Genomic DNA, 57,671 nt, shown 5'->3' on the forward strand with positions numbered 1-57,671 from the left:
ATAAGCTTGGCCTTAGCGTAGCCTCGAAACTTTGTTTCGGGGAGCGATTGACATCGCCCCGGTTCCGAGAACCGAGGTTACAAAAGATATATCTATTAGGACCAAACTTTTTTGAATTAGTATAATATGAAAAATTTAAAATCAAAAACTAGATCAAGTGCAATGGGCTTGGTGATTGGGGCCTTGTTGACGAGTAGCACTATGGCCACTGCCGCGAGTCGATTAAGTGAATCCTTTTCAGCAGTGGGAACAGTTCCGGATGACTGGAAAGTGGTTCAACGGCTAGGACTCGAAGTTCCCGCTATTGTTGAAGTTGGGCCGATGAAGCCAGATGGAACGGGTACGGCCTTGATGATTTCCAGACCAGGTGCTGTCGCTTCCAATGCCGCAGTATTCTTTGAAGGCTCTGTGGGGAATATTAGAGATGGGAAATTGGATGATTTGTATGCCTCTGTTTTGATCCGATTTACAGAAGCACGCAGCGGCAGTAATTCGAGAGGGATCGTTTTGCGGGCGGATACTGAGAGCTATGGGAATTTCGGAGGGTATTACATTGCAGTGATTCCGAGAAATAATGAGCGTGGCATTGGGATTTTCAAAAACCCTTTGGATCATGTGGATAACGGAGAAATGCTGGCCTTTACTGCTTTAAAGGAAAATCTTAGTCCTTACGTCGATTATAGTCTCAGAGTCAAAGCGGTTGGACAGGTGATTGAAGCTTCTATTTCTGAGGAGAGCGGGATTTCTGAGATCATTGCATCAGTCAGAATAGATGAAGCAACTAAGACAAAAGCAGGATTATTCGGGCTACGCGCAGGCCATACTAACTCTGGGCCAGTGACGACTTACTTCCATCAACTTCATTTTTCACAAATCAAGTAGTTTATTTTTATGAGTGGCTCGATTGTTTCGTCAATTGAAGCGGATCGCATGATTAGTCGTCTTGTTATTCTTATGATACAACAACTCAGAATCCTTTTTCAAAAGTGATTTTACCCGACCCTATAGTGGCGTCTCCCTAATGGGATCTTTTAGACTTTTCAAATCGACAAATCTAATTAATGAAAAAAAAGTTTACTCATAAGAATGTATTTTGGATCGGAGATAGTATCTTCGTGCATTATCGTCCCTATCTTGTACAGTATTTGCAGGGGGTCACTGAGATCGAAAACCGAAATGGCTATCGTCAAGCCCTTGTGGACTTAGACCATCCGAGAGGAACGAACTGCGGAGACTCGTCGATGGTATTATCTTTTCTAAAAGTGGTATTGGCGTCGCCTGATTTTTCTACTGATTTAATTGTTATTAATAGTGGCTTGCACGATATAAAAACTGATCCTGAGAGTGGCAAAAAGCAGATTGCTATCACTGACTACATTCAGAATTTACGAGGGATTGTTGAGTTGATGCGTGAGTATGGGTATCGGTTGGTATGGGTTTCGACGACTCCAGTGGACGACCAGCGTCATCAGACTTTTTGCCCCGAAGTGCACCGTCATCAAAGTGATGTGCTAGCCTATAATGCTGCCGCTTATGAGATTATGCGGCATGCAAATATCCCAGTCGTTGACCTACATGGTTTTACTGCATCTATCGGAGAGGATCTTTATATTGATCATGTGCATTATAATGAAAAAGCGCGCAGCTTGCAGGCATCCTATCTCAGTGGGCATATTGAGCGACTTTTGCTACAGGGCGAAGACTTAGAAGATGGCTTAGAACAATGCACTAGCCGTCGGCGTATCGTTTTACTTGAAGATTCTACGGGTGGCTAAACTACGTGCGGGCAGTGGCATCTAAGGGGGTGGGCAAGCCTTGGGGCATTATTCTCTGATTGGGAAATGCTCAATCTGACAGTGTCGGGGGCGAGCAGTAAATCCTACCTTTTGCGTGAAGAATATGTCCGAGCATCGTATCAAGTCGCAGATTTTTGGCTCATCCTATTGGGGCATAATGATATGAAGGAGTATGATCCGGCCAGGTTTGCGGCTCCTCAGGGGGGCCTATCTAGCAAATCTACTTACAATGATCCAGCAGGCTAAAGTGAGTGGGGCGCCACCGCCTTCGCCGCTTTAAGTTGCCCGCCAGCCACCAGAGCTGTTGTAATGTTCGGTACAATACCAATCAGTGATAATCCAGTGATACGTTGGATTTTACCTAGTTCGCTTCTTTGGATGAGTTCACGCAGCTTTCGGTACGAAGGGATTGTGCGTTGGCAAAACATCGCACTATAGTCGTAGTGTGGTGTGGCAATCAGCACCGCGTCGACTTTTCCAGATTTGATTAGTTCGATAGCTGAGCTGAATTTAATTGCATGCTCATATTTACCTTGTTGCCGGTCAGGATCGCGATCAGCAACAGCCGTGAGTTCGCTAAAGGTTCAGTGAATTCGAATGGATGAGCCTACGTTCAGGGTCTTTTCCATTTTGATCATTGTGTCCTTTTTCTGTAGACTTTAAAAATTTGCTCGTCCCAGGATAGTTGTCAGCGTTGGTTGTTGGACATGATGTGTAACCGATATATCATTTTGAATCTATAGTTAGATTTAACTGTCTGGGCGACTTGTCACTAGTGCCGATGTAACATTGTCTTTCCTGGGTTCCATTTGCCTTCTAGCATGTGAACGCGTCGCTCTTGGGGAATACCACGTTCGTTTTTCCGGATATGAGCAACCAGGGTGTCGACAGCAAAGGCTCCAATTTGGTGGTAGCGCTCATCCACCCCTGAGTAATCATGATCTTTTGGCCAGCGGGGGGTCAGGGCAATGGAAACTAGAGCAATATCTTCTGGGATTCTTAGTCCGAAATCAATACAGACATTCAGGATTTGAGGATTGTGATATAAAATGGCATCAGGACGCCACTTATCAAGCCATGGTGTGATTGCATTGGGAATTGCTTCAGGGAGATTCGGGTAGTAAATTATAGGGATATTCGCAACGTCTGGGTGACTGTATACTTGGTAGAGGTAGGAGCTGATTCGTCGGCCTTCGATACGTATCTCGGTGTCATTGGGAGTAGCCATTGCGATGCGTCGGTAGCCAGCTTGGTACAACTTTTCAAAGCAGATCATTACATTGCGATGATGGTCAGTAATCACGCGATCTACGATGGGGGATTGTAATGTGTAGCCAATTGATACTGCACAAAAATTTGTTAGATCTATGTTTAATTGTGTATGTGCTTTACGTCGAGGAGCGAAAATCATTCCACTGACGCTGCGATTATATAAAATTTTCATCACCCGCTCGGGTGTCATTCCTACTGCGTTTGGACTGAATGTTTCCATTCGGTATCCGTAGTTTCTGGCTTGTTCCAATGCGCCTTCGTGCCAACTGTTGGAACGTTCTGCCTGTTGGCCGGTGATCCACGCAATTGTTTGCCCTTTTTGAATCGGTTGCTTGGTGCGACGGTATGCATTCAGACTACTGAGTGCAGGGTCGGGTTGGTATCCTAATTTTACGGCCGCATCCATCACAGATTGTTTTGTCTTCTCAGAGACTAAGGGGCTATTACTTAATGCTCTAGATACGGTAACTTGACTCATGTTTAGTAATCGAGCCAGGTCTCTCTGCGTAATACGTTTTGGGGGTTCCATGATGGTAGATGTAACTCTCTTTGTCTAAAAAAAACAAGCCAATGAATCAGTATTCATTGTGGTTGTGTTGAAACATCTGTGTCGGCGCGTAGGTGTTGAGTTATGAATATAAAAAAATCACATCGTCTACTTCGTCTACTTCGTCTTCTACCTCTCATTGCAGCAGGTTTAGTGGCTGGCATTCATGTCGGGAGTGCGCAAACGCTTGCTGCTGATGATTGGTATTCATTTAATACTGGAACGAGCATCGATAATGGTGCGACCAATACGGCGACTCTCAATTACGGTGGCACTGATACTGGGGCTCAAACGTATTTCTGGTCGCATTTTGCGGATCCAAGTTCTCCAGTGACTTTGTCGGATGGGGATACGCTGAGTTACTCAGCCGGTATCACATTTGATTACGCCACTGTAACTAGTTCGAGGACAGTTGTTGATTTTCGGTTTGGAATATATGATAGCGGTTCGCAGTTAACCACCGCCATAGTCAGTGACAGACTTGCTACCTCCCCCGATCAAACATCTTATCGAGAAGATTGGACTGGGATTTTCTTTGCTTCGGGTAATTCAAACATATACCGCAGGGAGGCTGGGAGTTCAACTCCGTTTTCTACCTCGTCGACGACGACTGGTACAGTGACTAATGCGCCTGCCGATCAGAGTTTTGGTGATAATGTTGCAGTCGCACTGAATTTGTTTTTAGAGCGCTCTGGAGATGATCTTCTGGTCTCAGGGAATTTTGGTAGTAGTACGATTGTAGCGAGCTATGAGGATTATTTCGCGTCTGGTTATCCGGCGACCTTTGATACTATTGGTTTCTATATGGCGAGCGCGGGTGCTAGCGCGAACCTGAATAGTATGACTGTGTCGAATGCGTCTGTTGTGATTCCTGAAGTCTCAAATTCAGCTGCTCTACTTGGGCTGTCTACGCTTGCTTTTCTCTGCGTGACGAAGCGTCGCCGATAAGTATCTATTTTGGAGATCTGATTTGATCTAAGATTAAAATGCATATGGATCATATTAGAAAACTAGGCTTTACCCTGATTGAGCTGTTATCCGTGATTGCAGTGGTAGGAGTCCTGATGGGGATTTTGGTGATTGGTGTCGGTAAAGTTAGGGATAAGGCGAATCAAGTTAAGTGCGTTGCGAATATTCGTGAATTGGGGAAGGGGATCATGCTCTTTGCTAACGAACACTACAATCGTCTCCCTCCTAGTGAAGAGGGTGTGAGTTCAGGGTCTTACCCTGGTCCTACATTTGGGACAGAAGTGATTGCGTTTCGTTCGACCTGGGCAGATTATATCGCAACTGTTTATTTAGACGAAGCGTATGACGTATTGATCTGTCCTGCGCGGCCTGAGGAGTGGACTGCTCAGAGTCGTGGTAAATACTCTGATTATGGCTTTAACCAGCGGCTATCGCCTGTAGAGGGAGAATACCGCAAGGGGGTTCCACTAGTGACGATTCCTGATCCGTCCAATACCGTGCTGTTGGCAGATTCGAAACACGCAACTCTGAATGCTGGAATGTTTCGATTGCTATCCTATACGGATGTGGATCCGAGGCATGCTGGATCGACTGCAAATGTTCTGTTTGTTGATCAGCATGTTGAATCGATTGAATTAAACCTAGCATCACCGCCTGCAGATGACGAACCGCTAGGTCGTGGACAGTTTGTCCCGAATTTTTAAATAGAAAAGAATTTATGAAATTAGTTAAGACGATGTTTAATGCCGTAATTATTGGTGCGCTGTTTGCCAGTGCTGCTGGAGTGGCTGCAATGCGTGCCCCAGAGTTGAGTGATTCTTCATTACGGCTTGAGGTGGGCGACTATTCGCTGGAAATCTTGAAAGAAGCTGCGTGGACAATCAATGAGCTAACATTTCAAGGGGAAGACATTTTGATGAACACTGGTGCGCATCAAACGGTGTTGAAAATGAAGAAGAAGGAAGGGGTGCCTGCTAAATACGAATTTATTGGAACCAAACACGGTGGGGAAGTGATTGAGTCGTTAAGTCTAGAAGTCGATGGAGTTGGCTATCCATTTCGGCAACCACTTGAGGCTCCGTCCGGTGAAGTTTATAAGTTTACCAAAGTCTCTCGTTATGGTCCATTCCGAGGGACTTGGAGTGTGACTTTGTCGGAAGAAGGACTTCTAGAGGAGGCCGATTTTGAGGAAATTGCTGATTCCTCTGAAGTTAATTATGCTTACGTGTATATGCACTGTTGGAATCCACAAATGCGATCATGGTCGGCCATTCTTAAAAATGGAGCATTGGACGAAGGGACTTTCAGCGGTAAGTCGGTTGAAAAAGGAATTAGAAATGATATCACTGGGATTGCATTGTATTCAGAGAAGACTGGGGTCGGTGGCGTGCTGGCCTACTCACAGGTGTTTCCAGGAGTTTCAAACAATAAGAGTTTTCTTAAATACCGGCCTGGTAAGTATAATAAATTGTATTTGATGGTAAACCGAAAGCGTCTCGTTTCGGAGAGTTATTCCTGTAAAGTTAAAGGTTTCATAGTGGCTCCGGGCGATGAATGGAAGTCTGAGGCAATGAATTTGATCGCTCGTTCATATCCCGCAGTGGAATAGCTTTTACCCTTTTAGGTAATATTCTGCGTTAGGTTAATGCGTCCGATTCAACGGATGCTCTGGCGTTAGCTATATTTGTTTATGTGTTTTGATTTATAATTTTCAGTTTTATTCCAGGTAATTTCATCATGTTTTCCCGCTTTTCTATTTTCTTATTTCCTTTTTTGGCTCTAATATCCTTCGGTGCGTCTGTTGAGCCTGCGACCTTCTGTAGAGACATCGCAGAGAAGCAGTCTGCTTCGCCTGAGGAGCTGGCACGCCTGCTTAAGCTATTGGATTCAGAAGATTTGGAAGTGGTAGGTCTGAGTGCGTATGCGCTTCGACAAGTGGGTGACACTTCACCGATGACGCTAAGAGTTTTAGAGGAACAGCTAGGCTATCCAAATACCGAGTCGACACGATCTGTGGCTGCCATTACGTTGCTCTCATTAGGAGAACCAGGGAAAGAAGTCTTATTGCGTAGAGCAAAAACTGCGGTTTCTCTGCGAGAGCGCATCTCGGCAATCAGTGCTTTACGAGCTCAATTAGATGGACTGAAAGATCCTGAGCTTCGAGCATTGATGGAGGATATATTTCCACAAATAGAGAAAGTTTACAATCCTGATCCAGCAGTCCCCGCAGAGGACGACCCCATTCAAAATGGGACTTTCGAGAGTTCCGATTGGACTTCAGATTGGACTTTTTTAACTGCTGACGGAGGCGTGGGGACGGTTACCTTTGACGAGACTCAGAGTCGTGGTGCTGGGGGGAGCTTGAGAATTGAAAAGACCTCATCCGAGGGGGAAGTCACACTACGTTCAGTTAAGCCTTTATTGGTGAAGGCTGGGCAGGAACCCGTGGTTCGTATGTATTATCACTCAGATGATGCACCTTTCGACTCAACACTTCAGATTTTTTTTGAGAGAGCCGATGGTAGTTTGACGGTGGGTGAAATCGCTCGTGGATGGGTTGTTTTAGGTAACACACTCCTGCGGAATCGGCCCGAAGGAGTGTGGGACAAACGCTTTATTCAGGCCGATAAGACCAAGTCTGATAAAGAGTATTATATTCGAATTGTATTAAAGGGTAACCCGGCAACGGTTTGGATCGATGACGTGAGTGCACCAGCACCCGATTTTAAATATATCCAACCAGTCCCTACGGAAACCCTCCCCGAGGAAAGGTGGAAGCCAGAGCCTGAAGAGCCGTCACTGGCGGAAGTTAAGAAGGAGGGGGACCGATCACGCTTAGTGGTTAATGGAGAGGTGGTGCCCCCTGTATTTTACACCATTCTCAGAAGCCACTTTGGCGATTATGCGGGCATGGAGCAGATTGCTGGGGTAAAAACTCTGATTTCATCTGTTCAGATGAACGATATTGTGGATGAGCGCTATCCACCTGCGTATCCTGTCTGGAGTGGTGAAGGAAGGTATGATTTTCGGACGCCTTTACATTGGTTGGAGCAAGCATCGCTTAAGGCTCAAGATAGCCAATTTGTGTTGAACCTCCATGTCTGTTGGCCGAGAGATTGGGTCGAGACACATCCGGAGGATGCATGGCAAGATGCTGCAGGAAATTGGGGCTATGGTAATGGACTCCATTTTAAGGGCTTTTCAGAGTTCCTTCCGGAGGGAGGCGTCGATTTCTTGCGCAAGAGCGCGTTGAATGAATATCGCTGGTGGCCTTCTCCGTTTAGTGAAAAGGCACTCTTGGATGCGGAGAAAGTGATTGACGCATTTGTTGCGGAACTAAAAGCGAAGCCCTATGCGAATCGAGTCGTCGGGGCTTTCATCACAGGGGGGCATGATTTTCAGTTTATGACTGCTATGTGGCCGGACTACAGTGACGCGGCAGTGCAGGCATTTCGTGATTGGTTGACTCGCCGCTACGAGTCGGATGCGGGCTTACAGGCAGCTTGGAACGACGATGAGGTCACTTTAGCAACCGCGGAGATCCCTCATGTGGATGATTTAGTGCAGCAGGTTAAGAAGAAAGAGAATATCTTTTTGAGCCCGACGACGGAGCAACGCTTTGTCGATCACCAGCAGTTCCAGTCTGAGCAAGGTTTAGTCATCCGTGAACGTTTAGCGCGTGCTTTCAAAAAAGCCTGGGATCGTCCCGCCTTTGCGATGACTTGGCAGATGGGGGGCGGACGTGGCCAAGGCGCAGAAACAGTCTTGTTGCCCTCTAAGGATTTGGATATTCTGGTGCCTCAGCCCTATTATGAGCTTCGCCTCCCTGGCAATGTCGGAGGTGTTCGTACTTCACTCGCTTCGATTAGTCAGCACGGTAAGATTGCGGTGAAAGAGTTGGATTTACGCACATGGCTACGAACCAGTGGAGCAGAGATTCAAGGGCACCGTTTGGGAGCTGCCATGAACCCGCAATGGTTTAAGGCTACGTTCCGGCGCGAAGCGGCCCAAATGATTGCTGCGGGGCAAGGATTCTGGTTCTTAGATTTGGCGACTACGATGTATCGCGATCCGGAAATTCTTGAAGAAATTAATAATGGAGTGCGTGCCTACAAAGAGTTGGAAATTAATAACCCAACTCCGTACCGTCCAGAAGTCGCCTTTGTTTGGAATGATGAGTCTGCCTATTGGATGGGGGATTTCTTCAAGAGTGTGAGTAAGGGATTAGGCGGCACAAGTGTCAGCTCTTTGCAGACAGTTTCGCGTTACAATCCCGCTTATATGAAGCAGGCAGGTGTTCCTTTTGAGGATGTCTACCTGTCTGACCTTCTAGCATATCCTGAGCAGTTTGATTACAAGGTGTTGATTTTTGCAGACGCCTTTCGAATCACGGACTCGCAAAAGAAGCGTGTGATGGACCTCCTACAAAATGGCAACCGTACCATCGTCTGGAATTATGCTTCGGGCTATGTCAGCGACCATGGTCTTTCAGATGATTCAGTCAGTGAGTTAACTGGTTTTACAATCGAATCCAATACGGTAACTACCTTTCCAAAAGTGAGGTTTGGCAAGGTTGAAGATCCATTCACACAGGGGCTATCTGGAGTTCCTGGTATGGGGGAAACTTCCTTTCGAGTGATGAGTGGCGGGATTCCTAAGAGCAATATGCCCCGAGGCTTTCAGCGATTTATCGTTAAGGATCCCGAAGCGACTCCCTTGGCATTTTATGCTGATGGAGAAACTGCAATTGCGGTGAAGCGCTTTGAAGATTGGACCAGTGTTTACTTGGGCATGTTAGGCACTTTCGATGCTGGCATGCTTGAGCGGATTGCAGCAGAGGCAGGGGTCAATGTCATAGCGCCAAGCGGCCAAGTCGCTGTCGAATTCAATGGTCGCTTCTTGTCTCTACACGGCATCGTGAGCGGAGTTGTGCCACTTTCACTTCCATTTGAAAGCAATGTGTATGACTTTGATAGCAACGAGTTGATCGGTTCCGGCAAGACTATGGAAATTCCATTGCAAGCGGGGGAAACTCGCTGGTTCAAAGTCGAGCCTCTCTACTAATAATTCAAAGTGTATTCAACGATACTGCTTCAAATGTCCCATTCACTCTTTGGGGAGATCGGGATCTCAATTTCTATCAGAACATTATGGCGAATAAACAAATTGATCTTCCAGAGAGCCCATCGATCTTGTTGCAGTCCGGTTGCAACGAAGATCTTGCGTCGGCATTTGTCGCGGCAGTGGAGAAGGGCTCCGAAATCGCGGGGAGAGCTTACATTTTGTCAAGTAAGCGGGCGGTAACTTTTGGTCAATTTTTTGAATTTGTTAAGGAGCACTTGGGCAGCAGTTCAGAGGCCCGCTACCTTCCACGGGGTGAATTTGTCAAGCGCCTGGCAGATGAGAGTGCCGTCTACTGGCTCGATTTCTTATTGGCTCCGACCATCTTCGATATTTCGTCTGCAGAAAATGATTTGGGATATAGCCCTGAATACACGATTTTGCAAGGGCTGCATGAAGCCCTGCTGTGGTGTCAAGAGGAGGGCTTGCTTTAGCTTGTGATTTTATTGGCTGGTTCCTGCCTGAATCAAGGGACGAAATTGTGTTTAAGAGCACATTTATTATGATACAGAATACCTTTAGTCCACGCTCAAGTGAAAATACATCTGAGTTATCCGTTCAATTTCCCTTAATGGGACCTTCTAAACTTAGCGAATTGATCGATCGGCAAATGATTCTCCGCTCGCTGGAGGGGATGGCTTGTTGGTTCGAGGCAGCCACTCGTTCCGCAGAGGGAATGGGGAAGTGCCATCGCATGGCGATCTATGATCGTTCTGGATCGGTGACGTGGATGTATCCAAATAGTAATAGTGCCGAGACTATTTCAGTGTGGCTGGATCTGGCAGATATTTTGGAACGTCCTGATTTGAAGCAGCATGCAGTTGATTATGCGAATACTCTAGTGAGTGATTCGGAAAAGGGCATTTATTCAGGACCTGCTAAAGACGCTCGAGGTCTCATGTGGTACTGGACGGACGCGGGCGTCTACAGCTCGCTCTATGCGATGCGTGTACCGGCCCATTTTATGCGCTTATTCCAGGTGACAGGTGACGATCGTCTTTTAGCTGCCAGTGAAATGATCGGGCAAACTATGGTGAAGTATCAGTTGCCGAGTGGGATCGTTGCTTCTGGCTGGTCGCCGGAAAATGGCTGGCGCGAATCTGGTTCTCGCGTGGGCAGTCGTTTTATTTATGTGATCTCGACCTATGCTTGTTTGTATAAACAGACGAATGATGCTGCCTACCGTGATGCCTACGAACGAGCCGTGGAAGCGCTAATGGTTATGCAGTGTGAGGATGGGTCTTTCTATCAGCATTATGATCCAAATACATTAAAGGTCTCTGATACAGATAGTTCCACCAAGTGCATGTTCTTCGCCTACATTTTTAATGCACTTGCTGAGGCGTATGAAGTGTTCGAGGATGCCCGCTTGTTGGATTGTGCAAAGCGCTTGGGAGATTTTATCGTTAACTTGTACTACTGCCGGGGAGCTCTGCCTTACTGCATTGGTCACGAAATATTACCGTCCGATCGTCCTGAAGCTAATATGTCAATGTATGAATGTGCCAATGGTTTACTCTGGTTGCATAGCCTTGTGCCGGATGAGCGGTTTAAGGATGTAGGTTTACGCTTGTGGATCACAGGTTGGTACAATCAAGCAGAAGTCGTGGGAAATGAGGATTTGAATGGTGCGATTCTGATTGGGGCGGATCCCGCGGTTGTGCAAGGAGACCCCAATATTCCTTCAAACCGTAAGCACTTGGCATTTGATCCTAATCGCGCAGCGAAATGTGTGCTGTGGGGGATGGTCAATCATGCCTTTGCCAGTAAGAAGCTGTTGCAGTCCAGTCACATCTTAGATGTGAAATAAACCCTTAGCTCAAGAGCGATTCCGGATCAGCAGATAGTATCTGCGTGCATTACAGGCGGCTGGCTTAAGCAGTTAGATTGAGCGACTGCTCATTGAGAATTCATGACGAATATCAATGAGTTCGGGATGATAATGTGTGATAAAGGCACCTGCGATTCGTTTGTTCTCTAATAGGAAAATCTCTTGAGTGACTAGTATCGGCGAACCAATGGAAAGCCCTAATAATTCTACGTCATCAGGTCCCGCTGGTTTAGCGTGGATGGTTTGTTCGCAATGACTCATTTCTAATCCAAGAGTTTTAGTCCATTCTTCGATGAAATTAACCTTCGAGAGTTGGCGAGTCGTGAGACCTAGTGTGAAGGGTTCGGGAATTAATGCAATATCCCAAGCCGCCCCACGCTTATTCAGTAAGTCCTGACGCCTGGCATGGAGAATTGGTGTGTCAATGGACGATTTAAGTAGCTTTGCTTGGTTCTTGTCTGCTTTCAGGTAGGCGTGATCAATTAATTTTCGTTTTAATTCAGGAGCATGCTCTTGTACTGATCGCGTATAATCGACACTTAGTGGTATGCGTTGTTGTGGAGCGTCACTTACGTAGGTTCCACTGCCTTGAATGCGTGTGAGTAGCTGCTCTTTCTCTAAAATCGCTAAGGCTTGTCGAACGGTTACTCTGGACGCACTGAATTGTTCGCAGAGCATGCGTTCTGCTGGTAAGCGTGTGCCTGCAGCGAGTTGGCCGTTGAGAATTTGTTTTCGCAACGTTTTAGCCAAGTCACTGTATAATGGAATGTTCATAGTGCAATCAATGGCGTGGGCTGGGAATTACAGCAACGAATTTTTAGCTCCATAAGTCCTACAGCTTCACTTCAAATCAGATGCTTTTAGCTGGACATGCTCCTCTTCAGAGACACTTCCGTCGTCGTCAATGTTGCGATCTTGAACACTGAGTTTACGTATTAGATCTATTAAGTCACGGAAACCGCCCCACAAGAACCACACTACAGTTATGATACTCGCAAATATAGTCATTGAAACGATCAAGCCCCACCATTTTTCCCACGCACTATCAGGGATCGGGTAGAATAGGTTGATTGAGGTGCCGACTATGAAACTCACGACAAAGAACATCACCCATGCTATTTTTAGAAAATAGATGATGCGGTCGCCTCGAGTAAAATCATCATTAATGCCGAGTCTATGGAGGATGATATGTGTTGTGCTGTTACTCTTTGTTGCCGCTAATTCTTTTGCACTCGCTTCAAACTTGGGCTCAACACTGTATTTTCCACGATGTAGAAGCTTATCCATATTGGCTGGTGGTGTTTTGGATATTAATGAGAAGAATACGTAAGCCAGTATGGCTACAGATGCAGAAATAAATGACATTTGCATTCCGTTCAGTGGAAATTTATCAGGCAATGATTGTAGCCAACTCCACTCAGCGTACGTAATTTTCCAATCAGGTAGGAACTTGGTCCAGATGATATTTCGTAGAACTATTCCACTGACTGCGAGAAGTGAGCCAGAAATCATAGCGGCCCAAGCTCCGCCTACGGTTCCTCTTTTCCAATACAGGCCGCCTATAATCACAGATCCAGCACCGCCGAGGTAAATGGCACCAGTGATTTGAAAATACATATATATGTATTCATTTAATGGAAAGAATAGACTCCATGTGAAGCCAAAGAGTGCGACGCCCATAATAGAGAATCGGAGTAGCCACATGTGAGTTTTTTGAGTTAATTTTCTTTTGCGTAGCGGGATGATCACGTCTTGAATGAAAATGCTTCCCCAAGAGTGGAGGTAAGTATTATCGGTAGATACCGCAGCCATGATGATTACTGCGGTGAAGAGTCCAATGACGCCGACAGGAAGGATTTCGCCTAATGCCATCGGCACTCGCATTTGCTTCTGTATTTGAACGTCTTCAATCATGCCCAAATTTTGAGTGACCAAGGCTGCCTCGTTTGAAAACTGGTCTAAGTGCAGGTAGGCGAAGATAAAGATGGGAATTAGTAGGATGACTAAAGTTGTTACCATGCCGCGAAATTCACCCAGAATGTTGGCCATTTTTGCTTCGTGCGGATTTCGAGCTGCCGCATTATAAGCTTGAGAGCCTTGCCAGGCACGAGTCCCATATATCTGAAGAATTCCCATCATCACGAAGAACCACATGTTAAAGTCGCCGACTTTATCTTGTTTGAAGGGATTGATACGTGACTCTCCCGGAGGGGAGTGACGTAGCCCCTCCATTACATCGGCCCAAGACATGTGATAAAATAGAATTCCTAGAATGACTAGTAAGGCGATATTAACGAATTGTCCTTGTAGCATATCGGTGACCATTATGGAAATTTGACCTCCAATACTAACCATCAGTAGCGCTATACTCATCAGGATTAACATGACTAATGCGAGGGTCGGGAAAGTGTGACCGAGAAATTCAAATTGTATGGGTAGTCCTGTAAAATAGATCAAAAAACGTGCGCTGACTGCAGGGAAGATGCCGTAGTTCAATATGCCGGAGGTCCATGCTAGAATCCCGGAGAATATGCGGAAATTGTGGCTGTAGCGCATTTCAAAAAACTGAGCCATGGTTAAGGCTCGAGTTTCTCTGTAACGATAGACGACAAAACCAGTTAGAGCCAAAATTAGCCCAATCGGCGCCACCATTTTTGCCCACCAGTAGGCTGAGAATCCTGTTTGATAATATTTCTCAAAGTTCGCAGCAATTGAGATGGCGCCGAGTCCTGTCATACCTTGGCCGACGGCGAGTAGATACCTCCCTCCCATGCGATTCGCTGCTAGGAAGTCGGCCACACTTTTGTTTAAGGTCCGTGCTAGTAGGCAAATGCCAACCATGAGCAAGAGCATTGCGATGGGAATGAGCCAGTCGATGAAATGCATGTTCATTTTTTTATGTTCTCTCTCCTTTGAAGTGTATCCATTGTCCGCGCCTGATTGGGGTTGGTTTACATGAAGCTTGCGATGGATCGAAATGGTTGTAACCATTCTGACCCATCGCAAGCTTCATTTTACATAATTGAATATGTGTTTTATGAGAATCCCATTGGGAACTGTTCGGGGGTAATTGCTTGTGGAGTGGATCGTTTTGTCCTTGTGGTTTTATTATCGCTCTGGTTTGAGTCGTAGTTTTACGATATGATACATCAACCTTGTCAGATACTACTCATTGGCGTAGGGGGCTATGCTCACTTCTATATTGAAGCCTTGCGAAAATTTGAACAGTTAGGGATTTGTCAGCTTGCTGCCATTATTGATCCCTGCCCAGAAAAGGCAGTTGATTGGCCTTATTTGAAAGAGCGTGGTTTGCCTCAGTACGCGTCTGTGGAAGCGTTTGTGGATGACCCGGTTGCTGTGGATCTTGCTGTCATCGCTTCTCCTATTTCATTTCACGCACAGCAGGCCTGCGCCTTATTAAAGGCGGGGATTAATGTTTTGTGCGAGAAGCCAATCGCGGCAACTCTTGAAGAAGTCGCAGACATGAAAGCCGCTCGTGATGAATCAGGGAAATTTCTTGAAATAGCTTATCAATGGACGTTTAGCTCGGCAATGCAGCAGTTGAAAGCGGATGTATTGAAGGGGGCTTTGGGTAAACCTGAAAAGTTATTGACCCGAGTCGCCTGGCCTAGATCTAGCGCCTACTATAATCGAAATAACTGGGCAGGCAAAATTCATAATGCGCAAGGGCGGCCTGTTTATGATAGTCCGGTGAATAATGCGACGGCACACTATTTGCATAACATGCTCTTTGTTTTGGGAAAAGAGCAGCATCTTTCAGCTAGTCCCACGGCAGTGACTGCGGAGTGCTACCGAGCCAATGCGATTGAGAATTACGATACTGCCTGTTGTAAAATCGAAACGCTCGAAAATGCCGATATTTATTTCTATACCACTCATGCTACGGAAACTGCAGAAGGCCCTATTTTTCGCTACATTTTTGAAGCGGCAGAGGTTCATTTTACGCATGGCAGCGACATTGTTGCACATTTTAAAAATGGCACTCAAAAGACGTATGGGAACCCTGATGTTGATCGAATGCTTAAGCTACAAATTTGTGCAGAGCGTTGCTCTAACGCTCTCCCACAGAATGATATCTGTGGTGTGGAGGCTGCGAGTGCTCACACACTTTGTGTCGATGCGCTGCAGCGCGTGCCTGTGCAAACTATCGACAGCACCTATTTACACTCTAAATCGCTTGGGGAAGGTGAGACTCTTATTTATGTAGATCAAATGGAATCTATCATACGTGAAGCATATGAACATGGGCAGCTTTTCAATGAGCAAAATCTAGCTTGGGCGGGAGTGGCTACGCGGGTGAGTCTTTTAGACTCTCTTTCTAATCGGTAGGTAGTGGATACTAATCCTCAGAGTGTATGATTGTTTCAGTCGTGCGTACGGTAGCTTCGAAACTAAGCTACGGGGTGGATTGCCATTGCTCTAGTTCCGAGAGCCGAAGCCACGAGAAGTATCTCTATTCGGTTTAAAATTTTGCGAATTGGTATGAGGTATGAGTTGATTTTTATTAGAGCTTTTTGGAGCATTCAACATGAACCCAAAAAAGCACAGGCTGTTGTGCCTGTGCTTTAAAAGTTGTTTGACTCCAGGCTTTGGGTCTTAACGGGCTACTTGCTCATACATGGCCACGCGTTGTTGCCATTGGGTGGCGAGAGGGCTGGATTGTATTTGAGCGACGTAGCGATCGTAGTCTTCGCTACGACCGGCTGCATCGGCCTCGATGGCTAGGTGGTAAGCGGCTTCTGCACGTGCGACTTCGGCTAGGCTAGTGTCTTCAGCGATGGCGGTGAGCTGTGCGAGTGCCTGGCTTTGATTGTCGTTATAAAAATTTGCAAAGGCTTGGCCTAGGCGAGCGCGTCCAGCTAGAATGTTATCTGCCAATGCTTGACTAGCGATACTATAGAAATTGAGTGCTTTTTCGAATTCTTGAGCTGCGTAAGCTTGATCGGCAACTGTGAGTGCGGCGAGGCCTCCGAGATCTTTATTGGGGTTGGCTTGTGCAAATTCAGCCAAGGTCTCGTTGTTGATTGCTTCTGAGTAAGACTCTTGGAGTTTGGCTTTTGCATGGTTTGTGTAGATGCGCATGCCGTTGAAAGCGACAATCAGAAGTGCAAGTGCGAAAACGCAGCCAGATATGAAGCCTTTATTTTCCATCCAGTATATACTGACGCGATCTTCGAAGGAGATTTCTTCGGAATCTTCGACGTCGATAAGGTTGCGTTCGTCGATGACGGCATCGTCGGGCAGAGTAGGATTATGGCGTTTATTTTTGCTCGGGCGGTTCATTTTAAGAATTGAGAGTTAAGAAATTGAGTGCGTTAAACTTATTTATCAGTTAGGTTGTCTAATCAAAGACTACGGTCTTGTTGTTGTAAACTAGAATGCGATTGTCGAGATGGAGGCGGATGGCTTGGGCGAAGACGGATTTTTCTAGGTCGCGGCCTTTGCGAATGAGGTCAGGTATGGCGTTACGGTGGTTGATACGGGTAACGTCTTGGTGGATGATTGGGCCTTCGTCCAGGTCGGCGGTTGCGTAGTGGGCAGTCGCACCGATCAGTTTAACGCCCCGCATGTGCGCTTGGTGATAAGGTTTGCCGCCTGCAAACGCCGGGAGAAAGGAGTGGTGGATGTTGATGACCGGGCAGCCTGCTTTTTCTAAAAAGCTCTGGGAGAGCACTTGCATATAGCGCGCCATTACGATCAGGGCTGCGCCAGACTCATGCACAATGCGTATTTGTTCCGCTTCGGCCTCAGCCTTGGTGGCTTTGGTGACCGGCACATGATGAAAAGGGATTCCGTAGCGGGCCGCATCTTCAGCCAAGTCTTTATGATTCGACACGACGCAGGCAAGCTCGCCCGCCATCTCGCCGGATCGGAAGCGTAAAATCGTGTCGTGAAAGCAGTGATCGATCTTGGATACAAACAGCGCTACTTTCGGGCGGTGTGTGGATTGCGCGACCTGTGCCGTCATGCCGAGTTCTTGCGAGGCAAATTTCTCGAAGGCAGCAGCCTCTTCGTCGATTTGACCTGAAGGAATCCATTCGACGCGTTGAAAGAAGATGCCTGCTTCGGGGTCTTCATGTTGGTCTGCGTGTACGATGTTACTGCCGCGCAAAAAGATCCAACTCGAAACACGCGACACCAAGCCCGGTTGGTCCGGGCCGTGGAGGAGTGCAATGATGGTGGGCGATTTCATGAAAGCTGTGCATCACACTCATTTATTTCACGGAATCAAGGGTATAAAAGTATGTTCTAGCGACTGGTGGGGCGATCGGGATCCGGTCAAGCAGTCCTCAACTGTATGGTGTTGGGGGAGAGTTTACGATTATTCGGCCATAGGATATTGTAAGCGCAGAAAGAGTGGCTGTTCGTCGATTTGGTAGGGGCTGAGATCGATGGTTTTTTGCATCGAGTCGCCGAGTTTGAGGTCGGGCAGGTAGCGTGCGTTGGGGAGTTCTGCCCATGAGCCGGGCTCTAAGTTGCGAGAATACATGACTTTGGGGCGTGCTTCTGCGTGTGTCCGTGAGCTGAGGAATGAGAACGTTGGTAATTGTGGGTAGTCCGCATGCTGTGTCGAGCTGAGTGGAGCTGGATTGGCCAACATCGGGTCGGTGCCGCTGTGGAATTCAACTATGTTGAGCCAGCCGTCGCCATCAGCATCGTCTGTGGGTGCGCTCAGCCCAGGCGCCTGGCTGGCCAGTGTTGCGAAAAACGTTTGCTGGTCTGCCGCGGTCGCTGTGGCAGTGGAGACTGCGCGGGCAAAGCTGTAGACGCGCCCTGCGTCGGGCAGGCCAGTGAGGTCCAGACCGAGGTCGCCTGCGAGAATGGTGTCGCCCTTCATTGTGAGCGCTTGTGCATTCCCAAAATTGTTACCTAAGTCACCTTGCTTGTCGGGCTGGTCGCTATCGCGACTGCAGAGTGCGCGCACTTCTTGCCAATCGTTGGCGCTTTCGTCCCATTCGAATTGATAGACCATGGAGCGATCCATCGCAGTCCATCCGTAGCCTTGTCGCAGTCCTGCGATGAGGACTGTGTCGCCTTCGGCGATGAGGGAGGAGCCGAAGTGTTTGACTGTATATATTTGACGCAGGTATGCGCTGTAGTCCCATTGGATGTATTCATCCATGCTTGCTTCTTCGACCGTGCGGATACGGCGTGTTTGAGCCCAAGTGCCGCCTTCATACTCAAATTGATAAACGGCCCCGAGCGGGGTGTTGCCTTGCCACTTGCGGAAGGCGGAGACAAATATGCCGTGATCTGAGATGGCGACACGCTCGCCGAATAGATCGTCGTAGTCGGCATCGTCGGCCTTGAGCTTTTGCTCCAGTTGCCATTGTCCAGAGCTTGTCTGGCGTCGGTAGACGTAGACTGCGCCAGAGTTTTCGCTGAGGTCGTCGTCTTCGTTAGAAGGGATCGCGGCGAGCTCACCATGGAGTGCCAGAGGCCAGCCAAAATAGTCATCCTCTTCGGCGTCGTGGGGCACGATAATCTGAGTTTTACTGAACACGGGGGTGGTCGTGTCGCTGGCTTCGTAGACCCATACGGCTCCGGTCGCTACATCATCTGTGAGTGCTTTGTCGGCTGATACCATCAGTGTGTAAATATATTGGCTGGGGCCGATGGGCGTCTGATCCAAGGCCACTGTGCCGCCGAAGGCCGCGGCTTGATCTTCATTATCAGGTATTAAGGTTTGCAGCAGTGACCATTGCCCCGTTTCGCTGGCACGTTGATAGATAAAGACTCGGCAGTTTAGGGGAAAATCACTCTCGGGGGCGGCGATGACGAGTAAGTCTGCATACGATGTGATCGAGGCTCCGAAGTCGACCTCTTCTACCGGGCTCACTAGAGTTTGAGTGTGTTGCCAGGTCCCGTTTGCAGCCGATTGCTCATAAATATGCACCTGGCGTGAGTCTGCCTCCTGAATGAATGCGGTCACGGGCAGGCCGATCTGTGGCTGCATCAGCTCTATGGCACTTCCGAAGTAAGCTTCTTCGGTGGGGGCGGGCGCATCGATGTGGGCCCGTTCATAGTCGTAGCCAAAGATCATGAGCTCTTGCTCGCTCAGTGTCCAACGCTCTTGGGAGTCATTCAGATCGCGCATCCAAAAGCGTAGTGGCACGAGCTCGGAAACCTGAGGTGCTGGATAGGCATCGTTCCATTCAAAGACCCAATTCGACCAATCCTCAGTGACGACACGTTCAAAACTGAAGCGTGGATCTTGTGTCTCCAGTGTCAGCTGACTTGCGCTGGAGCTTTCATCTGGATCGCCCACCTCTAGTTGCAGCTCATAAATATCTTCAGGATCATCCTGGATGCGAAATCCCTGTGTGAGTAGGTTGCTGTTGGATATGCGAGGGAGTGAGGGGAGCACAGTTAGAGTGATTGTGCCTTGTAGCTCTTCGGTGATTTCCTCTGCATAATAGATGGTGACACTTACTGTAAATGTATACTCCGTGGCTGTGGGGACGTTAGGAGCTGTCCAGCTTATGAGGTATTTACTCTCGTAACTGGAGTTTATTGGATGAACCTGTAGGTTTGCAGGGGCATTGATCAACTCGATTTCATAGCTCTGCTCCGAGCTGTCTTCATTGACCCAATCGTCGAGTCCCCAGAATATAATACTACCTTCTAAGGAATAGTTTGTGCCTGTGTAGGTCGTGAAGTAAGGACCCTCTGTCGCGTCGTCGGGAGCATATATAGTCGATTCCTCCAGTTCCATTAAGCTGGCAGTATCGCCTGCCACCCATTCGTCCCAGCCGATTGTGTCCCAGCCGATGCCTCCAATCATATCCCATGAGGATGCGTTAAGGCAGCATATCGCTGCTAAAAGTAGTACGACTCTTATAAACATAAAGACTGCCTAACTTTCGTTAGGCAGTCCGTCGATTGAATTCTGTCTGCAGTGACGATTATATAAGGGCTAGCGATTCCTTACTTTGGATTCGCTTCTTGGCTGTAGCTTTGGATCGAGCGCACTTCGTAGCCTTTCTCGCGGATCGCTTTGATGCCATCGACAGCGGCAGAAGCGGCCGAGATTGTGGTCATAATGCAGATGTTGTGCTTCACGGCTTCGGTGCGGATCTCGTTTTCGTTCTGACGTGGCACGGTGCCTTGCGGTGTATTGATGATCAGGCAAACTTTGTTATTCTTGATCAGATCAATCACGTTGGGGCGACCTTCGCTCAGGCGGCAGACGTTTTTGACCTCGATGCCGTTTTCTTTGAACAGCTTACCGGTGCCAATTGTGGCGAGAATGCCGAAGCCGAGCTCGCTGAGTCCCTTGGCGATTTCGACTGCACGCTCTTTATCACCGTCTTTGACGCTGATAAAGACGTCGCCGGAATCGGGCAGTTCTGGCTTGGCCGCCATCTGTGATTTTGCAAAGGCAACGCCGAGGTCTTTGTCGAGGCCCATGACTTCACCTGTCGAGCGCATTTCCGGGCTGAGCATGATGGGCGCGCCTGGGAAGCGGTTGAAGGGGAATACGGATTCTTTGACCGCCCAATAAGGAGGAATGATTTCTTCGGTGAAGCCGAGGTCCTTAAGCTTTTCGCCTGCCATGATACGGGAGGCGAGCTTGGCCAGCGGCACGCCGATCGCCTTGGAAACGAAGGGCACGGTGCGCGAGGCGCGTGGGTTGACTTCGATGATGTAAAGCTCGTCGTCTTTGATCGCGTATTGCACGTTCATGAGGCCGACCACTTGTAGCTCTTTTGCGAGTGCGTAGCTGGCGGTGCGAACCTTATCCAGCATCTCGTTGGAGAGTGTGTGTGGGGGCATCACCATGGCGGCGTCGCCGGAGTGAACACCTGCAAATTCAACGTGCTGTAGCATGCCGCCAATCACGGTGGTCTCGCCGTCGGAAATGCAGTCTACGTCGAGCTCATATGCGTCTTCCAGGAATTTGTCGAGCAACACCGGAGTGCCGGGAGCGACGTCGAACACTTCGCGCACGATCTTCTTCATTTCGTCCATGTCGTAGACGATGAACATACCACGGCCACCTAGAACGAAGGAGGGGCGCAGTAGGATCGGGAAGCCGATTTCACCGGCAAGCTCGTAGGCTTGTTCCAGTGAGTTGGCGATGCGGTTCTCCGGTTGCTTTAAGCCGACTCGATCGAGAATGTCGCGGAAGAGGTTACGGTCCTCGGCAGCGTCAATCATGGAAGGTGAGGTGCCGATAATATTCACGCCGTGCGCTTCCAGCTCGGTCGCAAGGTTGAGCGGGGTTTGGCCGCCAAACTGCACGATCACACCGTCGCACTTGGATTGGTAGTAAATCTCAAGCACGTCTTCGAGGGTGAGTGGTTCGAAGAAAAGTTTGTCCGAGGTGTCGTAGTCGGTGGAGACGGTCTCGGGATTGGAGTTGACCATGATGGTCTCGTAACCCGCTTCGCGCAGGGCGAAGGAGGCGTGCACACAGCAGTAGTCGAACTCGATGCCTTGACCGATGCGGTTGGGGCCGCCACCTAGGATCATGATCTTCTTCTTGTCGGTGACGGAGATTTCATTCTCGGCGCCGTAGGAAGAGTAATAGTAGGGAGTGAAGGCTTCGAACTCCGCAGCACAGGTGTCCACCAGACGGTAATTTGTCATGACGCCCAACTTCTCGCGGCGCTTACGCACGGCTTGACGGTTGGAGTTGACCAGATCGGCAATCAGCGCATCGCTGAAACCAGCTTCTTTGGCAGTCTTCATTAACTCGCCGTCGAGTTTTGCCAGGCTACTGGTCTTGAGCTCGAGCTCGATGTCGACCAACTGACGCAATTGATCGATAAACCATGGATCGAGGGAGCAAGCTTCGAAGATTTCTTCATCCGTCATGCCATTGAGTAGGGCGTGACGCAGCCAAAAGACACGTTCGCAAGTCGGGATCGAGATGCCTTGGCGAATGGCCTGCATATCGGTGATTTTCTCTGCAAATTTAGCCGGTCCCACAAAGCCTTTGGCGCCGATTTCCAGCGAGCGTAGAGCTTTTTGGAAGGACTCCTTAAAGGTGCGGCCGATGGCCATGGCTTCGCCCACCGATTTCATGGCAGAAGTCAATGTGGTGTCGGCACCGATGAATTTTTCGAATGTGAAACGAGGGATCTTCGTCACCACGTAGTCGATCGTCGGCTCGAAGCTGGCCGGAGTTTCACGCGTGATGTCGTTTTGCAGCTCGTCCAAGCTATAGCCGACAGCCAACTTGGCCGCGATCTTTGCGATGGGGAAGCCCGTTGCTTTCGACGCCAGCGCCGAACTACGCGAGACGCGCGGGTTCATTTCGATCACGACCATGCGGCCATTCTTCGGGTTGACCGAGAACTGGATATTCGAGCCACCTGTTTCCACGCCGACTTCACGGATACATGCGAAGGATGCATCGCGCATCAGCTGGTATTCCTTATCCGTCAGCGTCATGGCCGGTGCCACCGTGATGGAGTCACCGGTGTGGACGCCCATTGGGTCGAAATTTTCAATCGAGCAGATGACCACGCACTGATCCTTGTGGTCGCGCATGACCTCCATCTCGTATTCCTTCCAGCCGAGTAAGCACTCTTCGACCAGCACTTCAGTGGTGGGCGACATATCGAGGCCGTTTTGCACCATGCGCTCATATTCTTCGCGATTATAAGCGATCCCGCCGCCAGAGCCACCGAGCGTGAAGCTGGGGCGAATGATGATGGGGAAGTCACCGATCAACTCGTCAGCCGCCTTGAGCGCGTCCGCCAGGTTATTGACGGTGGCCGAGCGTGCCACGTCCAGGCCGATCTTAAGCATGGCCTGTTTGAAAATATCGCGCGCCTCGCCCTTTATGATGGCTTCCGGCTTGGCGCCGATCATTTGCACGCCATATTTTTCGAGAATGCCCGCATCGTGCAGATCCATTGAAAGGTTCAGTCCCGTCTGGCCACCGAGGGTGGGGAGCAGGGCGTCTGGCTTTTCCTTGAGAATGATCTTTTCCAGGGCGTCAACCGTAAGCGGCTCGATGTAAGTGACATCGGCAAACTCGGGGTCGGTCATAATCGTGGCCGGGTTGCTGTTAACCAGCACCACTTTGTAACCTTCCTCACGCAGCGCTTTACAAGCTTGAGTGCCGGAATAGTCGAATTCGCAGGCCTGGCCGATTACAATCGGGCCGGAACCAATGATAAGAATAGTCTGTATGTCGGTGCGTTTTGGCATAAATTGGCGCAAGGCTGTTTTTTTTGCACTCCCATGCAAGCAAGAATAAGCCTTGAAAACTAAGATATAAGGTCTGGCGTTTTTCGAATGGTCATTCAGCCTGTATTTCTATTGTTAGTGGTATAATTTTTCTCTATGACACGAAATAAGAAACCCGTTGTAATCGTTGCCATTGTTTTGGCTGCATTTATTTTTATCCCGCTCCTACTTTTACTGGCCACTCGTTTGGGAGGGTCCAGTGGATCCCACTTTGGGGGTGGGACAGCCAGCACTGTCCAACACGAGACCGATGTTGCAGATTTTGATTTGCGCCAACTTGCTAGCAAGGTTGAGCAATTAGTTGAGCAAGATCTGGCAGCTGCCTTGCGTCAGGGGGATGTGTCGCTTGATTTTATGTCTAGTTTAAAGCGCGATGTGAGTCAGGGGCAAGAGGCCATGCAGAGAGGCCAGCTTGAGCGTGCCAGTGAGTATTTCACTAAAGCTCTAGAAGTTGCCGAGTCGGAACTTTCTGCTTTGGCCCTGGCGGATCAGGCGCGAATGCTTAATGATAGTACTTATGCGGATCTACAACGACTGGAGTACTTGAAGTCGGCTTTCGAGAACACCTATCGGGAAGCTGTGGAAACCTACAACACTGCATTGCGTGCGCTTAATGTGGGCGATTATCAGGCGAGTGTGAACGACTTTGAAATGACAGGTGCTATTCTTGGCGATATGGAAGCGCGTGCGATTCAGCAAATCGCGGGTTTATTGGACACCGCTCAACAGTCACTTGAAGATTATAAACTTACCGCCGCTCGAAATGCTTACGAATCTGTCTTGAAACTGGATGCTGCCAACGTCGCTGCCACTGAAGGTTTAGTGATGTTGACAGCGCTCGAAGGTATTGCGGAAGAGGTGAAAGCGATTCGTGCGCTCGAAGCTTCGGGTGATTTTGAGGAAGCACTTGCGGAATTGGAGCGTTTGGCAGCTGAAAACCCGCAAAACCCCTTTATTCGAAGTCAGCGAACTTCTCTCGAGGCTCGTATTTTAGAACGTGATTATCAAGCGCTGCTTGCTGCATCGGTGGCCGCGGAGCAGGCAGAGGACTTCTCGCGTGCGATTACTTCGCTGGAAGCTGCGCTTAAACTTAAGTCCACCGCTGAGCAGCAAGCTCGATTAGCTAATTTGCAGAACAAAGATAAAGCCGTTCGCCTTGAAGTTTTGTTGGCCGATGGCTACGATGCACTTCGGGCGGGACGTTATGAGGCAGCGCGTATGCATTACAAGGAAGCGGTTGCGCTAGCACCTGATTCTAAAGAAGCACGTACTGGCCTTGAAAAGGCCTCCAGTCTCTATTTAGCAAATATACGCTACAGTCAAAATGTGGCAGCTGCGGCCAAATATATTAAGGAAGGGCGCTATCCACTCGCTGCTAAACTTTTTAATGAGGCTATGAGCAGTCGCCCAAGTAATGTGGCTCCGAGTCAGCAAGCGGAGGAGGCGCGTATTCGAGCAAGTCTTCAAGCGCAATCCGAGGAGGTTAATGTCACGATCGAGTCGGATAAGCGTACTTACGTCAGTATTATTGGTGTGCTGCCGCCTGATCGTTTCAAAACCGAAGAACTTAAGCTTTTTCCTGATGTCTATAAGGTCCGAGGTACTCGCTCAGGCTACAAGAGTGTCGAATTTGAGTTCAAGGTCGACGCCAACAAGCCCAATTTCACTATTACCGTTGAATGTACAGAGAAGATATAAAGCAGTTTCCACGTTATCTATTGCGTGAGCTAGTCCATGTCGGGTTTATAAGCGCTTTGTCACCAAGGCTGTTTTTCTCTGCGTATCTTCTATCCGCTTATACACTTATTGCAGCACCTGACCCAGATCTCTTTGATGGGCGGACGCTTCCGGCCCCAATTCAGTCTCAGCCGGGTTCGACTGAGACTCTGGAATCTGGTGGTGGCGAATCCGGTGAAAATAGCGCTACAACAGTTAATTCTGGGACCACTGGAGGCGTTTCTGGTAGCGAAGGCGCGGAGCCACGTGACTTCGATAGCCTCGGCAGCGCGGGTGGGGGTGAAACTGTTAACAGTCATAGTTCTAAAGATAGCGGCAATCTCGGCAGCAGTGGGGGTGGGAGTTCCGATCGCAGTGGTGGCTCTGCATCGCCGACCGAATCCATGGGAACTGGTGGACATGGAGCTTCGGAAGTGGGAGAGGAGGGCGAACGTATTGGTGGATCCGGTGGTGCGCCCGGCGATACAATGCCTGTAGGGGATACGCCTGGTTCCGGTAGCTCAAGTAGTCAGGAAGTGCGCAACTTTGAAGACTTTGGATTCGGCAGCGTGAGCTCCCAGGAGACGGTGGAAGTGAATCGCTCCAAAGAAAGTGCCACATTCGGCGGCAGTTCTTCCAGTTCCAATAGTAATGACTCGGTGGAGACGAACGCGCCGAATGGTGTGGATCAAAACTCCAGCGGTGGTTCACAAGTTGGTAGTGGCAGTGGGACTGGCGATTATGGAACTAACCTACCGAGTGGGCTGTGAGTTTTAGGAGTTAGAAGTTGAGGAGTTAGGCGTATGAGTCAGATTAAAAGCATGAAATTCTTGTGGGGTGTCCGCTCGTCGGAGGTTCTGTCGTGCATGCGTGGGGTGTCCGCTCGCCGGATGCCTGCGGCGTTTCAGCGATATCGGTGGGCTCTCATGCTTACATTTATAGGCTCGGTCCCCGTGGTTACGGCGGAACCCCTGCGGGTAATGGAGGAGACCGCGATTCCTTATATGAGCTTTCTTTCTAAGGCTGATTTTGATCAGCGCTATCCTGGAGAGATGCTTGATAATGCTGATCAACTGGATGTAGGTTGGTATGTCATCTATGAGCACCAGGCGCTTAATTATTATTTTGGGCCCATATTATTGGAATCGATCGGTGAGGACTACCTTGCTCAGCTCACTGAAACGGTTGAAGCAGCTGTGGAACAACGTCCCAGTATTAAAGATTATCGCTTAGAATTGAGTTATGAACCTAGCTTGGAGAGTGTCGAGAGAGGTGCGGACGAGCCCTTGATCGAAGCGCCCGCTCCCATGCCACCGCAAGATACGTCAACACCTAGCTTTTGGTCTAAGGTGAAACGTTTTTTTGGTTTATAACGGAGTCTTTATTCGTAGACATTGGCGACGATTGTCAGAGGTCAGCATCTTCTGATGTAGTGCTTGTGTTCAGGCGATTCAGGTTGCTGGATGTCGTTTGATGACCTTGACCAACTCTGCACTGGAAGCGTCAGCGACATTATTTGACTAGGCTATATCGATCAGTTACTCAGTTATGCTTCGTTGTCGCTTGGCTTTCCATGTTTGTGGATTTTGATTAAAAATTTCGCGAACAGGTAATTGAAACCAGTCAAGGCTTGCCAAGTAGCAATTATGTCACTTTCTTGCTCACCTTTTCAGGAGAAGTGGCAGAGTGGCCGAATGTGACTGACTCGAAATCAGTTGTACTCGAAAGGGTACCGGGGGTTCGAATCCCTCCTTCTCCGCCAGACTTCGCCCGAAATTTGTTTCGGCGAACGAAGCCTGTCACGGCGTGTCGAAGAGTCGTCGGACTCCACCCGCCCCGGTTCTGAGAACCGAAGTTTCGGAAAATATCTCGATTAGATTCAAACTTTTTGCGAAGTGTATCAGGTCAGAGTGGGCGCTTCAGCACTTTGGGATATGTGCCGGTTCAGGTAGATTTCTTCATTAAATAATACGATTTACGTAATTACTTATAGAAAGCCTCTATGCCGCCACGGTTTGATGAAGCTTGAGCTGTGCTAATACTTGGGAGTAACTTTGTCCGGAGATGGGGATATTGCCTATGATGTTATTTCGATGTTTGAGCAACCATTCTCCATTACTATCGTCAGTGCTGATTTTCTGATCGATATCGAATAGGCGCCGCCATTCAGTGGTGCGATCTAGATTGTAGGCGTTTAGACGGAACTGGCGGCCTTCGTGATTGGAGTCTAGGCTTAGCTTCTCTGCCAAGTCCGCCCCTTCCAGCATGCCCATATTCATGCTCAGGACGCCGGCTGGCGCTGCCATGTGGGCGGCGTCGCCCGCTAGCCAAATACGACCGCTTCCGAAGCTCTCAGCGAGGTGTTTTTCGAAATGAACCATGACGCGCCATTTTACATCGTTGGATGAGCCGATAAACCATGGAGCGTGCTTGCTAAGCAGATAATCCAAGTGTGCGTTGCTCAGTTCAGAGCTATCTTGTGCGGCATGATCGACCATGCTGTGGTCTTTGTTAAAGGAGTGTATGTGCGCAAAATTACGTGGCATTTGGAAACTGAAGCGGCAACGATCGTTGCCAAGAGGCCAATAGATATGTGTCTTTTCCTGATCCACCATCATCCGCATCTCCGTGAGTAAGCGCGTATTAGTTTTAAACTCGAAGACCGCGTAGTCCAGATTGGATTCGATTTCAGGAAAAGCGATACCAACCGCCTTACGCGCCATGGAGGTGTAGCCATCTGCGGCGATTAGGTAATTGGCTTCATAGTCATAGATTTTATCGATCTCTTGTTCCAGATGGGCAACTGCGTATCCCGTCATGCCTTCCATGAGATGATCCACCGCAAAATTTACGTGATGCTCAGAAGCCTGAATGCAGCGAACCCGGTGATTCCATTTGGGTTTGTGTCCTTTTTGTGCGAGGGCTTCGACCAATATGGCTTCTAGTTCATTTTGACCGATAACAGCGAGGAAGGGATATTTGACTGGTAGCGCACTGTAGTTGATGACCGCACGTTGTCGGTTAGACTGATCAAATATAGTGGATCTTTGTAAGCGTAGTGAGCGTTTGAGTATCGGCTGAATGACTCCTAAGGCATCGAGTAATTCCAGTGTGTCGGGGTGGAGTGCGAGCGCATAGCTATGCTGATTGGTGCTGGCAGCACGATCGAGAAGAACGAAGTCTCTGCCTCGAATTGCGAGGATGAGGGCTGCGGTCAGTCCAGTGGGGCCGGCACCGAGGACTGCAATATCGACTGATTTCTTGTTAAACATGGCATTGGGGGCTGAGTTGGGATATAGCTTTCGCGCATGTTACCATACTAGGTGATTGGATGCTGCAGGTCAATCTCCTAAATTTTTATTAATCAACGATTAGCCCGCCTTTAGGCTGCCATTACAAACGCATTCGAGCCTAGATTCAATGTGCGGCTTCACTGTCTCGCTTGCGGATGAGAATTCTGCCTTCATAGGTCCAGCGCGAGGCTTGGGTTTGGCCGCGGTTGATCGACTTGAGTGAGAATTCGATGGTATGCTGTTTACCTTCCACATCAATGGGGCAGAGGTAGGAACTTTCAGGCCAGAGTTCAGGGTCCGGCAATTCTTTAATTGCTTTATTGAGTTGTTTGAGGTTGGGGATAAACTTAGTGCTGTAGTGGCGAAGACGTTTGTTTGAGCCTGTGTCAGCAGATGTGGGTCTAGGTTGTTTAATAAGCATTATTACGGGGGATTGTGAGCTAAATTTCAGTGTTTTTTAATCAGACCAAATATAAAGTTGGGCACAAACTGAAATTTTTACTAATTTTCCCTTGATCTTCATGCCGTACTGCATCTACTTGCCGCCTTGTATGTGAGACGGCGCGGTCGCCAAGTGGTAAGGCCGAGGACTGCAAATCCTCTATCGTCGGTTCGATTCCGACCCGCGCCTCCATACAAAAAGATCTAAATGGTCATCGATTTTTAAATGGTCATCGATTTTTTCGGAGCTCGATGGAAACATTCAGCGTCTGTTACGTGGGGCGTGGCCTTCATTTAATCGATGTTCATGCCAGTAATTCCTTTAATGCAGGGCGTGCTTCGAGTCCGTTTATAGTTTCAGATACACGGGCTAGGTCTATATCGTTGAATCCTCTGAACGGGGAGGCTAGGTGGCGTTTGGCTATGCCACGTACTTCCAGTGCACCTTTGATGCCCTTGATGATGCTGGAGCCGTGCTTGCCGATTGTGAAGAGCTGGCAAGATACTTCCATAACTTCGCGTTGTAATGACTGAGCTTCTATGAATTGGCCACTGCGCATTAGGTTGTAGATTTTCACATACAGCTTAGGAAAGACATTGGCACCGCCGTTGATACCTCCGTTACCTCCTGCGAGCATGGATTCGGCAAGTAATTCTTCTGGCCCGATCAGCAGCGTCAGATCGCGCTCAGCGATGAGACGCTTCACCTTTTTGTAATAGAACATATCGCCGGAGCTGTCTTTTAGTCCCAGACAGTTGTGCATGCTCAAGCCCAGTTCTACGACATCCAGAGGCAATGAGACCTTTGTCAATGCGGGCATGTTGTATAGAAAAAACGGCAGGCTTAGGTTATCCGCCATGCGTTGAACAAAGTCGTGTAGTTCTGGTGCGCCTGGAATGAAATAGTAAGGTGGAGTGAATGCGACTGCGTCGGCCCCAGCTTGCTTAGCGTGCTCTGCCAGTGCCAGCGATTCGGTGTAGGCCGTGTCGCTTATGCTTACGATCACGGGGATGCGACCGTTCACTTTTTTCGTTACAAAATCTATATACTGTCGTCGGAGTTGATAGCTTAGGTTGGGGCCTTCACCAGTTGTGCCAAGTATAAAGAGTCCGTGCACGCCTCCTGCAATGACATGTTCGATCAGCCTGTCAGCTGCTTCAAGGTCGAGAGTTTCATCCGCTTTTAAGGGAGTTACGAGTGGAGGGATAATACCGTGTATCTTCATGGGTGAGTCTGTTATTTTCTTAGTATCAGTGAGTTAAGACATGATGTCTTGGTAAGCGATCTGGTCTTCGTAGAGTTTGTGAAAAACTCTGTATTTTGAATTGTGGTACGACTGAGCATCTGTATGCGGATGCATTGTTTGTCCTGGGCGCGACATACCAGCCATCGCTTCTTGGACGTCTTTATAGTGACCTGCGGCTACCGCACCTAGCATTGCTGAGCCAAGTATGACGGCTTCAGGTTCTTCGGGGAGGATTATTTTACATTGCGTGATATCGGCATGCTGTTGCAGGAAAATGGGGTTCTTGGTTCCACCACCACAACAGACAATACTGTCGATGTTGTAGCCTGCAGCATTCATGGCTTCAATAATATGACGTGTCCCGTACGCAATTGCCTGTATGGTGGCCAGGTAAAGTCGTGCCAGATCATCCAAGCTGGCCGACAGATGCAGGCCGGATATCATACCAACTAGGTGTGGATTTGCGCGTGGTGAACGATTGCCGTGGAAATAGGGGCACACGTGTAAATTCCGCGTTAGGCTGTAAAGTGGTTCTCCATCTGCAAGTTCTTGGAGTTTGTGATTGAGTACTTCATAGGGAGTGCATCCGTCTTCCTTGGAAGCCTTGATGAGGCTTTCGGTCGCACCATGATTAAATATGATGTGATCAATTAAGGCTCCTGTTGCGGATTGTCCACCTTCATTGAGCCATAGCCCCGGAATCATGGAAGAATAGTAGGGCCCCCAGACTCCAGAGATGGGACGTTGTTCCGGCGAAGCGACCATGTGGCATGAAGACGTGCCGCCGATGAGTGCGAGACGGTTGTCCAAGCTTTGAGGGGTGGGGCCTTCTTTCTGGTCGGGCATACCGATCATGCCAATGCCGCCTGCGTGTGCGTCGATGATTGAAACTCCGACGGCTGTGCTGGGCTCCAGACCTAGCTCCTGTGCTGCTTGTTCACTTAGTCCTTGGCCGATCGGCTGGCCCATGGGCTGAATGTCATTGCCGAGGCGTGTATAGTTCTCAGTGACTAATTCATCGAGCCCAATGGCATTGAAGAAGTCGTCTTGCCACCCACTTTTCCCAGCTGCTGCTTCATGGGCCAGATAGGTCCACTTGCATGTGGTGGAACACAGTGAACGAGTGTCGACTCCAGTGGCTCGAAAGGTTAGGTAGTCGGGCAGGTCAAAAAAATGAGCGGTCCGTTCCCATGATTCTGGCAGGTGCTTTTTTAGCCAGAGCAGCTTAGGTGTCTGCATTTCCGGTGAGATTTGACCGCCCACAAAATCGAATACGGGAGATTTGCAGGAATGATTAATAAATTCGGTTTCAGCGAGTGCTCGGTGGTCCATCCATACGATGACGTTTTGAGCATCGTCACCATCTGGACTCACTGTTACAGGTTGACCATTTGCGCCTACCAATACTAAGGAGCAGGTCGCATCGAAGCCGAGCCCTTTTATGGCGGCAGGGTGGATTCCAGCATCTTTAATCACTGCTTGGGTACAAATACAGATCGACTCCCAAATATCTGCAGAGGATTGTTCAACAAAGTTGGGCTGAGGTTTCCACGTTTGTATGGCGCGGCTGTGATTGGCAAGCAGTTGACCATTTTGATCAAATAGGCCAGCTCGGGCACTGCCAGTGCCGACATCAATTCCAATAAAGTAGTTCATTGATGTATTTTAGTTGATTACGCTGTTCTAGTATATACTCATATGCGACATAAATGAGTCAAAAAGCGACAATTCGGATTGCTTTATTATTGGGGCAGGACCTGGGGTATAGTCGTCGGGTCTTATCTGGAGTATTGAATTACGCCGAATCCAAGCAGCTGTCTTGTAGTTATCATAATGGGGCACCAGATGTTAGAATCATTCCCGCATTGGAGCAGTGGCAACCACATGGTGTAATTGTGCATCTGTCGGAGCGTATTTTAGCAGAGCGTTTACAGGCATTGTCCCTGCCTATGGTGTCGGTGACGCATACGTTAAAGAATTTGCCAATTTCTCATGTGGATGTCGATAGCGTGGCTGTAGGGCAGGTGGCGGCAGATTATTTCTTGTCCCAAGGACTGCGTTCGTTTGCTTACTATGGCAGTCGTCATGCGGTCTTTTCGTGCAATCGTGAACGTGGATTTCGTGAGCGTTTGGAAGTGCTGGGGTATCCAGTGGCAAATTTACATGCAGATTTTCTTCCGCAGCCGCCATTTTCTCAAGACTGGACTCGGATGGACCGTCAGACAGAACGTTGGCTTCAGCGCCTGCCCAAGCCGGTTGGAATTCTTGCTTCGAACGATATTCCAGCGCGTGCCTTGTGTGAATTATGTCGCAATGTTGGACTGCGTGTGCCAGATGAGGTCGCGATATTGGGGGTGGATAATGATGTCTCAGAGTGTCGCATGAGTGATCCTTCGCTTTCCAGCGTCGAGCTTCCTGCAGAGCAAATTGGCCGCGATGCGATGCAATTGTTATTGAGTCAGCTGGGTGGCGGCCATGCGGGGGGGGGCGTGCAGCGTCTCTTGCCCCCGATGGGAGTCATTGTGCGTAGTTCTACGGATCATCGTGGAACGGCAGAGCCACTGCTGCAACGCGCACTCGATTACATTGAACGCTATGCGGATCGAGGAATTTCAGTGGTGGATGTGTGCCGGCATGCCGGACGCTCCCGGCGTTCAATGGAGCGGCGTTTTCAGGATTATTTTCAGTCGACGATTTATCAACGGATACAGCAGGTTCAATTAGCACGCGCCAAGCGTCTGTTACTTGAATCGGAGCTCAGTATCAGTGTGGTCGCGGATCGTGCAGGTTTTAGTAGTTTACGCCAGTTGGATCGTGTCTTCCGGAAATATGAAACTGTATCCCCTTCGGCTTATCGTAAGCTGTTGTAATGGAGTTATAGCTGGTGCTAGTATTGAGTTTATGAGGATGCGGGGACGTGATTTCATGGCATTGACCTTTGAGGATTTTCTCCGTTTATTACTACGTCATGGCTGGCTTTGATGAGAATATCGTGCGTGAGTATTTTGAACTGAATGGTTTTTTTGTGCGGCAGCTACGCAAGTATTTAGTTCAATCACGTAAGAAGCGGGTGGATGAGGAGATCGACTTGGTGGTATATAATCCGAATGCGGCGCTTGATGTGCTGCCAGCAGGTTTTCAGCTTTTCTCGGCTGATATGATTAAGATTCGTCGTGCGATTGTGGTGGTGAAGGCGTGGCATAGCTCGCGTTTTACTCCCGCAATGCTCAAGAGTAGTTCGCGAGTTTTTGATTTCCTAAAAAAAGATGTGCTGCGTAATGCAGAGAGTTACTTCCGCTTTGATGATGCTGAGGTGGACCCCGAGCTCGTGGGCACTGGGCAATTTACTAAAATTCTGGTCCTGCCTAGTTTGCCGACCAGTGAACCTTTGCGTTCGGAGAGCATCCAGCTACTGCAAGAGCGGGGTGTGGACGGTATTATTACCTTTGGCACGATATTAGAAAATCTTCTGCGTAATGTGGAAGTGAATCATAGTTATCAAAAATCGGATCTTTTACAGTTAATGCGCATTATGAAGATTTACGATATGGTGAAGGAGCCACAGATGAATTTGTTCAACGAGTGATTTATTTTGAGCAAGTTATTTGCGAGTGCTCAAGGGCATTTATTCGCATCGTAGTCAGGATCGTTTCGCCGCTATCTTGACAATCCCAAGAGGTCATGAGTTTGTTTGAACTATGAATATCCATCAAACTGCGATTGTCGATCCATCGGCTAAAATCGGCGAGGGCACCTCCATCGGGGCAGGTGCTTTGATTGAATCGAATGTTCGAATCGGGCGCGACTGTAAGATCGCGGCTTATGCAATCATTCGCGAGAATACGACAATTGGGAATGCTGTGCAGGTGGACTCCTTTTGTGTGATCGGTGGCGAACCACAGTCGATAGGTTTTGATTCCTCGCTTGAAAGTACTGTGGTGATAGGAGATCGAGTTATTTTGCGTGAGGGGGTGACGGTGAGCCGTCCAGAGACTGCGGGGGCCGAAACCGTGATCGGAGATGAGTGTTTTATAATGGCCAATGCGCATGTTGCTCATGATTGTCAGCTGTCGCGGGGGGTGGTCATGGTCAACAATGTAATGCTGGCTGGTCACGTGAGGGTTGGAGAAAAGACAGTGATTGGTGGAGGGGCTGGCATACATCAGTTTTGCCGTATTGGTGCTTATTGTATGATCGCGGGTAATGCTTCGATTACTGCGGACGTTCCGCCTTATGTGATGGCTGCGGAACGCAGCGAGGCGCATGGCTTGAACTTGGTTGGTTTACGGCGCGGTGGTTTTGAGCAGCGTGAAATTAAAGATTTGAAACGCTGCTACCGTGCAGTCTTTTTTGGTGGAGGTAATTTGAAGAAAAAGGCGGCTGAAGCGGCTAGGGAAACTGAATTTGGTATGACTGCTGCAGGCGCTCGCTTCTTGAGTTTCTTTGAGACTGGCAAGCGTGGCTTTATCCTTTCGACGCGTGATTAAATCATACAGTTCTTTGCCGCTGGCGCTCACGTGTGGAGATCCTGCCGGTATTGGCCCTGAGGTCATCGAGTCCGCTCTTGCTGTCGACGGTTTACATGGGAGAGATTGCGTCTTAATCGGTCCAGCTCACTGGGGCGCAGCGCTGTCCGAAAAGCTTGGAGTATCTTTCGAAGCGGTGACGGCTCATCGAGCGCGCGATTTTGTCGCGCAGCCTGGGGTGCCATCAATTAACGGCGCGAGTCTCGCTTTGGCCGCGATGGAACGGGCAGCGGCGGGGTGTCGAGAGGGACGCTTTCGTGGAGTCGTGACCGGTCCTGTAAGTAAACATTGGTTGCAATTGGCTGGTTTTCAATTTCCAGGACAGACTGAGTTTTTTGCAAATGCGTGGGGCGGCGATCCGACTATGGCCTTTGTTGGCAGAGAATTGCGTGTTGTGCTTGCGACCTGGCACATTCCGTTGCGGGATGTTTCGCAGGCCCTGGATGCGGCTTGCCTTGAACAAGCGGTGCGTCGTGCTTACGCTTTGGCGCACCAATTCGGAGCCCGGGAGCCCCGAATTGGTGTTTGTGGCCTTAATCCGCACGCAGGTGAGGGCGGGATTCTGGGGTTGGAAGAGTTGGAGGTGCTGGATCCGACTTTGGATCGTTTGCGAGCAGCGATGCCTGGCCTGTCTAGATGTTTACCCGGTGATACCGTCTTTCACCGCCAACGTCAGGGGGACTTCGATGTGGTGGTGGCTGCCTATCACGATCAGGCGTTGGCGGCGGTTAAGACGCTGGAATTTGATGCCGCGGTTAATTTGACACTGGGTTTGCCTTATGTGCGCACTAGTCCAGATCATGGCACTGCATTTGACTTAGCCGGTGCCGGTACAGCTGATCCATCGAGTTTTTCTGCTGCGCTGGCTGTGGCGAGAAATTTGACTGGCAGTGCTGCAAAGGCATCTTAAGCCCCTTGCGGGGCAGTCGGTGAGTTGTTTAGGCTGTAATTCAGAGAATTGGGCGTCACCTCTGCTTGACGTTCGACCTGTTTTGCATACCGCTCTACGGATCATGGTAGATACTGTTGAAGTTCCTGAAGGCGTGCGTCTTGGTAATGAAAAGCTGGTTCTGGTGACGGAAACTGCGGGTGCCAAGCTGTGTTCACTTATTAAGCGAGAGCAAAAGGGGGACTATCTACGGGTGAAAATAACCGGTGGAGGCTGTAATGGCCTTAGCTATAAGATGAAATTTGTGGCCGCTCCTAAGCGAGGTGATATTTTGGTGCGCTCATCGGGTGCTCAAGTCTTGGTGGATACCAAAAGCGCGCTCTACTTGCGGGGGACGCAACTCGATTATTCCGATAAAATGGTTGGTGGTGGCTTTAAGTTTAGTAACCCAAATGCGAAATCTAGCTGCAGTTGTGGTGAAAGCTTTAGTATTTAGGGTTGAAAGTAGAGGATGAGGGCTTAAACGTGGTTTATCTTGAATGGTCAACCAACTCAAACTATGACGGCATAACGCGATTTTAAACTAAGCAGCATTTCGCTGCAATCGCTGTTGCTCTGGGCACTCTCACGCAGCACTCACTTTCAAGAAGTTAATATTCAGAATCAATTCATGCCAAAATACCCGAACTCTCGCGGCAAATATCAAAACCGTAACCGTGGCCCTAAAGGGCTCAGAAGAAACGATCGCATTCGCGCAGCTGAAGTCCGCGTGATTGGGCCTGAGGGCACCAACCTTGGTGTCATGGCGCCGCGAAAGGCGCTTGAGCTAGCCAAAAAGGTGGGACTCGACTTAATCGAGGTATCGCCATCGGCACGCCCTCCAGTTTGTCGTATTCTCGATTTTGGTAAGTTCCTCTATGAGGAAAGTAAGAAACAGAAAGACACGAAACAGGCTAGCACTAAGCTGAAAGAGGTTAAATTCCGTGTTGGGATTGGTGAGCACGACTTTGTGACTAAACTGCGCCGTGCTGAAAGTTTCCTCGATCATGGTAATAAGGTCAAATTGACCCTTCAGTTTCGTGGGCGTGAAAATGAGCACCGTGAACTCGGCTTCGAGCGCGTGAAATTAGCTGCGCATGAACTACAAGGGGTGGCTACTGCTGATTCAGAGCCACGCTTAGTCGGACGCCAAGTGACGCAGATTCTTTCGCCATTACCCGAAGCGAAGCGTGTGTTGAAATTCAACGCTGCTGATCACGAACTTGACGAAAGTGAGGATCACGATGAGGACGAGTTCGAGCACGAGGATGAGGATGTGGCTGAGTCCTAGGGGCTTGGGCTTTTAAGGGTTTGAAGTATGCGGGTCGATGCCCTTGAGGGAATATGGATCCGTTACTTTTCTCATTTTAAGTTTATTTACTATGTCTTGCTGCTGGTCGTGACTTCGCAGGTTGTTGCGCAGCGACTCGAGATTCAGCATGATGGGCGCAGCTATATTGATTTAGCCACTGCAGGTGGACAGCTCGGTATGAAAGCCTATTGGCTAAAGGGGCAACAAACCTTTCGCTTGCGTAGTCAGTGGACGAATATCGATGTGGGGCGGGGCAAGCGCATTCTTTATCTAAATCGTTTGCCGATCTATTTAGGTTTTCCAACACTCGTATCCAACGGTCGGCTATATTTGTCAAATGCGGATTATATGCATGTTTTGCAGCCCATTCTTACGCCGCAAGCGTTTTCTGCTAAGCCGCGTTTACGGCGTATTGTTATCGATGCTGGTCATGGTGGCAGGGATGTCGGAGCGAAGAATGATGCCTATCGACTGTACGAGAAAGATCTGACACTTGATGTGGCGCGTCGGCTCCAGTCTTTGCTGCTGCGAGCTGGTTATGAAGTGATCATGACACGCGACAGCGATGTGTATATTCCGCTTGAGCGACGCCCGCAGATTGCGAATCGCGCTAATGGTGACCTATTTATCAGCATTCATTTTAATGCGGCAGCTTCGTCGACAGCGGAGGGGGTTGAGACATTTGTGCTCACACCACAGTACCAGGCTTCGTCCAAGTATACCCAACCGGGGCGTGGGGATCATGTTAGCTACGCTGGCAACCAGCAGGATGCTTGGAATACACTCTTCGGTTACCATCTACAACGTGCGCTAGTGCAAGGCGTGGGTGGTCCGGATCGGGGATTGAAGCGTGCTCGTTTTTTAGTTTTAAAGCACCTGGATTGCCCTGGTGTTTTGGTCGAACTCGGTTTTGTTTCTCATTCTGGGAGTGCCAATAAATTGCGTACGACAGTTTTTCGTACAACACTTGCTCAAAGCCTCTACGATGGCATCATCCGCTATGGTCAACGCCTGCAACGTATTCCTTAGATTATGCTTACTTTGAAAACTTATTTCCAACGAGTGCCCACTTTTTCTGGGGCGGCATTACTGTGTGTCCTTTTACTGGGGCTCATTTCTTCTAAATTGAGTGCACAGTCGAACGAAGCGCTGGCGGCAGAAATGATTATCGTGGTGAATCGTAGTGATCCCGATTCGCTTGAGCTGGGACAGTATTATGCGCGTCAACGAGGTATTCCAGAATCCCGCATTGTTCAGTTGAGTGCGCCGACTTCAGAGACGATCACAGTCGCTCAATATGTGGAAACAATTGCGAATCCACTATTAAATATACTATTGGACAAAGAATGGGTGAAAGGGGTGAAAGACAGTGCTTTAGATGATTTTGGACGAGAGCGACTTTCGGTTTCTATTCATCAAATTCCTTATGTGGTATTAATGCGCGGTCTGCCGCTTCGAATTGCGAATGATCCGAGCCTGTTGGAGGCGAATTCAGAGAATTTCCCTGAGCAGTTTCGAGTGAATAATGCTTCGGTTGATGGAGAACTTGCCTTATTACTGGCACCGCCTAGCACGTCGATGACTGCGCTCATTCCCAATCCTTATTTTGAAAAGCAGACAGTTTCTAGAACGGATGCCAATCGTATCCTACGTATTAGTCGTTTGGATGGGCCGACGCGCTCGGATGTGACCAAGCTGATCGACCGAACATTAGAGGTTGAGAAGATTGGACTGATGGGGCGCGCTTACATCGACACCGGCGGTCCGCACCAGAAAGGTGATACATGGATTCGTGCCGCGGGTGAAATGCTTGAAGCCGCATATTTTGATACTGATTTTGAAGGTACTAAACGTGTGATGGACCATCGTGATCGGCTGGATGCGCCCGCGATTTATATGGGGTGGTATCGCCGTCATGCGCATGCACAGTGGCGGGCGCCGCGCTGGTCTGTGCCTCCAGGGGCGATCGGTTTTCATCTACATAGTTTTTCAGGGACTTCTCTGCGTACGACCCAGACCTGGCTTGGCGCCTTTATCGCTCAAGGATACTGTGCTACGGTTGGGAACGTTTATGAGCCATATCTCGAATATACGCATCGTCCGCAAATATTGCTGGCTCATCTCTTGGCTGGAGGAAATTTTGGTGACGCAGTCGCGCAGAGTTTGCCTGCATTGAGCTGGCAGTGTGTGGCGATTGGCGATCCACTTTACCGCCCCTTTAAAGTGAGTTTAGAAGATCAATTGACCCATTCAGAGAATGCCAGCTTTGCGGCTTATGCGAGTATTCGTGAGATTAATCGCTTGTTGTCAGTCGATGGCCTTGAGGCTGCAATTACTTTTGCGCGTGCTAAGTTTGTGACGCAACCATCGCTTGCATTGGCCTATCGGCTTGCTCAATTGTATGCACAAGCCGACAAGGATCGTGAAGCGGTGGAGGCGCTTAAGATTATCCGCTACATCTCTAAATTTGCTGCGGATGAGTTTGTGCTGGTTCAAAAAATTGCCGATTTCCTACATAAGCGCGGCGAAAGCGAATTGGCATTTACTTTGTACCAGAATATTTTGGAAGAAAGAGATTTGGATAAGTGGTTGAAAGTTTCACTGTATGAAGGTGGGGCTCCGATCGCGGCGGCGCAAGGTGAGCCCGTAATCGCTTCTCGATGGCAATTGGAAGCCAGAAACTTGAAAGCACCTCCAACCCCCAATCCAGCAAAAAAGAAGTAGGTCGCTTTTAACTTTTTTTTAATCAGATGTAGGTTGTCTATATAGCTAGTTAAGTTTCTGATCATAAATGAAATGCCGCGTAAAATAAGCTTTATCAATTATAAGGGGGGAGTCGGTAAGACTTCCTTGGTTGTCAATATCGCCGCTTCGCTTGCGCAGGCAGGTAAACGAGTGTTGTTGGTGGATCTCGATGCACAGTCCAATTCCAGTATATGGTTGATGCGGCTAGAGCGTTGGAATCCCTTGAATACGGCAGATTCTGGACATCTTTATTCTATTTTTGAGCCTGGTGTATGCCGTTTACGGGATTGTATTGAGAAGGATGTCATACGCGGTAAGGAGGGAGAGGCCTTATTACCAGGGCTGGATATCGTGCCGACGACTTTTACTTTAGTTGATTTAGAGCACGATTATGAATCTTCGGATGGGCGTCCTGCCTTTGCGATTTTTCAAGAGCAGCTTGCGGAAGTGGAAGATGATTACGATTTTATCCTTTTTGATTGCCCGCCTAATGTACTATATGCTGCCCAGTGCGGTGTATTCTGTAGTAGTGAAATCTATGTTCCGTCGAACCCGGATGCGTTGAGTCTTATAGGCTTTACCTTGTTGGTCGGAAAACTACAGGAGTTCCATCATCTATGCGCTAGCTTCCGTGTGGCGGGGATGCAGCCTCAGGCTCAAGTTCGAGGAGTGATATTTAATTCGATCAAAAGCAATGTGGATATCGATGTTCCAAAAATGCGTATGCAGTTTCGAATCAATCAGTTCAAGAATCAAGGGCGAGTTGCTCGAGATTGTCGTATTTTCAATGCGAACGTGCGGGATGCCATCGTGGTGCGGCGGGCTGTGACCTTAGGCTTGCCGGTTGCTTTGGTTGGGAATGTGAAACAGGAGGAATCCGTGCGTGATGATTATACAGTCGTCACACAAGAACTACTTAATATACCTACCACATCGATTTAACTGTATTTAATCATGAGTGAAGCACCCTTAGAAAAATATTCTGCTGAAGAGTGGAACCACATCCGTAAGCGATTTTTTAATTCTATCTTGAATGACACTGAAATCGCCAAGCTTGGGCAAAATGTTGGCGTGTCATGGCCGTTCAAGGGCGCAGGTGAAACTGCTTCGAAATATATCGAATATGATTTCGAAGAATTGAAGTCTGTTCCAGGGTTGATTGGTAAGCCACGGCGTATTCGAATTTTGATGGATATTTTGCGAGAGACTCTAGCTTTTGATGATCCTTTTTCTGACATGGTCGATACCGTGGAGTCCGAAAGCGAAGAAGATGATACCTTTGAGCGTATTTTAGCTAAACTGGAGATCCCTCCCAGTTATCCGAGTGAATTTGTTCATTTTGCAGCAGGCACACGGGAATTACTTAAGAATGAAGATATCACAACTTTGATAGAGATTATTCACTTCGGTCAAAAGATAGCTCGTAATGTCGTCGTGGGGGGAGATCTAAAGACTTTTTTGAATGGACTGGCTCATAAGGACGAAGTGGGCATTGCGAAACACCTACCTTATCGTCGGAGTATTCGTGGCTTACATTTGGCAGAAGCCATTGGCTTGATTGCCAGAGATCTTCCAGAGGCAGCTCAGTTACATTTGCTACAACAAGCCGAAACTAGTTTAACCGATGAAGAAAAGACTGTTCTCTCTAAAGCGAGCGATTTGAATATCGAGGCCGCAATAAAAGCAGCAGTGGAGCAAGTCGCCAAAGTGAGTGAATGGTTTACGGCTGAGGCTTCGGATTTAAAACAAACCTTCAGTACGGGCGGCTCGCCGGAGCGCTACTTTATTATGATTAATGATCCGCGCCGTGAACGAATGGCATTGCAGCTCGCTAAATTGCAGATCGGTATCAATGATAGCAAGAAAACCGGTTTCCTCGGTAAGCTGTTTGGTCGTTGATCGGAGTTGATCTGCCCCGGCATGGTCTCGTTGGCATTGTCTATTGCTTGCTGTCGTATTTATGCGACCGTAGTGTTCTAGGTTCGGAGGCTGAATTCTCCTTTTAAGTCTGTTAGTAGGTGCTGACTAATGCGCTGACTACTGCCGCGATTATTTTGGTGCCACTTAAGAGCTGCTTCCTGCATGTCCAAGCGCGAATGCTCGTCCTGGGCGAGTTGAAGTATGCGTTCAATGAGTTCTTGAGCATGTGCGATGCGTTGTGCGGCACCTGCACGTACCAGCGATTGAGCGATGTCTTTAAAGTTATTCATATTGGGGCCCATGAGTATCGGCACGCCTAGCCCTGCGGCTTCAATCGGAGTTTGCCCTCCTTCATTCGATGCGAGGCTTTTACCGATGAATGCCAAATCAGCAGCTTGAGACAGGCGTGTGAGCTCACCAGTGGTATCTGCTAGATGAATACGTAAATTAGATGGGGGAGAGTGGCCAGTCGAGCGTTGATACCATGAAAAGTTTTGGGCTTTTAATATCGCTATAATTTCAGTTGCTCGTTCTGCATGACGAGGTACTAGGAGCAGTCGGCAATCAATTCCATTAGCAATTGCAACGCGCTGTGCCTCTAGCAGAATAGCTTCTTCGCCAGGCCACGTTGAAGAGCCCAATAGCACGAATGGTGTTTTTTCGGAGTTTCCAAAACCTAAGTCTTGTTGTAATTTTGAGCGTTCTATTTCGGAAAAACGTTCGCCGATCGCGACGTCAAACTTGATACTTCCAAAGCTTAGGAGGCGTTCTTGGGGAGAGCCCAACTGGAGCAGCCGCGAGCGGTCTAATTCGCTGGCGGCATAGCTTGCGTTGAATTTTCTTAACATACGGTGAGCTAGCAACGGTACCTTCTGATAGCGACGAAAACTGGTGTCAGAGATGCGTGCGTTGACTAAATAGGCGGGGACTTTACGCTTTTGCGCTTGATGTAAATGCTCTGGCCATAGTTCGCTTTCAGTTAAAATCACGCCTGTGGGTTGAATGCGTTCCCATGCGGTGCGATTGAACAGCCAGAAATCCAGGGGGAAGATGCCTACGCGCAGTACGAGGTCAGCGTAGCGTTTACGTGCTTCTGCATAGCCCGTACTGGTGGTGGTGGTTAATACAATTTCAATATTTGGTTCCTGTTGTAAGGCCTTGAGTAAGGGGCCTATTGCTAAGACTTCACCCACGCTGACGGCTTGTAACCAGATCCGTTGCTTGCCTGTCTCAACGGGGGCCAAGCGATAAAAGCGTCCAAAGCGATGTTGGAAGCTCTTGGCGTAGCCACCGCGTCGCCACATCCGTAGGATGTAGTAGGGCAGCGCAATCAAGAGCCCCGGTAAGTAAAGTAGGCGGTAGAACCATATCATATTGATATGATATGACTATTCTTCGTAGTTCATTGAAAGGATAAAAGAACGACAGCTTCGACTTGCAGAAAAAGTGGCTATCGGCAGATTAAGCGCGATGGATCCATTGACACAGGCAAGTATGGGAGCGGCAGCAGCAGCTTGGGTGTGCCGAAAGCCGGAGACGCGACACGCGCTCCTGCTGGGCGCGATCGCGGGGGCTGCGCCAGATCTGGATGTGTTGATCCGCTCGGACTTAGATCCACTATTGAGTCTAGAGTATCATCGTCATTTTACTCATGCCTTGTGGCTTGCTCCTGTGATCGGCTTGATCGTCGCCGCGCTGTTTAAAGCTCTATTCTTTTGGAAGCATTGGCCATACCACCGCTTGGCACTCTTTGCCGTCGTGGGCGCCGCTACCCATGGGTTGATCGATGCCTGTACCAGTTATGGTACCCTGCTATATTGGCCCATCAGCACACATCGCGAGTCGTGGGATATCATTTCGATTGTCGATCCGATTTTTACGATTCCCTTAGTGTTACTCACTATCATTGCCTTTGCTTTTCGGCGGCCTTATTTCGCTCAAGTCGCGGTCGGGCTTTGCCTTCTTTACTTAAGTCTGGGCATTTATCAGCGCAGCCAAGCAGTGGGCTTCGCGCAGGCACTCGCAGACTCGCGTGGGCATCGGCCAGAGGAGCTGACGGTGCGTCCCTCGTTCGCTAATATTGTACTCTGGCGGATTGTTTATCGCTTTGAAGGTCGCTATTATGTGGATGCAGTTCGAGTCATGCCTTTGTCGGAGCCACAATTTTTTCATGGCCGTTCAGTAGAGGTCTTTAGCGAAAATTCGGCTGCAGCGATGATTCCATCCAGCACCGTCCTAGCCGACGATGTTGTGCGCTTTCGTTTTTTTTCCCAGGGGTATCTGTATCGAGCCCCCAATGAACCTGATGTTGTGGGCGACTTGCGCTATGCGATGTATCCTGATTCAATTATGCCGCTATGGGGAATTCGACTCGACCCTTCCAAGCCAGATGCACACGTCTCATTTGAGCATTTTCGTGACCCTTCGCAGCGAGCTTTCAAACGGCTTTGGCTAATGATTCAAGGGCAGGCCGTTGCTCCGCTGGATTAAAAAATGTAGGCAATACTGACAGTGTGCATGTCTAGCCCCGGATTCGGTGAGTCCAAATTGGCATTGGAGGTGTGTTGGAAACGGTAGCCCACCTTCCATGCTTCATCAAATTCCCAGTTAAAACCAATACTGCTGGTGAAGTGGAAATTGCCTCCGATATCATATTGATCAAAGCGGTCTTCGGAGTAGTAAGAAGGCCCCGAGCTAAATTCCAAGCTGATGGGGGAATTACCAAAGTGTAATTGACCAACAGGAGCGACACGGGCGTAAAAGGCATTCTCGCCTTCGCCGGAAAGCCCGCCAATTGCTGTTTCTATATCAAATTCCAAGCGCAGATTCTGGCTAAGATCCCAAGTCCATTCGGTATCGATTGTCGAGTAAAGCTCGTAGCTTTGTAAGTCAACTTGGCTTTCTGCATCCTGTCCGAACCGCAATCCGATTTCGGAGAAGAGTGTGTCTGAATTTTGCGCTGCTAGATGTGAGGTGGTAATTGCGCAACAGGCTGTTAATAGGAGTGTGGTGGTTTTCATGGTAGTGTAGTCGTTTGGTTTAACTACACTAAGAATTGGTTTATGATTCACGGGAGGTCAACCTAGGAACGAAGTTAGTGCTGACAATACGACAATACCCGTAGTTAGTTACATGGAGCCTTCGACATCGCTGCGCGATTATTCTTCCTCCCTCGCTCTATGAGCTACGGCGGACGTGTCGGATGTCCAATCTCCGATTCGCCGAACTTCGTTCTCATCCCTCCACGCTGTGCGTGTATTTTGTTGGGCTGCGCCCAATGGCGGAGAGGGAGGGATTCGAACCCTCGGTGCCGTTTCCAGCACACATCCTTTCCAGGGATGCACAATCGGCCACTCTGTCACCTCTCCTTGGGAGCAGTGGAGCAAAATCCCCTCAGCTAATAGGTCAATCTATAAATCAATTAATTTTTTTAATGTGCATTTCTCTGTGTTTTGCCGATGGTAATATCGTTTTATTACAATGCTATTCTGCACTTGCATGTGTGAGCTCGGCAATTGATTACTATCATCTTAGCTACTATGATTGTTCAGTGAATATTAGAGTTGATCAATCGGAGATTGTTCTGTGGATTTCCAGTCCCTTTAGCTTTTTTACGAGCACAGCAAATTCATTTGCTGTATTTTATCCCTATGAATTCTTCTGTTTTCTATATATCAGCGTTGTCGACTCGGAGAGTCGGCTCGGTACCTGCGTACGCGGCTGTTTATAGGGCGGAATATGTTAATTGTTATGCACTTAGTTGATTGGCTCATCGCCATTGTTCCTGTCGTTTTTATTATTAGCATTGCTGTTTACTCGAAAAAATACGTTCGAGGGGTGGTGGACTATCTCGCAGCAGGCCGTGTCGCTGGACGTTATGTGATCTGTGCGGGGGACTTGACCGCAGGTTTGAGCGTGATCACTCTGGTAGGGCTAGTGGAGTCCAAGTATCAAGTTGGGTATGCCTTAACCTTTTGGGAATACTTGACGGTGCCTGTGGGCATTATCATGGGCCTGACTGGTTTCTGTGTGTATCGTTTTCGTGAGACACGTTCGTTATCGATCGGTCAGTTTCTGGAAATGCGCTACAATCGACCACTACGTATTGTGGCGGCCACTATCCGAACTTTGGCGGAAATGGTGACCAATGCGATTGGCCCAGCTGTGGCGGCTAATTTCTTTATCTATTTTCTAGGATTGCCGCACGAGGTTATGGTGATGGGGGTGGCACTACCGACATTTACCTTGGTGGTCACTTCGTCACTTGCTCTGTGTATGCTTATTATATGGCCTGGAGGGCGTATTTCATTGCTGATTTCCGATGCCTTTCAAGGGCTGATGAGCTATCCTATTTTTGTTGTGATCGCTGGCTATATTTATCTGCACTTCGGGTGGCATGATACGATTGGGCCCGTGATGATTGATCGTGTTGACGGGCAGAGTTTTATTAATCCATTTGATATCGAGAAGCTGCGTGATTTTAATATTTTTGCACTTTTCGTGACCATTATGGGGAGTATTTTGAATCGGGCCAGTTGGATTGGTAACGATACATCGACCAGCGGGCGCACGCCGCATGAGCAGAAGATGGCGGGTATTTTGGGGACTTGGCGCTCTTTGTTTGCCGGGCTAATGATGTTGTTGATCGCTGTGATGGTGATTGCCTTGATGGCTCACGGGAAATTTGCTGATCAAGCGCATGAAATCCGTACCGAATTGACGGGGAAGGTTGCAGTAGAGTCTGTGCCAGATCTTGAAGCTCGATCGGAGTTAGAGTATAATTTGGCCCAAGTTCCAGTGCAGCGCCGTGAGATCGGTGTGGATGCACCACTTTCTCAGGAGAACAACACGGATACGCCTTTTATTAATGCAGCTCACGACTCTTTGACCGGTACACCGGAAGGGAATCAGCAATTTCAGAAGTTCCGCACCTTGTATCATCAAATGATGCTGCCAGTGGCGCTAAAAAATCTACTGCCTACCGGTTTGATGGGCTTATTTCTGCTATTGATGATTATGCTGCTGATTTCCACTGACGACTCACGTGTGTTTAATGCATCGTCAACGATTGTACAGGATATTATCATTCCTTTTATTAAGAAGCCGTTAACACCAAAGCAGCATTTATTATTATTTCGGCTTTGTTCGCTGGGGGTTTGTATTTTCTTTTTCGTGGTTTCGATCTTCTTTGTGCAGATCGATTATATCATCATGTTCACGACAATGATGACTGCCTTATGGTTAGGTGGGGCGGGGCCGATCATGATTTTCGGGCTGTATAGTCGCTTTGGAACCACGACGGGTGCCTTCGGCGCGATTATTTTCGGTTCAGGATTTTCCTTGGTTGGCCTATTTTTACAGCGCAATTGGGCCGAGGTCGTTTACCCTTGGTTGGATATTAATGGCTGGAGTCATTCGGTTGGCCATTTTCTCGAGACCGTGTCGAGTCCGTTTAATCCATACGTGGCTTGGGAAATGAGTGCAGTGAAGTTTCCGATTAATTCGTATGAGATGTATTTTATGGCGATGGTTAGTGGTATTGTTGCCTATGTTTTGGGATCTTTGATCACTCAAAGGAAGCCATACAATTTGGATCGTCTGTTGCACCGCGGAGAGTATGATGTCGCGAACGAATATAAGGAACCATTCAAGTGGAGCTTACATAATGCCTTCCAGAAGCTGATTGGTATTACTCCTGAATACACTCGTGGAGATAAAATCATAACTTGGTCGGTATTTGGATATGCAATTGTCTATAAATTTGGTCTTTGTTTCTTGGGTGTTTTGATTTGGAATATGTTCTCGCCTTGGTCGGATGAAGATTGGAGTCAGTATTTCTTTCTGACTAGTTTGATTGTGACAGGTATTTTAGGTGTTGTTTCTACCTTTTGGTTCTTGATCGGAGGGGTTATTGATTTGCGTAAGCTATTTAGAGATCTTGCTAGTCGCATCGATGATCCATTGGACAATGGTATGGTCGAAGGGCATGTTTCGTTGGCTGATAAGGCTGCTTTTGAAGCTCGAAAGCATAAGTCAGAAGAGGAGTAATCCGATTGCCGCATGCGAGACTTGAACTCAGATAGGAACGGACGAATTGGCCGTTCCTGTCAGTAGTCTAGCAAGTCCAGATGCTTGCCAGGTATATTAGAGACGTACTGGGAGGCCCTTGGCCTGTAGGTGCTCTTTTGCTTGTTTGATCGTAAAGGTGCCAAAGTGGAAAATGGAAGCAGCAAGGACTGCACTCGTCTTTCCTTCAGTGATCGCATCGGCTAAGTGGTCGAGGCTGCCAGCCCCACCTGAAGCGATGACTGGCACCGCGACGGCTTCACTCACGGCGCGGTTGAGTGCGTTGTCAAAGCCAGCTTTGGTGCCATCAGAATCCATGCTGGTTAGCAGGATTTCACCGGCTCCGAGTGAGACTACTGTTTGGGCCCATTCTACGGCGTCGAGATCAGTAGGTTTACGACCTCCGTGAGTGTAGACTTTCCACTTTTCTTTCTCTCCAGTTACACGCTTGGCGTCGATGGCGACAACGATGCACTGATTACCAAAACGTGCTGCGGATTCTTTGATCAGGTCAGGGTTTAGTATGGCCGCGGTGTTGAGGCTGACTTTGTCTGCACCTGCGTTGAGCATCGCGCGAATGTCCTCCACCGTGCGTAGGCCGCCGCCGACAGTGAGTGGCATAAAACACTCAGATGCAGTGCGTTCCACGACATCAATCATGGTATTGCGCTCGTCACTAGAGGCAGTGATATCTAGAAAGACGAGTTCGTCTGCCCCCTGTTGTTCGTAAGCTTTGGCTTGTTCCACCGGATCACCAGCGTCAATTAAATTGACAAAATTGACCCCCTTGACCACACGTCCGTCATGGACGTCGAGGCAAGGTATGATACGTATCGATAACACTTTTTTGAATTAAGAATTATGGATTGAGAGTGTGGAATCTAAAGTGCAAAAAACACGAGTTATTCGCACTTTGAGGCGAGCTTCGCAGGAGTCACTTTTAATTATAAATCTCTAATTTTCGGCCTATTCGTCAGCGAATGCCAGGTCTGGCTCGAAGGAGAGCGCGAGGCGATACTGTGTGCCTGGACGCATGACGAGTGGACGATCGCGCTGTAGAATTTGCAGGTAATGTAGGTTGCCGTAGTAGGTGCGGAACTTTGGATCATCGGAAACGACGTCGAGTTCTTTCCATTCGGCTTGAAAATCATCTTTAATGACTTCCGTACGATGGCCTTCATCGCCGAGTGTAAATGCAGTCGCTACGCGGTAGCGGCTATGAGGCGCTGCGATGCCGAGAATGTAGCGCATCTTATCAAGTGTGACCTGTTGCTTTACCGTGAAACAGAATTCACAGCTGATTTTACCTTTCAGGAAGGACCATACCACTTTGCAACTGCCGAGACCGTTGACGATTTCTTCATCCTTGGTGATGAGTTCTGGTTGGTCGTATTTGAAATTAAGCGCATTGCGCAGACCCATACTAGTGGTGCAGTTCTTCCCGTAGAAGGAAGGTACAATCACTTTATCGCCGAAAGTGAGTTCAGGCTGCATGATCGGTAGATACATGTCGACCGGCCAGTCGAATACGCCTGGAGAGTGAGGGAAGGCTAGGTAATCGGAAGTGCCTTTACCGAGTTTGCTGGAGCCGATGAGTGGTAGTTGCACGGCTAGACCAGAGTCGGGGTCTTGATAGACAAAGAGGCCTTGTTCCTTGCGGTGTGATTTGTCGAAGCTGACATAACGCGCCACTTTGCGAGCAGGAACCGGAGCTACAGGGGCTGCGTTGCCGCCTGCGGAACGTGCCAGACGCGACCACTGGCATAGATACCGAGCTGCGTCGAAATTGGCCATGCGTGTGGTGTGATATGGTACGGTGTTACGCTCTTCGTCACGGATTACTAGATAGCCGTGTTCCTGGTCCAGGTAGGTGACGAAGAAATTCATGAAGAGACGGCGTACGGCATCTACATAAAGATCGCGCTGATTGGCAGGTATCCAACCGTCGCGTAGCGCTTGTAGCGTGAGGCTAATACAATGCATTTGGCCGTAGGCGCCCAGTGAGCGACCATATGCCCAGCCGACACCGTCCTGACGAGCTAAGTCTGGGATCAGCTTGAGATATTTCTCGGAGTAAGAGCGGAGACTTGGAAGCTTACGCTCACGCAGGTGCAAGTTCGCGTGTAACTGAAGTGATTGGCGGATAAAGACGAAGCTCATGACGCCATAAATGTCGAATGCACCGCCCAAGCGAGTGTCGTCGCCCGCTGCATCATCGATATATCCAGTAGAGGATTTGCTGTCGATACGCTCAAGGAAGCGGTCGATGAGGCGGCCTGTTTCGTCTTTCTTTGAGAGCCCCAAGCTGAAGCGTGTTACTGCTTTCGCGATATTGAAGGCTTGGTAGTGGTTCTCATAGTCACTGCGTTCGAGCAGTAGCTTGTCGAGTTGCTCACGGGTAGGATCCATGAGGCGTTCCCATACTGCGTTACGATCCTTCGCGGGGCTAAATGAGAGCAGGCCTAGTGCCGCGTATGCGAGGCCGTTTTCCATTTCTTCCGGAGCAAAGGCCTGTGCGGTTACAGTGCGTGCTGCAAGGTCGATCAAATCAAAGTCACCGAGTGAAGTCTCGTTGGTCGCACGGTAATATTCACCTATGGCAAGCGCGGCGTGGCCGGGCTCGTCCAAACGGCTATTCTCGCCGGCTACAGGGGTGATTGTGCCCTGTTCGGTGATTGATTCTAAATTATGTCCCAAAATGGATTGGGCCATGTCGAGGCATTGATCTGCAAAATTTTCCATTATCGAAAAAGCGCGTCTTATGAGCGCAGTAAAAAGGTCATGAAGCTTGCGCTGTGGGTGCTTGTCAATAGCTTTCAGGCATTCTGAAATGGAGAAATTGCAGATTCTGCGCGAAGTGTTTCTAAATTATCCGAAAAATGGAGAATAGACGATCGTTTTGGTTGAGCTAGGGGAACTGAATTTAAATAGCCTCTTTTGACCATGATCCTAAGAAATCGATCAGTTGTGGCAATGTCGCGCTCTTGCCTTGACGCACGTAGATGCCTGATGTGGCGACGGCGAGTTGAAGTTTTTGTTCGGCATTGAGGTTGAGGATCAAGCCCAGCGCGTAGCCTGCATTGAAGCGATCGCCAGCTCCGGTTAATTTGACTGGCTTTGAGCAATAGGGGCCTTTGGTGCATGCGCTCTCTTGGGCCGAGGCGCTGACTGCGTAGTCGACCGCATGGATGACGATTTCGTCAAGGCCTAGGGCTTTTAAGAGGGCTTGTGCCTGGGCTTGCGCACCTTGAATTTCAGGGCGAGCAAGTGCATGTCCTCCGGTTGCTTGGGATAGCAGGTTGGCCTCGTTCTGGTTGAGCCCTAAGGTGACGTGGCCACAATGACAAAAGTTGGCCAGCATTTTGAGCATGGCTGTAATGTCTTCAGGGCTGCGACTGGCTGGGTCCACTAGATCGAAAAAGAATTTCGGCCGCTGATGCAGCTTGGAAAAAACGGTGTCTTGTAGTGCTTGCCAGCAGGCGGTCATGTGCGGGAAGAGGGTCCAGTCTGTGATTGCGATCAGTGAGGCTGCGTTGCAGGTGGCTAGGAAATGGCCGTCAGTCGTGCGCTGTGCAATGTCTGTTGGAGTGAATTCTGCCAGTGGACTGACTGAGGAGAACATCAGTTTTCCATCTTGAAACTCGAAGGCTAGGGTGCGGCCTGGCTCGCGTCCCCAACTGTGTAATTTGGCTTTGTCCGCGTATTCTTTGAAGGCGGCATGTACTGGCTCACCAACGGTGGCGAAGGTGTCGACCTGCACGCCCAGTGTGGCGAGTCCATCGCCCATGTTGATGGCACAGCCGCCCGGATCGGTTTGAGTCACGACGATTTCGCGCAAGCTACTGTGTCCTGCGGCTGCTTTAATCAAGTCACCAAACTGATCGATGGTTTCAACTCTTTGGAATTGTTGCAGGTTCTTTCGTTGGTGGACTGCTTGAATCATCTCATCCACGAAACCGTCAAATCCAGTGACGACTTTTTGGTGAGTTATCTTTGTTGTATGTGTGCGTAAGATTTCGGCAAGTTGAGCGAGTGTGTGCATTTTATTGATCGCTAAGTAGTTGGATAATGGGGGCTTCATCTTCTTCGACTTCGGGGAAGCGTCCAATATTGGGATCGACGAAGAAGTTATCGTTGGCGTCGTCGTTGGCGGTGGAGACTTCGCCGATGATGCAGTCTTTTGTTGTTGGCCAAAAGGCGTGATAGATGCCTGGTGTCAGTGTGATACGCTCGCCGGCGGAGAGCTCTAGTTCGACTCCATTTGCTACCGTGCGAATTGTGTTATTAATTTGAATTTCAAAAGCTTCGCCAGCTGTTGCAGTGGCAGGATGTCCGTTCCAAAGCTCGAGGGCGAAACGACCGTGACGGCAGATAATGTCTTCCTTCTTTTGTTTATGCGTGTGCAGCGGAGTGGTCTGCCCCGTTCGGGCATACATCAGCTTTTCACAGTATTCAATTTCCTCGGCTAAGTTTATCAGTACCAGTCCGAAATTCGCAAAATCGTTCAAGCCGAAGTCAGTAATATCCCAAGCTGGCTGAGGAGGGAGTGCCCAACCATGGCTGAGGAAGCAGTTTTTAGCTTCGCGGTAAATGTTGTTAATCTCGGAGCGTTTCATTGAGTGGCTTCAGGTTTATTTCGCGACGCATTATAGCGGGCGTGCGATTGTTTGATTGCGCAGGTAGCCATAGAAGGTTTCCGGAGAGTTGACGCCACCACCGAGGCCACTCAGGTTAACACCTCCGTAGGGGAGGCCGTATGCGAAGACATTGTGAGCATTGATCCAGCTGTTGCCAGCTACGAGTTTGCCAGCGAGTTGATTGGCACGCTCTAAGTCCGTGGACCAGACACTGTTGGCGAGGCCGTAACTGAGGCGATTGATACGTTCCACTGCATCGGCTTCATTGTCGAAGGGCACGATGTAGGCCGTGGGACCGAAAATTTCTTCTTTATAGCAGATATTGTCTTCGTCGCCTGTGAGTAAGTGGGGCTTTAGAAAGTAGCCACTATTTGTGCTGGCATCGCTATTTACTTCGAGTTCCAAGACCGCTGTGGCCCCTTCGGCGAGTCCTTTTTGATAGTAGTTGGTGACACGGTCCAATTGTGTCTTGGAGACGAGTGGGCCCATTTGTGTGGCTTCGTCCAAGGAGGAGCCGATGTTTGTTTTTTGCAAGGCAGCGCTGACTAGTTCGGTGAATTGATCCTGAACTGAGGCGTGTACAAACCAGCGGGTGGCGGTGCAGCAAACCTGGCCGGTATTCAGTGTGATGGCAGCTGCGAGTCCTTCAGCTGCGGCGGCTAGATCCGCATCGTGTGTGATGAGTGCGGCGCCTTTGCCGCCGAGTTCCAATTTGCAAGGGACCAGACGCTCGCCACAAATTTTGCCAATGAGTTTTCCGATCTGTGGTGATCCGGTGAAAGACATGTGTTTCAACAAGGAGTGCTCAGCCAGAGGTTGTCCGCAGACAGATCCTTCGCCTGTGAAGATGTTGATCACGCCATCAGGAATGCCAGCTTCTTTGATGAGCTTACCTAGATATAGGGTGGCGAGTGGGGTGACCTCGGAGGCTTTGACTACGACCGTATTACCGGCTGCGAGTGCGGGAGCTGTGCCCCAGCAAAAGAGGGTGAATGGAAAATTCCAGGGAAAGATGAAGCCGCAGGGACCGTAGGGTTTGCGTTCTACACGTGCGTCGATGTCAGTGAGCTCTAATGGAGTGGTATAGCTTGCGCGTTCACTTAGCTGCGCAAAATAATCAAAGCAATCGGCGCCGAATGGGATGTCGAAACCGCGCGAATTTTCGATGGGTTTGCCGACATCGATGGACTCGAGTTGAGCTAATGTTTCAAGGTTCTCGCGAATCTTATCGGCAAGACGATGCAGGCAGGCCGCACGTGCGGCGACGGGCATGCCAGACCATTCAGGAAAAGCACGATGCGCTGCTTGCATCGCCTGATCGACAACCGCTTGGTCGGCTGCTGCCACTGAGGCCACTGATGCGCCCGTTGCGGGGTCGATGACTGCGAGACTTGCTTGGGAGGTCGACCAGTCACCATCAATGAAGGAGGGGATTTGGCTTTGTTGAAGGAAGGCGGTAGCGTGGGAGTTGGGTAGGATTTTGGGCATTATATTATGGGTAGAAGTGACTAGTAGGTTAGTTTGTTTTCCGTTAAGATTAGGTCGTCTTGCAAGTTGCGCAGCGGACGTATATTGGCTTTAGCCAGTGCATCGTGGTAGGCCTTCACAGCTTCCTGAGGCTGGATTTCGCCATCAGTGATTCTGCGTAGGAATTCGATGAAGATCAGTGGGTGTTCAGATAGGTTAATCTTGCGACCAAATAGAGCGACTTTGGCGCCGTATTTTTGAGCATCATGAATCAGTTGGAAGGCATCGAGTGTGGTCCCCGAACTGCCCCCTAGAATACCTACGACCAGGTTGCTGTCGTAGGATACGAGTTCTTCCAATGGACCGGGGCCGTTGTAAGGGATTTTTAGAAAAACCGGACGTCCAACCTTAGTGACACCCGCGAGGCAGCGAATGATACAGTCGTTTAGAAAGCCGCCGACTTGCTTTGGGTCGAACCCGGGATTCACGTTGGGATTGAATACTTCCAAGAAGTAACGAAATTTCTTTTTTTCGGCTTCCAAACGAAAGTCCTGAAAGGCTTCGAGTGCCGCATAGTCTTGGTCGAGACTATTGGTGAATGTGATGGAATAGAGCCCGAGATCTGCACCGGTATAGGGCTTGTTGAAATTACTCTCGGTTTTTCCGTACTTGATATGATCCAAGGTCGCGGTTCGGAAATGTCTCGATGGCTGTGAGGCGTAGTTGCCTCCGCGGACGGCCCACACATCGGTAGTGTCATTGGCACGGGCCGCGGGGGTGATGGGAGAGTTTTTAAACAAACCTTCCTCCATGCCCAGGCGTTCTAGATTGGATGCAGAGAGTAAAACGATATCCACTAGCTGTTGTTTGACCACTGCGCGTATTTGCTCGTGGTATTGAGCGAGAGTTTTGTAGCAGCCCTCTGCCTGGTTGTAGCCATGTGGGCATTCTCCAGCACGGTTAGGACCGGGAGCCATGATACCAAAGGCCATGTCGGCATCTTTCGCATCTGCGATGATGAAGTCGTTTCGAGTGTCGGTGCCCTTTGAAATGCGGGCCAATTTTTGATCTAGCGTTTTAAGTCTCATAATTAAAGTTTTTGAGCGAGGTGTAGGTGCAGTTGTTTGCCGAGGGTGCGAGCCGTCGCGGCCTCGAGATCCTCATCGATGATGCAATGGTCGAAGTCGGACCATTGTGCGAAGCGCACCGGGGCCCGCTTTTCCCATTTTGAATGGTCGCAGAGTAGGATTGCGTTCTCGCTGGCGCGCATGGCCTGTTGTTTGATGGAGGCTTCGTGTGTCTCTGTTGTGAAAGCCCCACGATATGTGTCGATGGCGCTGGCTCCGATGATTGAGTAATCAAAGTGCAGGTTTTCCAGCCAGTTTAATGGGGTCGAACCAATCAGAGCGCGTGAGACGGCACGTAGTGAGCCCCCAATCACTGTGACGTTCGCATTGTAGTTGCAGGCTTCGACCACGATTGGGATCGAGTTAGTAAAAATATGGCAATCGTTTCGGCGCAGTAGTCGCCGAGCCAGTTCCAAGCAGGTAGTGCCTGAATCGATATATACTGAAGTATTACTGGAAATCAGATCAAGTGCGCAGGCTGCGATGGCTCGCTTTCCTTCCGGCGCTGACAGTGTTTTTTCGATGAAGGATGCCTCATGTAATGCTTCGGGGCGAAGGAGTGCGCCGCCATGGGTGCGCACCACCTTGCCGCGTTCGACAAGTTCCGATAGGTCGCGGCGTAGTGTTGCCTCCGAGACCCCGAGTTCGTGCATTAAGGTCGCCGATTTGCATTCAACCTCTGCGGAAAGTAGAGATAGTATACGCTGATGTCGTGGGTTGTTCATTTTTAGGATGAACGTTTTTGACTGAATCGGTCATGCTGTCGAGCGTTTTTGTTGTGGGAAGTACATGCACAAGCGAAGGCGAGTACTCGCCTTCGCTTGTGAGCTCTGAGAGCTGATACAAGAGCCCGCTTTCCCCGTGAGCTCTCAGCATCCAAAATAAGCGGATTGATTATCCGGAAAAGCTGCTAAGTGGTTGTGGATGTACGGTCCCTTGCGCAGTTTTCTGAAGAGTTTGGATTTCCGTTTCAACAGCTGTGACTGCTTCCTTAGTATCCAAGGCTTCGATTGTGATATTTGTGGTGCGCGACTCGCCTCCGGCTAAGCTGAGAACGCGGCCTTGCTCTCTTTCAAATCGGCGGGAGTTCGGGTAATTAGTCGCTGGTTCCAGGCCTGTCACATAGCCATCCGCTTCGCCTGCTGTATTTTTCCATAGCGTGAAGCAAGGAAAGTCTTTCAGCGAGAAACGCAGGAGCGATGCTTGATCACCTGTGGCGTTGCGTAGCATGGTGATGGTATTTTGAGCATCGTCCTTGCCTGCCAGTTCGTAGAGATATGCTTGTTCGACAAAACCGATCTCAGGAGCGGCGTATGTATCGAAGCTAGTGATACCCTCGGTCGAGCGTGGATCGCGAGGAGCGACTTGTTTGAATGGCGCGACCAGGCGTGCATCTTTCTCTAGTAGTGGAGCTCCGTAGTTAATGTGGTAGAGCATTTGGTGCTCCTGAGGGTTATTACCGAGGTTCGTAACCGTGTCGGTGATACGCATTGCTCCGGAGCCAAACTCGGTGCGGATCTCGGTATTGAGGCGCAGGGCGGGACCAAACATCATGGATTCGTCAACTTCACCACGAAGGATGATCGCCTCGTCAGTGACTTCGATACTGACCGCGCGGGCGGGCACGTTGGCGATGTTGCCATGTAGTGTGAGTGGCACTTCAAACTCGTTGCCACTGTAGTCGAGTACGGTGTCCATGCCCGGGGCCCCCATGCTATTGAGGCCACAACGTACGAACCATTCATTGAAGCCTTTGAGCCAACCGAGGCCGCCGCGATCCTGCAGGTTAATAAAGGCGGGGTTGACGGGATCTTTGACGGGTGAATTCCAGCCGAGTTCAACGTCGCCCGATTGTCCTTTCCAGATGCCCATGCCGCGAGTGGGCAGAACGGCGAAGGAGAGCTTGCCATTGTTGATTTCGACGACTTGGACGCCCTCTTGTAGGCCGCCGCGTAAGGTATAGCTATTTACAGACCATTTTGTGCGACTTTCGCCTTTAAGTTGAACGGCTTTGAATCCTTCGCTAGATTGAGGGTCCAAGAGGGGCAGTTTATAAAGTGTTTTCATAATCGTTTCCTATGTTGGGTGCTTCCTATTTATCTGAGGCTTTTTCGATTTGAGCGATCAGCTCTTCTTTGGTCGGGCCTGTGGCGTGGGTGACAAAGAAGGCAGTGGCTGCGTTGGCCATGACTAGACGCTCTTTGATTGGGAGATCTCCCAAGGACGCACACATGTAGCCACCGTTGAAGCTGTCGCCAGCACCAGCGGAGCGAATCACATTTGTTTGACGCTCCTGTATGGCATAGGCTTCGCCATCTGCGGCGCTGGAGGCTGCTGCGAATTCGGGGGTATGTACGACCAGTTCGTCGAAGCCGATCTTTTCGCGTGCGATTTTTAAGCTGGCTCCGATTGTTGCGGGGTTGAGTTCCGGGCGTTCGATACCGATTCTTGAGCACAGTTCCAATACCTCGTGCTCGTTGAGGCT

General features: G+C 49.2%; 48 protein-coding genes and 3 tRNA genes (1 of these 51 running past the window's edge). 27 read left to right on the forward strand and 24 right to left on the reverse strand.

Annotation, left to right across the window (positions count from 1 at the left end):
• Positions 1-126 precede the first annotated feature (126 nt).
• From QEH59_RS08700 to QEH59_RS08710, 3 genes are all read left to right on the forward strand, one after another.
• Entirely contained in the window at positions 127-882 is a 756-nt protein-coding gene (locus tag QEH59_RS08700; RefSeq protein WP_308984976.1) for a hypothetical protein, read from the forward strand.
• A 179-nt stretch (positions 883-1,061) separates the two neighbouring features.
• Positions 1,062-1,775: an SGNH/GDSL hydrolase family protein gene (locus QEH59_RS08705; protein ID WP_308984977.1), complete on the forward strand. Its 714-nt coding sequence runs from the start codon at positions 1,062-1,064 to the stop codon at positions 1,773-1,775.
• 66 nt (positions 1,776-1,841) lie between these two features.
• The gene (locus QEH59_RS08710) at positions 1,842-2,042 is read left to right on the forward strand and encodes an SGNH/GDSL hydrolase family protein (RefSeq protein WP_308984978.1); all 201 of its coding nucleotides are present in this window, start codon (positions 1,842-1,844) and stop codon (positions 2,040-2,042) included.
• Here the strand turns inward: QEH59_RS08710 and QEH59_RS08715 are convergent.
• Both QEH59_RS08715 and QEH59_RS08720 read right to left on the reverse strand, forming a co-directional pair.
• Positions 2,039-2,260: a hypothetical protein gene (locus QEH59_RS08715; protein ID WP_308984979.1), complete on the reverse strand. Its 222-nt coding sequence runs from the start codon at positions 2,258-2,260 to the stop codon at positions 2,039-2,041. The two genes, QEH59_RS08710 and QEH59_RS08715, sit on opposite strands and share 4 nt — an antisense overlap.
• Before the next feature lie 308 nt (positions 2,261-2,568).
• Positions 2,569-3,597, reverse strand: a complete 1,029-nt coding sequence (locus QEH59_RS08720; protein ID WP_308984980.1) for a LacI family DNA-binding transcriptional regulator — start codon at positions 3,595-3,597, stop codon at positions 2,569-2,571.
• Positions 3,598-3,699: 102 nt separating this feature from the next.
• On the opposite strand from QEH59_RS08720, the gene QEH59_RS08725 reads away from it, so the two are divergent.
• The 6 genes from QEH59_RS08725 to QEH59_RS08750 all read left to right on the forward strand — a co-directional run bounded on the left by QEH59_RS08725 (position 3,700) and on the right by QEH59_RS08750 (position 11,515).
• Positions 3,700-4,563, forward strand: a complete 864-nt coding sequence (locus QEH59_RS08725; protein WP_308984981.1) for a hypothetical protein — start codon at positions 3,700-3,702, stop codon at positions 4,561-4,563.
• 44 nt (positions 4,564-4,607) lie between these two features.
• The gene (locus QEH59_RS08730) at positions 4,608-5,288 is read left to right on the forward strand and encodes a type II secretion system protein (RefSeq protein ID WP_308984982.1); all 681 of its coding nucleotides are present in this window, start codon (positions 4,608-4,610) and stop codon (positions 5,286-5,288) included.
• A gap of 14 nt (positions 5,289-5,302) precedes the next feature.
• Positions 5,303-6,193 carry a hypothetical protein gene (locus QEH59_RS08735; RefSeq protein ID WP_308984983.1) on the forward strand — a complete coding sequence of 297 codons (891 nt, stop codon included), beginning with the start codon at positions 5,303-5,305 and terminating at the stop codon, positions 6,191-6,193.
• A 164-nt stretch (positions 6,194-6,357) separates the two neighbouring features.
• On the forward strand, positions 6,358-9,648 hold the full coding sequence (locus tag QEH59_RS08740; RefSeq protein WP_308984984.1) for a hypothetical protein: 3,291 nt from the start codon (positions 6,358-6,360) through the stop codon (positions 9,646-9,648).
• A gap of 86 nt (positions 9,649-9,734) precedes the next feature.
• Complete coding sequence (locus QEH59_RS08745) at positions 9,735-10,139, forward strand: NAD-dependent epimerase/dehydratase family protein (protein WP_308984985.1); 405 nt, start codon at positions 9,735-9,737, stop codon at positions 10,137-10,139.
• A 137-nt stretch (positions 10,140-10,276) separates the two neighbouring features.
• Positions 10,277-11,515 (forward strand): beta-L-arabinofuranosidase domain-containing protein, encoded by a 1,239-nt coding sequence (locus QEH59_RS08750; RefSeq protein WP_308984986.1) that lies wholly within the window; start codon positions 10,277-10,279, stop codon positions 11,513-11,515.
• A 72-nt stretch (positions 11,516-11,587) separates the two neighbouring features.
• On the opposite strand, the gene QEH59_RS08755 is transcribed toward QEH59_RS08750, so the two are convergent.
• Both QEH59_RS08755 and QEH59_RS08760 read right to left on the reverse strand, forming a co-directional pair.
• Positions 11,588-12,310, reverse strand: coding sequence for a GntR family transcriptional regulator (locus QEH59_RS08755; RefSeq protein ID WP_308984987.1), 723 nt, complete (start codon positions 12,308-12,310; stop codon positions 11,588-11,590).
• A 66-nt stretch (positions 12,311-12,376) separates the two neighbouring features.
• Positions 12,377-14,428, reverse strand: coding sequence for a sodium:solute symporter family protein (locus QEH59_RS08760; protein WP_308984988.1), 2,052 nt, complete (start codon positions 14,426-14,428; stop codon positions 12,377-12,379).
• A 249-nt stretch (positions 14,429-14,677) separates the two neighbouring features.
• Here QEH59_RS08760 and QEH59_RS08765 point away from each other — a divergent pair, with 249 nt between their 5' ends.
• Entirely contained in the window at positions 14,678-15,886 is a 1,209-nt protein-coding gene (locus QEH59_RS08765) for a Gfo/Idh/MocA family protein (protein ID WP_308984989.1), read from the forward strand.
• A 267-nt stretch (positions 15,887-16,153) separates the two neighbouring features.
• Here the strand turns inward: QEH59_RS08765 and QEH59_RS08770 are convergent, their stop codons facing one another.
• The 4 genes from QEH59_RS08770 to carB all read right to left on the reverse strand — a co-directional run bounded on the left by QEH59_RS08770 (position 16,154) and on the right by carB (position 23,722).
• Entirely contained in the window at positions 16,154-16,840 is a 687-nt protein-coding gene (locus tag QEH59_RS08770) for a YfgM family protein (protein ID WP_308984990.1), read from the reverse strand.
• Between the two features lie 58 nt (positions 16,841-16,898).
• Positions 16,899-17,750 carry a formyltetrahydrofolate deformylase gene (gene purU, locus QEH59_RS08775; protein WP_308984991.1) on the reverse strand — a complete coding sequence of 284 codons (852 nt, stop codon included), beginning with the start codon at positions 17,748-17,750 and terminating at the stop codon, positions 16,899-16,901.
• Between the two features lie 129 nt (positions 17,751-17,879).
• Positions 17,880-20,405, reverse strand: coding sequence for an FG-GAP repeat protein (locus QEH59_RS08780; protein WP_308984992.1), 2,526 nt, complete (start codon positions 20,403-20,405; stop codon positions 17,880-17,882).
• Between the two features lie 80 nt (positions 20,406-20,485).
• Positions 20,486-23,722 (reverse strand): carbamoyl-phosphate synthase large subunit, encoded by a 3,237-nt coding sequence (gene carB / locus QEH59_RS08785; protein ID WP_308984993.1) that lies wholly within the window; start codon positions 23,720-23,722, stop codon positions 20,486-20,488.
• 135 nt (positions 23,723-23,857) lie between these two features.
• Between carB and QEH59_RS08790 the strand changes: the two genes are divergently transcribed.
• The 4 genes from QEH59_RS08790 to QEH59_RS08805 all read left to right on the forward strand — a co-directional run bounded on the left by QEH59_RS08790 (position 23,858) and on the right by QEH59_RS08805 (position 27,239).
• Entirely contained in the window at positions 23,858-25,459 is a 1,602-nt protein-coding gene (locus tag QEH59_RS08790; protein WP_308984994.1) for a tetratricopeptide repeat protein, read from the forward strand.
• Positions 25,441-26,247: a dermokine domain-containing protein gene (locus QEH59_RS08795; RefSeq protein WP_308984995.1), complete on the forward strand. Its 807-nt coding sequence runs from the start codon at positions 25,441-25,443 to the stop codon at positions 26,245-26,247. Before QEH59_RS08790 ends, QEH59_RS08795 begins: the two co-directional genes overlap by 19 nt.
• 156 nt (positions 26,248-26,403) lie before the next feature.
• Positions 26,404-26,850, forward strand: a complete 447-nt coding sequence (locus tag QEH59_RS08800; protein WP_308984996.1) for a hypothetical protein — start codon at positions 26,404-26,406, stop codon at positions 26,848-26,850.
• Between the two features lie 299 nt (positions 26,851-27,149).
• Positions 27,150-27,239: transfer RNA gene (locus tag QEH59_RS08805), tRNA-Ser, on the forward strand.
• A 238-nt stretch (positions 27,240-27,477) separates the two neighbouring features.
• Here QEH59_RS08805 and QEH59_RS08810 read toward each other — a convergent pair.
• Positions 27,478-28,749: an FAD-dependent monooxygenase gene (locus QEH59_RS08810; protein ID WP_308984997.1), complete on the reverse strand. Its 1,272-nt coding sequence runs from the start codon at positions 28,747-28,749 to the stop codon at positions 27,478-27,480.
• 145 nt (positions 28,750-28,894) lie between these two features.
• Complete coding sequence (locus QEH59_RS08815; RefSeq protein WP_308984998.1) at positions 28,895-29,191, reverse strand: hypothetical protein; 297 nt, start codon at positions 29,189-29,191, stop codon at positions 28,895-28,897.
• A 139-nt stretch (positions 29,192-29,330) separates the two neighbouring features.
• Here QEH59_RS08815 and QEH59_RS08820 point away from each other — a divergent pair.
• Positions 29,331-29,404 (forward strand) — tRNA-Cys (locus tag QEH59_RS08820).
• A 112-nt stretch (positions 29,405-29,516) separates the two neighbouring features.
• On the opposite strand, the gene QEH59_RS08825 is transcribed toward QEH59_RS08820, so the two are convergent.
• Complete coding sequence (locus tag QEH59_RS08825) at positions 29,517-30,437, reverse strand: dihydrodipicolinate synthase family protein (protein ID WP_308984999.1); 921 nt, start codon at positions 30,435-30,437, stop codon at positions 29,517-29,519.
• 33 nt (positions 30,438-30,470) lie between these two features.
• Positions 30,471-32,114, reverse strand: a complete 1,644-nt coding sequence (locus QEH59_RS08830) for an FGGY-family carbohydrate kinase (RefSeq protein WP_308985000.1) — start codon at positions 32,112-32,114, stop codon at positions 30,471-30,473.
• 53 nt (positions 32,115-32,167) lie between these two features.
• On the opposite strand from QEH59_RS08830, the gene QEH59_RS08835 reads away from it, so the two are divergent.
• From QEH59_RS08835 to QEH59_RS08880, 10 genes are all read left to right on the forward strand, one after another.
• Complete coding sequence (locus tag QEH59_RS08835) at positions 32,168-33,328, forward strand: AraC family transcriptional regulator (RefSeq protein ID WP_308985001.1); 1,161 nt, start codon at positions 32,168-32,170, stop codon at positions 33,326-33,328.
• Between the two features lie 68 nt (positions 33,329-33,396).
• Complete coding sequence (locus tag QEH59_RS08840) at positions 33,397-34,044, forward strand: hypothetical protein (RefSeq protein WP_308985002.1); 648 nt, start codon at positions 33,397-33,399, stop codon at positions 34,042-34,044.
• A gap of 112 nt (positions 34,045-34,156) precedes the next feature.
• Positions 34,157-34,945 carry an acyl-ACP--UDP-N-acetylglucosamine O-acyltransferase gene (gene lpxA / locus QEH59_RS08845; RefSeq protein ID WP_308985003.1) on the forward strand — a complete coding sequence of 263 codons (789 nt, stop codon included), beginning with the start codon at positions 34,157-34,159 and terminating at the stop codon, positions 34,943-34,945.
• On the forward strand, positions 34,938-35,894 hold the full coding sequence (pdxA, locus tag QEH59_RS08850) for a 4-hydroxythreonine-4-phosphate dehydrogenase PdxA (RefSeq protein WP_308985004.1): 957 nt from the start codon (positions 34,938-34,940) through the stop codon (positions 35,892-35,894). The genes lpxA and pdxA overlap by 8 nt, the downstream gene beginning before the upstream one ends.
• Before the next feature lie 103 nt (positions 35,895-35,997).
• Positions 35,998-36,369 (forward strand): HesB/IscA family protein, encoded by a 372-nt coding sequence (locus QEH59_RS08855; RefSeq protein WP_308985005.1) that lies wholly within the window; start codon positions 35,998-36,000, stop codon positions 36,367-36,369.
• Between the two features lie 174 nt (positions 36,370-36,543).
• The gene (infC, locus tag QEH59_RS08860; protein ID WP_308985006.1) at positions 36,544-37,203 is read left to right on the forward strand and encodes a translation initiation factor IF-3; all 660 of its coding nucleotides are present in this window, start codon (positions 36,544-36,546) and stop codon (positions 37,201-37,203) included.
• 27 nt (positions 37,204-37,230) lie between these two features.
• Entirely contained in the window at positions 37,231-38,253 is a 1,023-nt protein-coding gene (locus QEH59_RS08865) for an N-acetylmuramoyl-L-alanine amidase family protein (RefSeq protein ID WP_308985007.1), read from the forward strand.
• A gap of 3 nt (positions 38,254-38,256) precedes the next feature.
• A complete protein-coding gene (locus QEH59_RS08870; RefSeq protein ID WP_308985008.1) occupies positions 38,257-39,948 on the forward strand; it encodes a TIGR03790 family protein in 1,692 nt (563 codons plus the stop codon).
• A gap of 72 nt (positions 39,949-40,020) precedes the next feature.
• Entirely contained in the window at positions 40,021-40,911 is an 891-nt protein-coding gene (locus QEH59_RS08875; RefSeq protein WP_308985009.1) for a ParA family protein, read from the forward strand.
• Between the two features lie 12 nt (positions 40,912-40,923).
• Positions 40,924-41,868, forward strand: coding sequence for a hypothetical protein (locus QEH59_RS08880; protein ID WP_308985010.1), 945 nt, complete (start codon positions 40,924-40,926; stop codon positions 41,866-41,868).
• A 77-nt stretch (positions 41,869-41,945) separates the two neighbouring features.
• Here QEH59_RS08880 and QEH59_RS08885 read toward each other — a convergent pair whose 3' ends face one another.
• A complete protein-coding gene (locus QEH59_RS08885; RefSeq protein ID WP_308985011.1) occupies positions 41,946-43,262 on the reverse strand; it encodes a 3-deoxy-D-manno-octulosonic acid transferase in 1,317 nt (438 codons plus the stop codon).
• A gap of 97 nt (positions 43,263-43,359) precedes the next feature.
• Here QEH59_RS08885 and QEH59_RS08890 point away from each other — a divergent pair, with 97 nt between their 5' ends.
• Complete coding sequence (locus QEH59_RS08890) at positions 43,360-44,379, forward strand: metal-dependent hydrolase (protein ID WP_308985012.1); 1,020 nt, start codon at positions 43,360-43,362, stop codon at positions 44,377-44,379.
• On the opposite strand, the gene QEH59_RS08895 is transcribed toward QEH59_RS08890, so the two are convergent.
• Together QEH59_RS08895 and QEH59_RS08900 are read right to left on the reverse strand one after the other, a co-directional pair.
• Positions 44,376-44,909, reverse strand: coding sequence for an acyloxyacyl hydrolase (locus QEH59_RS08895; RefSeq protein WP_308985013.1), 534 nt, complete (start codon positions 44,907-44,909; stop codon positions 44,376-44,378). The two genes, QEH59_RS08890 and QEH59_RS08895, sit on opposite strands and share 4 nt — an antisense overlap.
• Positions 44,910-45,167: 258 nt before the next feature.
• A tRNA-Ser gene (locus tag QEH59_RS08900) sits at positions 45,168-45,257 on the reverse strand.
• Between the two features lie 382 nt (positions 45,258-45,639).
• On the opposite strand from QEH59_RS08900, the gene QEH59_RS08905 reads away from it, so the two are divergent.
• Positions 45,640-47,937 carry a sodium:solute symporter family transporter gene (locus tag QEH59_RS08905; protein WP_308985014.1) on the forward strand — a complete coding sequence of 766 codons (2,298 nt, stop codon included), beginning with the start codon at positions 45,640-45,642 and terminating at the stop codon, positions 47,935-47,937.
• 96 nt (positions 47,938-48,033) lie between these two features.
• Here QEH59_RS08905 and hisF read toward each other — a convergent pair whose 3' ends face one another.
• The 9 genes from hisF to QEH59_RS08950 form a co-directional block, all read right to left on the reverse strand.
• On the reverse strand, positions 48,034-48,798 hold the full coding sequence (gene hisF / locus QEH59_RS08910; protein ID WP_308985015.1) for an imidazole glycerol phosphate synthase subunit HisF: 765 nt from the start codon (positions 48,796-48,798) through the stop codon (positions 48,034-48,036).
• Positions 48,799-48,921: 123 nt separating this feature from the next.
• Positions 48,922-50,697 (reverse strand): hypothetical protein, encoded by a 1,776-nt coding sequence (locus QEH59_RS08915; RefSeq protein WP_308985016.1) that lies wholly within the window; start codon positions 50,695-50,697, stop codon positions 48,922-48,924.
• A 181-nt stretch (positions 50,698-50,878) separates the two neighbouring features.
• Complete coding sequence (locus tag QEH59_RS08920; RefSeq protein ID WP_308985017.1) at positions 50,879-52,036, reverse strand: PfkB family carbohydrate kinase; 1,158 nt, start codon at positions 52,034-52,036, stop codon at positions 50,879-50,881.
• On the reverse strand, positions 51,999-52,571 hold the full coding sequence (locus QEH59_RS08925) for a D-lyxose/D-mannose family sugar isomerase (protein WP_308985018.1): 573 nt from the start codon (positions 52,569-52,571) through the stop codon (positions 51,999-52,001). Before QEH59_RS08925 ends, QEH59_RS08920 begins: the two co-directional genes overlap by 38 nt.
• A 30-nt stretch (positions 52,572-52,601) precedes the next feature.
• A complete protein-coding gene (locus QEH59_RS08930; RefSeq protein WP_308985019.1) occupies positions 52,602-54,080 on the reverse strand; it encodes an aldehyde dehydrogenase family protein in 1,479 nt (492 codons plus the stop codon).
• A gap of 20 nt (positions 54,081-54,100) precedes the next feature.
• Complete coding sequence (locus QEH59_RS08935; protein ID WP_308985020.1) at positions 54,101-55,147, reverse strand: hypothetical protein; 1,047 nt, start codon at positions 55,145-55,147, stop codon at positions 54,101-54,103.
• 2 nt (positions 55,148-55,149) lie between these two features.
• Complete coding sequence (locus tag QEH59_RS08940) at positions 55,150-55,911, reverse strand: DeoR/GlpR family DNA-binding transcription regulator (protein WP_308985021.1); 762 nt, start codon at positions 55,909-55,911, stop codon at positions 55,150-55,152.
• Positions 55,912-56,080: 169 nt separating this feature from the next.
• Entirely contained in the window at positions 56,081-57,253 is a 1,173-nt protein-coding gene (locus QEH59_RS08945; protein ID WP_308985022.1) for an aldose 1-epimerase family protein, read from the reverse strand.
• Positions 57,254-57,278: 25 nt separating this feature from the next.
• Positions 57,279-57,671, reverse strand: the 3' end of a protein-coding gene (locus tag QEH59_RS08950; protein WP_308985023.1) for a PfkB family carbohydrate kinase. Its footprint extends 705 nt past the window's final position; only the last 393 of its 1,098 coding nucleotides appear in the window; its start codon lies off the right edge, out of view; it ends in the stop codon at positions 57,279-57,281.

It is taken from the genome of Thalassobacterium sedimentorum (assembly GCF_031127905.1).
In the GTDB taxonomy this organism is placed as follows: Bacteria; Verrucomicrobiota; Verrucomicrobiia; order Opitutales; family Coraliomargaritaceae; genus Thalassobacterium; species Thalassobacterium sedimentorum.

What these genes read in the sequence shown, in the direction of transcription:
- QEH59_RS08700 (WP_308984976.1), top strand. Translation starts at nt 127, where the DNA reads ATGAAAAATTTAAAATCAAAAACTAGATCAAGTGCAATGGGCTTGGTG.
- QEH59_RS08705 (WP_308984977.1), top strand. Translation starts at nt 1,062, where the DNA reads ATGAAAAAAAAGTTTACTCATAAGAATGTATTTTGGATCGGAGATAGT.
- QEH59_RS08710 (WP_308984978.1), top strand. Translation starts at nt 1,842, where the DNA reads ATGCTCAATCTGACAGTGTCGGGGGCGAGCAGTAAATCCTACCTTTTG.
- QEH59_RS08720 (WP_308984980.1), bottom strand. Translation starts at nt 3,597, where the DNA reads ATGGAACCCCCAAAACGTATTACGCAGAGAGACCTGGCTCGATTACTA.
- QEH59_RS08725 (WP_308984981.1), top strand. Translation starts at nt 3,700, where the DNA reads ATGAATATAAAAAAATCACATCGTCTACTTCGTCTACTTCGTCTTCTA.
- QEH59_RS08730 (WP_308984982.1), top strand. Translation starts at nt 4,608, where the DNA reads ATGGATCATATTAGAAAACTAGGCTTTACCCTGATTGAGCTGTTATCC.
- QEH59_RS08735 (WP_308984983.1), top strand. Translation starts at nt 5,303, where the DNA reads ATGAAATTAGTTAAGACGATGTTTAATGCCGTAATTATTGGTGCGCTG.
- QEH59_RS08745 (WP_308984985.1), top strand. Translation starts at nt 9,735, where the DNA reads ATGGCGAATAAACAAATTGATCTTCCAGAGAGCCCATCGATCTTGTTG.
- QEH59_RS08750 (WP_308984986.1), top strand. Translation starts at nt 10,277, where the DNA reads ATGGGACCTTCTAAACTTAGCGAATTGATCGATCGGCAAATGATTCTC.
- QEH59_RS08755 (WP_308984987.1), bottom strand. Translation starts at nt 12,310, where the DNA reads ATGAACATTCCATTATACAGTGACTTGGCTAAAACGTTGCGAAAACAA.
- QEH59_RS08760 (WP_308984988.1), bottom strand. Translation starts at nt 14,428, where the DNA reads ATGAACATGCATTTCATCGACTGGCTCATTCCCATCGCAATGCTCTTG.
- QEH59_RS08765 (WP_308984989.1), top strand. Translation starts at nt 14,678, where the DNA reads ATGATACATCAACCTTGTCAGATACTACTCATTGGCGTAGGGGGCTAT.
- QEH59_RS08770 (WP_308984990.1), bottom strand. Translation starts at nt 16,840, where the DNA reads ATGAACCGCCCGAGCAAAAATAAACGCCATAATCCTACTCTGCCCGAC.
- purU (WP_308984991.1), bottom strand. Translation starts at nt 17,750, where the DNA reads ATGAAATCGCCCACCATCATTGCACTCCTCCACGGCCCGGACCAACCG.
- QEH59_RS08780 (WP_308984992.1), bottom strand. Translation starts at nt 20,405, where the DNA reads ATGTTTATAAGAGTCGTACTACTTTTAGCAGCGATATGCTGCCTTAAC.
- carB (WP_308984993.1), bottom strand. Translation starts at nt 23,722, where the DNA reads ATGCCAAAACGCACCGACATACAGACTATTCTTATCATTGGTTCCGGC.
- QEH59_RS08790 (WP_308984994.1), top strand. Translation starts at nt 23,858, where the DNA reads ATGACACGAAATAAGAAACCCGTTGTAATCGTTGCCATTGTTTTGGCT.
- QEH59_RS08795 (WP_308984995.1), top strand. Translation starts at nt 25,441, where the DNA reads ATGTACAGAGAAGATATAAAGCAGTTTCCACGTTATCTATTGCGTGAG.
- QEH59_RS08800 (WP_308984996.1), top strand. Translation starts at nt 26,404, where the DNA reads ATGCTTACATTTATAGGCTCGGTCCCCGTGGTTACGGCGGAACCCCTG.
- QEH59_RS08810 (WP_308984997.1), bottom strand. Translation starts at nt 28,749, where the DNA reads ATGTTTAACAAGAAATCAGTCGATATTGCAGTCCTCGGTGCCGGCCCC.
- QEH59_RS08815 (WP_308984998.1), bottom strand. Translation starts at nt 29,191, where the DNA reads ATGCTTATTAAACAACCTAGACCCACATCTGCTGACACAGGCTCAAAC.
- QEH59_RS08825 (WP_308984999.1), bottom strand. Translation starts at nt 30,437, where the DNA reads ATGAAGATACACGGTATTATCCCTCCACTCGTAACTCCCTTAAAAGCG.
- QEH59_RS08830 (WP_308985000.1), bottom strand. Translation starts at nt 32,114, where the DNA reads ATGAACTACTTTATTGGAATTGATGTCGGCACTGGCAGTGCCCGAGCT.
- QEH59_RS08835 (WP_308985001.1), top strand. Translation starts at nt 32,168, where the DNA reads ATGAGTCAAAAAGCGACAATTCGGATTGCTTTATTATTGGGGCAGGAC.
- lpxA (WP_308985003.1), top strand. Translation starts at nt 34,157, where the DNA reads ATGAATATCCATCAAACTGCGATTGTCGATCCATCGGCTAAAATCGGC.
- QEH59_RS08855 (WP_308985005.1), top strand. Translation starts at nt 35,998, where the DNA reads ATGGTAGATACTGTTGAAGTTCCTGAAGGCGTGCGTCTTGGTAATGAA.
- infC (WP_308985006.1), top strand. Translation starts at nt 36,544, where the DNA reads ATGCCAAAATACCCGAACTCTCGCGGCAAATATCAAAACCGTAACCGT.
- QEH59_RS08865 (WP_308985007.1), top strand. Translation starts at nt 37,231, where the DNA reads ATGCGGGTCGATGCCCTTGAGGGAATATGGATCCGTTACTTTTCTCAT.
- QEH59_RS08870 (WP_308985008.1), top strand. Translation starts at nt 38,257, where the DNA reads ATGCTTACTTTGAAAACTTATTTCCAACGAGTGCCCACTTTTTCTGGG.
- QEH59_RS08875 (WP_308985009.1), top strand. Translation starts at nt 40,021, where the DNA reads ATGCCGCGTAAAATAAGCTTTATCAATTATAAGGGGGGAGTCGGTAAG.
- QEH59_RS08880 (WP_308985010.1), top strand. Translation starts at nt 40,924, where the DNA reads ATGAGTGAAGCACCCTTAGAAAAATATTCTGCTGAAGAGTGGAACCAC.
- QEH59_RS08885 (WP_308985011.1), bottom strand. Translation starts at nt 43,262, where the DNA reads ATGATATGGTTCTACCGCCTACTTTACTTACCGGGGCTCTTGATTGCG.
- QEH59_RS08890 (WP_308985012.1), top strand. Translation starts at nt 43,360, where the DNA reads ATGGATCCATTGACACAGGCAAGTATGGGAGCGGCAGCAGCAGCTTGG.
- QEH59_RS08895 (WP_308985013.1), bottom strand. Translation starts at nt 44,909, where the DNA reads ATGAAAACCACCACACTCCTATTAACAGCCTGTTGCGCAATTACCACC.
- QEH59_RS08905 (WP_308985014.1), top strand. Translation starts at nt 45,640, where the DNA reads ATGCACTTAGTTGATTGGCTCATCGCCATTGTTCCTGTCGTTTTTATT.
- QEH59_RS08915 (WP_308985016.1), bottom strand. Translation starts at nt 50,697, where the DNA reads ATGGAAAATTTTGCAGATCAATGCCTCGACATGGCCCAATCCATTTTG.
- QEH59_RS08920 (WP_308985017.1), bottom strand. Translation starts at nt 52,036, where the DNA reads ATGAAGCCCCCATTATCCAACTACTTAGCGATCAATAAAATGCACACA.
- QEH59_RS08925 (WP_308985018.1), bottom strand. Translation starts at nt 52,571, where the DNA reads ATGAAACGCTCCGAGATTAACAACATTTACCGCGAAGCTAAAAACTGC.
- QEH59_RS08930 (WP_308985019.1), bottom strand. Translation starts at nt 54,080, where the DNA reads ATGCCCAAAATCCTACCCAACTCCCACGCTACCGCCTTCCTTCAACAA.
- QEH59_RS08935 (WP_308985020.1), bottom strand. Translation starts at nt 55,147, where the DNA reads ATGAGACTTAAAACGCTAGATCAAAAATTGGCCCGCATTTCAAAGGGC.
- QEH59_RS08940 (WP_308985021.1), bottom strand. Translation starts at nt 55,911, where the DNA reads ATGAACAACCCACGACATCAGCGTATACTATCTCTACTTTCCGCAGAG.
- QEH59_RS08945 (WP_308985022.1), bottom strand. Translation starts at nt 57,253, where the DNA reads ATGAAAACACTTTATAAACTGCCCCTCTTGGACCCTCAATCTAGCGAA.